We start from the raw sequence: 54296 nt of genomic DNA, 5'->3' as shown, positions 1-54296 counted from the left end.
TGGGGCGTCACGTTCACCCCCGACGACCGCACCTACTACGCGACGCTCAGCACCGGCGGCAAGACGTACCTGGTGCAGGGCGACGCGACGGACGAGTCCGCGAAACCGGTGCGGGAGAACGCCGAATGCCCGTCGCTGTCACCGGACGGCAAGCGCCTGGCGTTCAAGAAGCGCGTGCCCGGCGACGGCGCGCGGCCGTGGCGCCAGCACGTGCTGGACCTGACCACGATGGTGGAGACACCGCTGGCCGAGACCCGCGGGATCGACGACCAGGTCGTGTGGCTCGACAACGACACCATCGCCTACGGCCTGCCGGGAGAGGGCATCTGGGCCGTGCAGGCGAACGGGGAGGGCGCGCCGCGGCTGTTGGTGCCGCACGCGTCCTCCCCGTCCGTCGTCTCCTAGCGGTTGGCGCGGTTGATCGCCGACACGATCGCGCGGAACGACGCGGCGACCGTGGACGAGTCGATGCCCACGCCCCACAGCACCCGGTCGCCCACCGCGCACTCGAGGTAGGCGGCCGCGCGGGCGTCGTCACCGGCGGACAGCGCGTGCTCGGCGTAGTCCAGCACCCGCACGTCGTACCCGACGGACGCGAGCGCGTCCACGAACGCCGCGATGGGACCGTTGCCCGATCCCGTGATCTCCTGCTGGTCGCCGTCGATCAGCAGGGTCGCGGTGATCTCCTCGTGCCCGCTGCCGTCCGACGTGGCCTTGTGCTTGAGCAGGTACATCGGCACCCGGCCGTGCAGGTACTCCTCCGCGAAGGCGTCCCACATCTCCTTCGGGTTGATCTCGCCGCCCTGCGTGTCGGTGACCTCCTGGATCACCTTCGAGAACTCGATCTGCAGGCGCCGCGGCAGGTCCAGGTGGTGCTCCTGCTTCATCAGGTACGCCACGCCGCCCTTGCCGGACTGCGAGTTGACCCGGATGACGGCCTCGTAGTTGCGGCCGACGTCCTTGGGGTCGATCGGCAGGTACGGCACTTCCCACTGGAAGTCGTCGACGTGCGTCCCTGCCTCCTTGGCGTCGGCCTCCAACGCCTCGAAGCCCTTTTTGATGGCGTCCTGGTGGCTGCCCGAGAACGCCGTGAAGACCAGGTCACCGCCGTACGGGTGCCGTTCGGGCACCGGCAGCTGGTTGCAGTACTCGACCGTGCGGCGCACCTCGTCGATGTCGCTGAAGTCGATCTGCGGGTCGATGCCCTGGCTGAACATGTTCATGGCCAGCGTCACCAGGCACACGTTGCCGGTCCGCTCGCCGTTGCCGAACAGGCAGCCCTCGATCCGGTCGGCGCCGGCCAGGTAGCCGAGCTCGGCCGCCGCGACGCCGGTGCCCCGGTCGTTGTGGGGGTGCAGGCTCAGGATGATGGCCTCGCGGTTGGCGAGGTTGCGCGACATCCACTCGATGGAGTCCGCGTAGACGTTCGGCGTGGCCATCTCGACCGTCGCCGGCAGGTTGATGATCAGCGGCTTCTCCGGCGTGGGCGCGATGATCTCCTGCACCGCGTTGCACACCTCGAGCGCGTAGCTCAGTTCGGTGCCCGTGTACGACTCCGGCGAGTACTCGTACCGGAAGTCCGTCTCGGGGTAGTCCTTCTCGATGCTCTTGGCGAACTTCGCGGCGTCCGTGGCGATCTTCTTGATGCCGTCGCGGTCGGAGCGGAACACCACTCGCCGTTGCAGGACCGACGTCGAGTTGTAGAAGTGCACGATCGCCTTGCCGGCCCCGCGCAGCGACTCGAACGTCCGCGCGATCAGCTCCTCGCGGCACTGCGTCAGCACCTGGATCGTCACGTCGTCCGGGATCGCCCCGTCCTCGATGATCTCCCGGACGAAGTCGAAGTCCGTCTGGCTGGCCGCCGGGAACCCGACCTCGATCTCCTTGAAGCCCATCCGCACCAGCAGGTCGAACATCTTCCGCTTGCGGGCGGGCGACATCGGGTCGATCAGCGCCTGGTTGCCGTCCCGCAGGTCGACCGCGCACCACAGCGGCGCGGTGTCGGCCCGCTTGGTGGGCCAGGTGCGGTCAGGCAGGTCGACGACCTCTACTACCTCGTGGAACGGCCGGTACCGGTGGAACGGCATGCTGCTGCCCAGTTGGCGGTTCCACGACTGCTGCTCCTCCGGCGCCTTGCGGGAGGGCTTGCGAATCCGACTCGAGCCGGAGCTGTAGGCGTCCGGCGAATCGGGGCTGACGGTGGTGAAGGCCTCGTTGGAGGTCATGGTCCTCGTACTCCTGCGGGTCGTCGCTGGGGAACGACCGGCGGCAACGCTGAGTCCCGCGACGGGGGGCCGGTCTGATCAGACCCCGTCACGGCAGCGAAGCAGGAGGGAACGCCACACGCCGGACAGCCTAGCCACAGTCCCGCCTTCGATGGAACTCGACGACCGGATCGTGGGACATCTCGCGGGGGCGCGCCCGTTTTGTCCGAGGTCTCCGGAAGAGTCCGTCGCACGGCGGATCCGCGTTGCTCCAACCGGCCTCACCTGCGCAAAGCAAGTCAACTTGCAAGTTTTGGGTTGCACGAAGCCGGGAATTGAACAGCCATGTCCAGATTACGTACCACCAGTGGCCGCGGCACGGCTTCCCGCGTGATCAGCGGCATCGGCGCGCTCTTCGCCTTCATCGAGGTGCTCTACATCTTGATGATCATTCTCGGAGCCAACCAGGGCAACGCGTTCTTCAAGTTCATCCAGTCCCTGGCCGAGCCCCTCGCCCTGTTCTTCCCCGGTCTCTTCAACACCGGCAACTACAACCTCGACGTCTTCCTGAACTACGGCCTCGCCGCCGTGTTCTGGCTGATCGTCACGGGTCTGCTGGCACGCGCGGTGTCGCGCTACTGAGTTCGTCGCGCAGCGACCTACTGGGTAGTAGATTCCGGCGGTATGCGGACGCGTGCGGTCGGGATAGCCGCCGGAATCATCAGCTGGGTCGGCCTCGCGCTGGCGGTCGTGCTCGTCGTCCACGTCGTGCTCACCGTCGGCGGGGCCAACCCCGACAACCCCATCACCACCACGATCAGATCCCTCGCCGAGCCGATCTCGCTCGCCTTCAAAGACCTGTTCAACCCGCAGGACGCCAAGTTGCGAGTGATCGTCAACTTCGGCCTCGCCGCGCTTTTCTGGCTCGGCGTTCGAGCGATCGTCCTTAAGCTCGTTAGGCGCCTGAACTAGGTTCCAACACATGGCGCGTGACGACTTTTGCAACAGCTGTGGTGCCCCGTACGCCGACACGGCCGCGTACCCGCGCGCGTGCGGTCGATGTGGGCACATGGTCTGGGCGAACCCATCGCCCGTCGTAGTCCTGTTGGTGCCGGTCAAGGACGGGCATCGGACGGGGCTGCTCACGGTCCGCAGGGCCATTCCGCCGGTCGGTGAGCTGGCGTTCGTCAGCGGGTTCATGGACCGCGGCGAGTCGTGGCAGCAGAGTGCCGTGCGGGAGCTCGAAGAAGAGGCGGGCGTGCGGATTCCGCCCGACGACCTGCGGCCGTTGCACTTCGTGTCGACGCCGGACGGGGGAACGGTGCTGATGTTCGCCACCGCGCCCGCCATCAACGCCGAGGACATGCCGCCGTTCGTGCCCAACGACGAGGCGTCCGAGCGGACGATCATCTTCGACTGCGTGCCGTTGGCGTTCCCGCTGCACAACGAGGTCGCGACGAAGTACTTCTCAACCGAGCTGTGACTGGCCCCAGGTGCCGGTGAAGACGGTCTCGGACAACGGCAGGCGCGTGCGTTCGCGCTGCTCGCGGGCCTGAAGGTCCTCCGGCAGGTCGGACAGCGCTCCCGCGCGCCCCAACGCCATCGCCACCAGGGCGCGGGCGTTGCCGGGCAGCCCGAAGACCGAGTGCGCCGCGGCCTTGTCGAAGCCGCCCATCATGTGCGCGATCAGCCCGAGGTCGACGGCCTGCAACGCGATGTTCTCCATCGCGAGCCCGAGGCCGAACTCGACGTTGGGGATGTCGCCGCGGTCGTCGGTGGTGACCACGCACCCGATCAGCAGCACCGAAGCCCGGAACGCCCACGTCTTGTTGCCGCGCGTCAACGTCTCGAAGATCGCGTCGAACGTGGCGGAACCCCGGTGCCCGACGACGAACCGCGCCGGTTGGGTGTTGCCGTGCGAAGGCGCCCACCGGGCAGCCTCCAGCAGCACCCGCAGGTCAGCGTCGGAGATCGTGGCGGCACCGTCGAAGGCGCGCGGGCTGCGCCGCGCGGAGATCAGCTCGTTCATCAGATCGCATACTGCCAAACGGCGAGCGAGTAAGCCCCGAACCAGGCGCTGAACAGGGTCGCCATGCCCAGCACCGACAGCACCGTCGAAGGCCGGCGACGCGCCAGCACCAACGCCGGCGGCAACAACAACGTGAACGCCGGCAGCAGCAACCGGGCCTTGGAGTTCATCAGGCCGTTCGAGCCGATGTCCATCACGAGCACACCGAGCCCGTAGACGATCAACGGCCACTCGAGCCGTCGCCGCCACGCGTAGAACACCAGCACGATCGCCAGCGCCAGCAACCAGACGGTCCCGGTCTCCAGCACGGACCGCGGGTTGCCCAGGTGGTCGAAGGCGAACTCCCAGGTGGCCGCGCCGCCGTCGAACTTCGAGCCCCACCCGCGCTGCTGCACGCCGAACCAGCCCATGACGTCACCGGTCTGCACGCCGACCCACGCGAGGTAGCCCAGCAGACCCAGCGGGGCCAGGAAACCGCCCACCCACGCACGCCAGTCGCGCTTGTCGGCGAGGACCGCGACCAGCGCGGCCAGCCCGACCGCGACGATCAACGCGGCCGCCGTGGGCCTCACGAGACCGGCGGCCGCGCAGCACACCCCGGCGAGGATCCAGCGCTTCTTGACCACGCCCACCAGCGCCCACACCGCGAACGCGCAGAACGTCGCCTCGGAGTAGGTCATCGACAGCACCACGGCCATCGGCGACGCCGCGAACAACGTCACCAGGATCAACCCGGTGCGCGTGGACCCGTCCCGCACGATCCGGCCGAGCACGAACAGCCCGTAGGCGCAGAACACCCCGCTGATCAGGCTGACCGCGAACGCGGCGCCGACCACGTCCACGCCGGGCAGCCCGTCGACCCAGCGGATCAACGCCGGGTAGCCGGGGAAGAACGCCAGTGGCGTCTCGGCGGTGCGGCGGCCGAACGCGTCATAAGGCGGCGCGGGCACGCCGTGGTAGCCGCCGGCGGCGATGCCGAGGAACCAGTCGCCGTCCCACGACTTCAGGTTGCCGATGGACGTGTCGGTCTTGCCGGTCAGCCTGTTCTGGTACTCGACGACGAGCTGCAGCACGAAGAGCCCGACCTGCCGGACGAACAGGTAGATCAGCGCGGGAGCCGTCCACAGGGCCGCCGGGTGTCTGAGCGCGTCGGCCATCCGCGAGCGCGCACTGCTCTCATGCACGGCTGCTGGGGCCTCCACGACATCGACACCTGACGACACCCGGACAGAGTAGTCACGCGCATCACGGCTCCAGAGTCTCACCAGGTGGTCCGGGTAGGCTGCCTTCGACGTGGGGTTTTAGTCGCGCGAAGGAGGTCAGGTCGGTGGCGCTCGTCGTCCAGAAGTACGGCGGTTCATCGGTGGGAAGCGCCGAGCGGATCAAACGTGTGGCCGAGCGGATCGTCGCGACCAAGAAAGCGGGCAACGACGTCGCCGTCGTGGTGTCCGCCATGGGTGACACGACTGATGAGCTGCTCGATCTCGCCCGCCAGGTCTCGCCGGTGCCGCCAGCACGTGAGCTCGACATGCTCCTCACCTCGGGTGAGCGCATCTCCATGTCGCTGCTCGCGATGGCGATCAACTCACTCGGTGCCGAAGCGCGCTCGTACACGGGCTCGCAGGCAGGCGTGATCACGACCTCGGCGCACGGCAAAGCCCGGATCATCGACGTGACTCCCAGCCGGATCCAGGACGCGATGGCCGAGGGGGCCATCGTGATCGTCGCCGGCTTCCAGGGCGTGTCCCAGGACTCGAAGGAGATCACCACGCTCGGCCGCGGCGGCAGCGACACCACCGCGGTGGCGCTCGCGGCGGCGACGAAGGCCGACGTGTGCGAGATCTACACCGACGTGGACGGCGTCTACACGGCCGACCCGCGCATCGTGCCGAACGCGAAGAAGCTCGACACGATCACCTACGAGGAAATGCTCGAGATGGCCGCCTGTGGCGCCAAGGTGCTGATGCTCCGCTGCGTGGAGTACGCCCGGCGCTACAACGTCCCCGTGCACGTCCGTTCGTCGTTCAGCAACAAGACCGGAACCATCGTGTCCGGTTCAGTGGAGGACCTTCCCGTGGAACAGGCGATGATCACCGGCGTCGCGCACGACCGGTCCGAGGCCAAAATCACCGTGACGGCAGTTCCGGACCACCCCGGCATCGCGGCCAAGATCTTCCGCGTCGTCGCGCAGGCGGAGCTCGACATCGACATGGTCGTGCAGAACGTGTCCCAGGCGGCGTCCGGCCGCACGGACATCACATTCACGCTGTCCAAGGACGACGGCCCCCGCGCGGTGGCCGCCCTGGAGAAGTCCCGCGGTGAGATCGGGTTCGACCAGGTCCTCTACGACGAGCACGTCGGCAAGGTGTCGCTGATCGGCGCGGGCATGCGTTCGCACCCCGGCGTCACGGCGACGTTCTGCGAGGCGCTGGCCACGGCCGGCGTCAACATCGACATCATCTCCACCTCGGAGATCCGCATCTCGGTCATCTGCCGCGACACCCAGCTCGACGACGCCGTCCGTGCCCTGCACGACGCGTTCGACCTGGGCACCGACGAAGAGGCCGTCGTTTACGCAGGGACCGGACGATGACCGCGCCTGTGCTCGCGCTGGTCGGCGCGACCGGTGCCGTCGGCACCGTGATGATCGACATCATGAACACCCGCTCCGACTTCCCGTGGGGCGAGGTGCGGCTGATCGCGTCGGCGCGGTCGGCGGGCAAGAAGATCAACGTGCGGGGCCAGGACCTCACCGTCATCGCGCTCTCGCCAGAGGCGTTCGACGGCGTGGACATCGCGATGTTCGACGTGCCGGACGAGATCAGCGCCGAGTGGGCGCCGATCGCCGCCGAGCGCGGCGCGATCGCGATCGACAACTCCGGCGCGTTCCGGATGGACGCCGACGTGCCGCTGGTCGTGCCCGAGGTCAACGCGGACCAGATCGACAACCGGCCGCGCGGCATCATCGCGAACCCGAACTGCACGACGCTGTCGATGATGGCGGCGCTCGGTGCCCTGCACCGCGAGTTCGAGCTCAAGGAACTGGTCGTCGCCTCCTACCAGGCCGCTTCCGGCGCCGGCCAGTCCGGCATCGACCGCCTGTACGCCGAGATCGCGGCCCTCGCGGGCAAGGAAGCGGGCGTCACGGCGGGCGACGTGGCCGAGGTGCTGGCCGCCGCCGGTCTGTCCGCGGAGGACTCGCCGTTCCCCGCTCCGCTGGCGCTGAACGTGGTGCCGTGGGCCGGTTCGCTCAAGGACGACGGCTGGTCGTCGGAGGAGCTGAAGGTCCGCAACGAGGCCCGCAAGATCCTCGGCATCGCGGACCTGAAGGTGTCCGCGACGTGCGTGCGCGTCCCGGTGGTCACCACGCACTCGCTGTCGGTCCACGCGACGTTCGCGCGCGAGGTCACGGTCGAGGCCGCTCACAAGATCTTCGAGGAGCAGCCGACCATCGTCCTGATCGACGACCCGGCGGCGAAGAAGTTCCCGACGCCGGCCGACGTCGTGGGCGGCGACCCGACATACGTGGGCCGCGTTCGCCAGGCGCTGGACTTCCCGAACACGCTGGACTTCTTCGTGTGCGGTGACAACCTGCGCAAGGGTGCGGCGCTCAACACCTACGAGGTCGCGGAAGAGCTCGCGAAGCGCCTCTGAGTTCCGTCCAGATACTCCCGTCGTGCCCCAGGCGCGGCGGGAGTTTTCGTTTCCGCGATGCCTTAGGCGATCTTTCGCAAGGACCTCCCTTGTCGAGTTCGGATCGCGTTCGCGATGCGGCAAAACGGATGAGGTGCACCACATCGCGGCTGAGTCGTGGTTCTCCTCGTGCTCGCGAAGTACTGCTTCGGCGAGAACATCGCGGTCAGTTCTAGCGTTGCGAAGTTCGGACAGCATGCAGTGCCATTCCGCAGCGCTCTCCTCTGAGTCCATCGTGTGCTCCAAGCCCTGCTGTTCGCAGATCGGTAGGGCGTTCGGCCTGCATCAAGTGTTAGGCCTGGTGCTGGGCCGTTGAAAAGCTGGTTTGTGGCGGACTGCATTTGTCATCGATGGGTGCATGCTGGTTAAAGCTTGGCTTTTTGTGGTTAGTCTCAGCCTTCACTGGGCTTCCCTGGTCTAAGATGGTCGGGGAAGGAGGTAGGGATGCCGCGTCATCTGACCATGCCTTCTCTGATCGAGCTGCCTGCCGGCCCACGTCGTGACTTCGCTGAGCTGCTCTTCAGGTACGTGCGCTTGGCTGACAGGCCCACGCTGCAGCAGATCAGCGAAAGGATCATCGAACGTGATGACCTTCCGGGTACTGCCAGTAAAGAGACTGTGCGGCTGATGCTCAGGGGAAAGACGGTTCCGCCTCGTTGGCAGAATGCCTACTCGGTGTTTCTCGTCCTCTGCGATCTTTCTGGCGTTGATCCTGATTCTCGTGACCATCTCGCCAGCCAGGGGACGCGGGACTATTCGCGCGTTGGCTACTTCAAAATGTGCTGGAACAGGGCGCTTGATGCGCCTCCCAGTGACCCGTGGGGAGAGCCCCCGTTCTAGTCCTGGTTGCCGTAGGTACACGGCGGCACGTCGCCGCCGGGCCCAGGTAGGGTCTGGCGGCGATGGGGGACATTGAGTGGATCAGGCCGCCCCGCCTCTCGCAGGTCGTGGCCGCCTACCAGGGTTTCGCTTTCGGCGCGGGTGTCCGAACAGGACTCGTCGGCCAGCTGGTCGCGTGTTCGGCGGAGGACCCGGCAGCGGCGTTGGCGCGGTGGGCAGGCGAGCCCGGCGTGCAGCCCGACCTGGTGTCGCGGCAGGGCGCCCGTGACATCGGCAAGAACAGCTACCGCGGCAAGATCACGTCACAGGGTCCCGGCGCGTTGATCTGGGCGTTGCCCGCCGCCGTCGCCCGGCTAGACGAGGACAGGATCCGCGAGCTCGTCGCCCTCACCCACGGCCCCGGCTCACCGGCCGTCGACGCCGTGATCATGTTGGCCGCGCACCTCTTCACGACCGACGAGCTCGACCCGCCGGACGCCGACCCGTTCACGGCCGCCGGGGCGTTGGCGCAGGCTGTGCGCGGCGAAGGGCGTGGCGTCGCACGGGCCGTCGCGGGCGCGTTGGAAGGCGGGCCCGAGCACGACGTCCGGGAGATCGCCGAAGAGCTGTACCGGAGGTCGTGGTGAACCCGCTGACGCCGATGGAACAGCTGCTGCACGACTACGAGGGCGACGTCGGAGGGTTCGGCCACCACGCCGCGCACGGCGACCTGCTGCTGCCCGGCGAGGTGCTGCTGAGCGAGTCCGACGTGCTGCGCGTCTACACCGACGAGTCACGGCTGCCCGCCGGCGTCGAGCAGTGGATCCGCCTGCCGTTGCACACGATCCTGAGCAGGCTGATCGCCTCCAAGCCGCGCCTCCACGTCAACCCGGGCGGGCCGTTCGAGGCCGAGTTCGACTTCGTGGAACTGGGCGACGCCGCCGCGCAGCACATGCGGATCTGCGGCTGCGCCGAACGGCCGTCCGCCACCCGCGAGGCCAGCCGCTGGGTCGACGACGCCGGCCGGCGCTTCTTCCTGGTGCCGCACAACAACTCCCGGCTGCGCGGCTGCCTCATCGGCGGCGCGATCGGTGACGCGCTCGGCGCGAACACCGAGAACCTGCCGATGGAGGTCGTCTACGAACGGCACGGCCCCGACGGCATCACCGACCTGCCCGAGAAGCCGGACATCACCGACGACACGCAGATGACGCTGTTCACGTTCGAGGCGGTCATCCGCGCGCACGTGCGGGAACGCATCACCGGTGAACGCGACCTCACCGGCATCACCCAGAACGCCTACCAGCGCTGGCTGCACACGCAGAAGACGCCGTGGGACTCCGCCCGCGGCCCTCACTCCACTGTGGACGAACCGGACGGCTGGCTCGTCTCGCACCGCGACCTCTTCCGCATGCGCGCGCCCGGCCTCACCTGCACGAGCGCGTTGCAGGAGTACGCGCGCACCGGCGAGCAGGCGACGATCACCAAGCCCGTCAACGACTCCAAGGGCTGCGGCGGCGCCATGCGGGTCGCCCCGGTCGCCCTGACCGACGAGGACCCGGTCGTCGTGTTCGCGCTCGCGGCGGCCAACGCGGCGCTGACCCACGGCCACCCGAGCGGCTACCTGTCGGCGGGCGTGTTCGCCGTGCTCGTCCACCAGCTGTTGCGCGGCAAGGCGTTGCTCACCGCTCTCGACGTCGCCGTCGACTCCCTGGTCCGCCGAGAGGGCCACGAGGAGGTCGTCGCCGGCATCGAGCACGCGCTGGAACTGGCCGCGACCGGCGACCCGAGCGTGGCGAAGGTCGAGGAGCTCGGCAGGGGAGGCGTCGGCGACACCGCGCTCGCCATCGCCCTGTACTCGGTGCTGGCCACCGACAACCCCAACGACGCGCTGCTCGTCTCGGTCAACCACGGCGGTGACAACGACTCCACGGCGTCGATGGCGGGCAACCTCGCCGGCGCGCTCTACGGCCTCGAGGAACTGCGGCCCGACTGGGTCGAGCGCGTGCAGTTCCGGCCCGTCATCGACGCGATGGTGGCGGACTGGGACCTGGAGACTTCGCAAGCCGCACCCGTGGGACAAGAGTGGTTCGTCCGGTATCCGCCGTCCTAGGGTTGGGTGCATGGCGGAGAGCGACGATCAGTACGACGCGTTGGGCGCGATCTACGAACGCGCCAAGCACATCCCGACCGGCCTGGCCGAACGCGCCACGCTGCTGTCCGCGGTCGGTGAGCTGCGCGGCAGGTCGGTGCTCGACGTCGCGTGCGGCACCGGGTTCTACGCGCGGCTCTTCCACGACCTGGGAGCCACGAACGTCGTCGGCGTCGACTCGGCCGGCGAGATGATCGGCTACGCCCGGTACGTCGAGGACCGCGAACCGCGCGGCATCACCTACGCGCAGCACGACGCGACGGAACTGCCGGTGCTCGGCGAGTTCGACGTCGTCACGGCTGTGTGGCTGCTCGGCTACGCGGACGACGTGCCCGCGCTCGACGCCATGATCGCGAACCTGACCGCCAACCTCGCCCCGGACGGGCGGCTCGTCGTGCTGGTGCCGAACCCGGACGCCGACTGGGACCTGCTCGGCCAGTACGGCCGCTACGGCTACGAGGTCGTCCGCACCGGGCCGATGAACGTTAAACAGCCGGTCAGGGTGCACGTGCTGGGCGAACCGCCGTTCGACTTCGAGTCCTTCTACTGGGAGCGCGGGGTGTTCGACGGCGCGCTCGGCCGGGCCGGTCTGGACGTCGCGCGCCACCCGGCCGTGACGCCGGACGACGACCGCGGTGAGGAGTTCTGGGGGCCGCTGCGGCAGTCCCCGAGCTTCGGCGTCTTCACGGCCGTGCGAGGTGCCGCGTGATCGTCCTCGCGGTGGACCTCGGCACGACGGCGACCAAGGTCGTCGCGGTCGACGCGCAGGCGCGTGTCGTGGCCTCGACCGAACGCGCCTATCCCATGCGCACCAGCGGTCTTGAGGCCACGCACGACCCGAGGCAGGTGCTCGACGCCGCGTTCGACGCGTTGCGCGAGCTGGCCTCCGAGGACGTGCGGGCGATCGCGTTGACCGGCGCGATGCACTCGATCATGGGTCTGGACGCGTCGCTGAGCCCCGTCACGGACGCCCTGAGCTGGGCCGACAACCGTGCCGTCGAGCAGACCGAACGGCTGCGCGGCACCGCCGAGGGCCGTGAGCTGCACCAGCTGACCGGCGCGCCGATCCACTCGTTCACGCCGCTGATGAAGCTCGCCTGGTTCCACGAGAACGGCGTGCGCGCGGCGAAGTGGTGCGAGATCAAGGACTTCGTGCACCTGCACCTGACCGGGTCGTTGCTCAACGAGCACTCGTCGGGGTCCGGCACGGGCCTGATGAACGTCCACACGTTGCAGTGGCACGAGCCGTCGCTGGAGTTCGCGGGCGTCACCGCGGACCAGCTCCCGCCGTTGGCCGAGCCGACGCACTCGACGCCGTTGACCGCGGTGATTCCCGGGCTGCGGCCGGGCATTCCGGTGGTCGTCGGTGGTGGTGACGGGCCGTTGGGCAACCTCGGCGTCGGCGCGGCCACCCCCGGCGCGGGCGCGGTGTCGCTCGGCACCTCTGGAGCTCTCAGGGTCGCCCAGCAGGGACCAGGGGTCGACGAGGAAGGCCGCACGTTCAGCTACGCCATCGGCGAGGGGCTGTGGGTGCGGGGCGGGGCGATCAGCAACGGCGGGGTGGTCGCGCAGTGGGCCGCGGAGACGTTCGGCGTCCCGGTCGGCGAGCTGCTCAAGCAGGCGGAAACAGCCGACTCCGACGGGCTCGTGGCGTTGCCGTACCTACTGGGGGAGCGCGCGCCGTGGTGGGACCCGACCGCGCACGCGGCGTTGCTCGGCCTACGACGCGAACACACCCCTCCGCAGATCACCAAGGCACTGGTGGAGGGTGTGTGTCAGCAGTTGGCGCTCGTGCTGGAGGCGGTGCCGCACGTCGAGTCGTTGCGGATCACCGGCGGTGCGTTCCGCGCGCCGATCTGGGCCCAGACCTTGGCGAACACGCTCGGCATGCCGTTGCACCTCACCGAGGACAGCGGCGGGTCGGCCGTGGGCGCGGCGCTGCTGGCGTGGCGGGCGTTGGACGAGATCGAGTCGCTGACCGTTGACCTCGTGCAGCCGACGCAGACCATCACACCGGACGAGGGGCTCGTCGAGAGATATGCGAACGCACGGCCGTTCGTCGTCAAGGCCTACCGGGCGCTGGAAGAGCTGTACGGCGAATCACATCGTTAGCAAAGAAAACCTTTTGCCATCCGTATGAGGATGGCGGGGTGGACCTCGCCCCCTTCAAACACGTCCTGATGCTGCCCAGAGTCCGGCCGCTCGCCCTGCTGATGTTCTTCGCGAGGATGCCACCGGCGGCCACGGGCGTGGTCCTGACGCTGCACGTCGCGGTCACGCTGGACCGGGGGTACGGCGCGGCGGGGCTGGTCGGCGCGATGGGCACGATCGGCATGGGCATCGGCGCGCCGTTGATGGGCAGGCTCGTCGACGCGCGGGGGCTGCGGTCGATGCTGGGGCTGAGCGTCACGGCCTCGGCGGCGTTCTGGCTGGTCGCGCCGCTGATGGGCTACTGGACGCTGCTCGTGTCGTCGTTCCTGGTGGGACTCCTGGGCGTGCCGATGATGTCGATCGGCCGTCAGGTGATCACCGCGCTGGTGCCGGAGAGCAAGCGGCGGGTCGCGTTGTCGGTGGACTCGATCTCGGTCGAGCTGTCGTTCATGGGCGGGCCGGCGCTCGGCGTGTTCGTCGCGACGAAGTTCTCCACGAACGCCGCGCTGCTGTTCATCGGCGTCTCGATCCTGGTCGCCGGAGTGCTGCTGTACTGGGCGAACCCGCCGATGGTGCACGAGGACGACGTCGTCGACGGCCCGCAGCCCCGGCTGTTCGAGTGGCTGCGCGGACGGCTCGTCGGTGTGCTGGTCGTGTGTGTGGGCGCGACCGTCTGCCTCGGTGGCATGGAGGTCTCGGCGATCGCGTCGCTGGAGCACATCGGCAAGCAGAGCTGGCTCGGCGCGGTGTTCTTCGCGATGTGCGCGGCGTCGATCGTGGGCGGGCTGGTGTACGGCGGCGTGAAGCGGGTGCCGAGCGTTCTCGTGCTGTTGGCGCTCATGGCGGCGTTGGAGATCCCGGTCGGACTCGGTGACGGCAACGTGCTGCTGCTGTGCCTGCTCCTCGTGCCGATGAACCTCATGTGCGCGCCGTTGATCGCCGCGTCCGGTGAGCACATCAGCCGTCTTGCGCCGTCCACGGCCCGAGGCCTGGCGCTCGGGTTGCAAGGGTCGGCGTTCACCGTGGGCAGCGCGATCGGCCAGCCGATCGCCGGCGTCGCGATCGACCGCGGGGGAGCACCAGCCGGGTTCGCGATCGTCGGCGTGGTCGGGCTGGTCGTCGCGGGCGTGGCGTGGCTGCTGGCGCGCAAACCGGTTGCCAGCCGGGTGACGATGTCCTCGTGAACCTGGCCCCGTTCAAGTCGGTCCTGGCGCTGCCGGGGGTTCGTCCCCTGATGCTGCTGATGCTGTTCGCCAGGATCCCCCCGACCGCGGCGGGCGTGACGGTGACGCTGCACGTCGTCACCACCCTCGACAAGGGCTACGCGGCGGCGGGCACGGTCGGGTTCGCGACCATGATCGGACTCGGCCTCGGGTCGCCGTTGATGGGCAAGCTCGTCGACACGCGCGGACTGCGGTTCGTGCTGCTGCTGAGCCTGCTCGAAGGCGCGTTCTGGGTGACGGCGCCGCTGATGGACTACTACCTGCTGCTGGTGCTGGCGTTCGCGAACGGGCTGGTCGCGGTGCCGGTGATGTCGATCGGCCGGCAGGCGTTGACGGCGATCGTGCCGGAACCCCAGCGCAGGCCCGCGTTCTCGCTCGACTCGATCTCGGTCGAGCTGTCGTTCATGGTCGGGCCCGCGGCGGGCGTGCTGATCGCGACGAAGTTCTCGACCGGCACGGCGCTGGTCATGATCGGCCTGGCGATCCTGACCGCGAGCGCCGTGTTGTTCGCCGTGAACCCCGTGCTGCTGCACGAGGACGACGTGGTGGACGGGCCGCCACCGCCGTTGCGGACGTGGCTGCGCGGACCGATGATCGCCGCGTTGATCATCCCGTTCGGTGCCACGATGGTGTTGTCCGGCATGGAGATCTCGGCGATCGCCTCGCTGGAGCGGTCAGGTCAGCAGGGCTGGCTGGGCGTGATCTTCGTGGTGATGTGCGCGGCGTCGGCACTGGGCGGGCTCGTCTACGGCAGCCTGCGACGGGTGCCCACCGGGGTGTTCCTGCTGGCCTGCATGGCGTTGCTGGAGATCCCGGTCGGGCTCGGCGACGGCAACGTGCTGCTGCTCGCGCTGGCGCTGGTGCCGATGAACCTGGCGTGCGCGCCGACGATCACCGCGTCGTCCGAGCTGATCGCCAAGAGCGCGCCCCCGACCGCTCGGGGGCTGGCACTCGGCTTGCAGGGATCCGCGTTCACGTTCGGCGTCGCCGCAGGTCAGCCGCTCGCCGGGCTCGCAGTGGACCACAGCGGCCCGCCACTCGGATTCCTGGTGGCAGGCCTGGCCGGGCTCGTGATCGCTCTCGTCGGCTGGGCGCTGTCGCGGCAGCGTCAGGCGGTCTCCTCGACGTCCTGAGCGGAGTTGGCCAGCGCGAAGCCCGTCCGCAGCGCGCCGACCGCCTCGGACACGGCCTCGCGGAAGATCCCGCCGACGCCGAGCACGTTCGCGAAGCCGTGGAAGAGGCCCTCGTGCCGGCGCAGCACGACCGGCACGCCCTCGGCGGCCAGCCGTTCCGCGAAGGCCTCGCCCTCGTCGCGCAACGGGTCGTAGCCGGCGGTCGCGATGTAGGTCGGGGGCATCTTCGACAGGTCGTCGGCGAGCATGATCGACAGACGCGGGTCGTGCCGGTCCTTGCCGCCCTCGGTGTACTGGTCGAGGAACCAGTCCATCTTCTCGTCGGTGAGGAAGAAGCCGTTGCCGAAGATCTCGCGCGACCGGCGGCGCACCGACGCGTCCACACCGGGGTAGAGCAGCAGCAGGAACGCGAGGTCGATCTCCGCGCCGTGGGCCGCGACCGCCGCGAGGTTGCCGCCCGCGCTGTCACCGCCGAGCGCGATCCGGCGCGGGTCGATGCCCAGGTCCTCGGCCTTCGCGACGGCGTAGCGCAGCACCTCGGCGGCGTCGTCGGCCGCGGCGGGGAACCGTGCCTCGGGGGCGAGCCGGTAGTCGGCCGCGAGCACCCGGACGTTCGCCTCCTTGGCGAGGAAGCGGCACAGGTTGTCGTGGCTGTCGAGGCTTCCGGTCACCCAGCCGCCACCGTGGTAGAAGATCAACAACGGCGAGCCCTTCTCGAGCCCGGCCGGCGTGTAGAGGCGTCCGGCGAACTCACCGATCGTCAGCTCGCGCGCGACGACCCCGGTGATCCGCGGACCGGAGACGAGCTTCGAACTCAACTCCAGGTCTAGGCGGCTCTCGGATGCTGTCTTCGTGCGCCAGTCCGTCCCGGACAGCTGCTGGAGCCTGAGCAACAGCTGCGCCTCGGGGTGCAGGTCCTGACCGTCCAGGCGGATCGGGGTACCGGCGATGAGGCGGCGCACAGGGCCGGGGAGACCGAACGCGAAGCGCAGTGCGCCGGCCAGCACGGCTGCCTGGAAGTTCGACATGTGTTGCACGTTACTCGCCAGTAGCGCTGGATCTCCAGTTATCTGGAGGTGGAAGGATCGTTGTCATGACGGTGACGGTGGTGGGCATCGGGGGCTCGATCAGGAACGACTCGCAGTCCGAGAGGGCGTTGCGGGTTGCTCTGGAGGGCGCTCGGGAACTGGGTGCCCAGACGATCCAGTACAGCGGGCCTGACCTGGTGCTCCCCTTCTACGACCCGTCCGTGCCGGACCGCACGGATGTGGCCCTGCGGATGGTCGAGGACCTGCGCCGCTGCGACGGAGTGATCGTCGTGTCGCCCGGCTACCACGGCACCGTGTCCGGCCTGGTGAAGAACGCCCTGGACTACATCGAGGACCTCCGCGACGACGACCGCCCGTACCTCGACGGGCGCGCCGTGGGCACCATCACCGCCGCGTACGGCTGGCAGGCCGCGGTGAACACCCTCTCCGCCGTCCGCTCGATCGTGCACGCGCTGCGCGGCTGGCCCACGCCGCTGGGCTCCGCGATCAACTCCGCGCAGGTCAAGTTCGACGGCGACGGCGCCTGCTCGGACGCCGACGTCGACCGCAACCTGCGCACCATCGGCCGCCAGGTCGCCGAGTTCGCGCTGCGCCGTCCCATCTCGGACGTGAACTGAGTCACCTTCGGGCATTTAAGTCGTGCACGATGCGTTCTCCCTGAGTGAAAGGCTCTTAGTTCACTGACTCAAGGGAGAGCGGAATGGAAGCGCTGTACACGGCTCAGGCAACTGCTTACGGCGAAGGCCGCAACGGCGAGGTGCGTTCATCCGATGGTGTGATCGACGAGATCCTGTCGGTCCCGAAGGAGATGGGCGGCCCCGGCGGCGACCACACCAACCCTGAGCAGCTGTTCGCGGCCGGGTACTCGGCGTGCTTCAACTCCGCCATCGCAGCCGTCGCGCGCGCCGGGAAGATTCAGATCGCTTCTTCTGAGGTAACCGCCAAGGTGAGTATCGGATCCAACGGCGCGGGCGGCTTCCAGCTGGCCGCCGAGCTCGCCGTGAACATCCCGGGACTCGACCAGGCGGTCGCGGAGAAGCTCGTCGAGCAGGCCCACCAGGTCTGCCCGTACTCGAACGCGACGCGCGGCAACATCGAGGTGGCGCTCACCGTCACCGTCTGAGAGACGACACCGGCGCCACGGTTCCGCGCGACGCCGGGTCACCGTCCGAGGAGGCGCGTTTCACCATGGCCAAGAACCCGATCACCAGCCCGCTGGCCGACGCCGACCGCGACGCAGTCGGCAAGATCCTGCAGGCGACCCTGGTCGACCTCGTCGACCTCTCCCTGATCGGGAAGCAGGCGCACTGGAACGTGATCGGCAAGAACTTCCGCAGCGTCCACCTCCAGCTGGACGAGCTCGTGGTGCTCGCCCGCAACGCCGCCGACCAGGTGGCGGAGCGGGCGGCAGCCCTCGGCGTCACGCCGAACGGCAAGGCGAAGACCATCGCCGAGTCGTCCGGCGTGCCCGAGATCGAGTCGGGCTGGCTGAAGGAGGACCAGGTGGTAGCCGCCATCACGACTTCCCTGGCGTCCCTGATCTCCCGCATGCGAGCCCGCATCGACGAGACCGACAAGCCCGACCTGGTCACCCAGGACCTGCTGATCGGCATCACCCAGGACCTGGAGCAGGCGCACTGGATGTGGCAGGCCCAGTCGGCCTAGGACATCAGCAGACGGATGGCCCGTTCCTCGGTGGAACGGGCCTCGTCCACTTTCCGGGCCAGTTCGTCGTAGTCGCCACCCTGGGCGATCTCACCCCACAACGCCCCTGACGCGCGAAAATCCCGCGCGCCGGGCAGCCCAGCCTCGTCGAGGAAGTCGGCGTACAACGGCCGGGTGGCTCCGGGCGCGGTGTACTCGAGCTCCAGGCAGTCGTGCAACCGCCGCCCGACCACGGCCGGGTCGTCGGCCCACCGCTGGGCCCACCCCTTCTTCCCCTTGTCGCGCAACTGGTCCGCGAGCTTCCGCATGCCGCTGAACCCGAAGTTGACATCGAAGTTGTTGCCCAGCACCGGCCCCGTCAGGTGCTCGCACGTCATCCTGATCGCTTTGGCGACGTCGGGCTCGCCCGTGCGCTCCCCAACGCTGATCATCTCGTGCTTGCCGGCGCCCCAGCTCGCGAGGAACTCCGCCCGCTGCTGAACGTGCGTGCCGCGATTGAGCACGGTGACCTCGTCACCCTCGACCCCAAGCACGGCGACCGGGTGCTTCTCCCTGCCCAGCAGGCAGATCACCGGCCCGTCCGCAGCCCGCAGCCGCGCCTCCGCCTTGCGCGCGGACGTCGTGGACGTGACCTCGTGCGCGATCCCGGCGTGCGCGAGCGCGGTGGGGATGAACGGCGCGGGGTGGTGCCGCGCGACGATCGTCATCATCGGCGCGTGTCCCTTGTACTCGAACACGAAGTACATGAACCCGATCCCACCGGCGAGCCCGGCGAGCATCGCCTCGGACCACTCACCGTCGAGCACCTCCCGCAACAGCCAGGAGTCGTGCATCTGACCGGTGGGCCGCGCATCCTTCAGGACGTGCCGGCGGGCGGTGCTGTACGACTCGCCGGTGCGCTCCATGCGGGCGCGAACCAGGCGCTTGAACGACTTCTGCTCGGTCATGACGTGCCTCTCGCGGACGCGCAGCAGCCGTTCCCCACGCCTAGCCCTGCTCGTCCGGGCTGTGTGGACTCCGCACACGACCGACCGGTGCCGGGAGGACAGGCGTCCCCTTTGCCTCCGCGACGCCGGCCAGCGTGGGTGACCGATCAGGAGGTGAGGCGCTCGGCAGCGCCGCCTCCAGGCTACGTCGGCTCCGCGCCGTCGGAAAGTGCTCCCCCGCGCGATTCCTCATGACGCAACGCGCGATCGCCGGATTTGGTTCCCGCTCTATCCACAGGCTACCGCTAGCCTCATAGCCGCAGGTCAGGAAACCGGCGGCCTGTGGATAACTCGCGATCATGACCGAGTGTGTCGGTGTTTCCAGAGAGCGCCGGTCACCTGAGCGTGCCGGATACCTGGAGTGTGCCGGCCACCGAGAGCGCGCCAGTTCACCGGAGCGCGCCGACCATCCGAGAGCGTGCCGATCACGCGAGAGCACGTCGGATGCCTGAAGCCCGCTGACTAACGAGAGCGCGCCAGATACCTGGATGGCGCCCGCCCCCAGAGCGCGTCCAGCATCCCGGAGCGCGCCAGGTACTTGGAGAGCGCCAGAACCCCGAAGCGCACCAGCCCCCGGCGCGTGCCGGTCGCCGAGGTCGCGTCGACCACCGAGATCGCGTCGACCACCGACAGCCCGCCGGGCACCGACAGCCCGCCGGGCACCGAGAACGTGCCGACCACCGACAACCCGCCGACCATCTGAGAGCGCGCCGGTCACCCGAGAGCGCGCCCGATACCGCGGCGGCGTGCCGGTCACCCGGCACGCCGCCCGCGAGCTACTTCGCCAGGTGCCGGCGGGCGAAGTCCACCTCGGCCGCCGTCTGCAGCATCGTCTCCGCCACCACCAGCGACCCGTGCCCCGCGTCGTAGCGGTACATCTCGTACGCGTGCCCGCGGGCGGCCAGCGCGTCGAGGTAGTTGTCGATCTGCCGGATCGGGCACCGCGGGTCGTTCTCGCCCGCGAGGATCAGCACCGGCGCCGTCACCTGGTCCACGTAGGTGAGCGGCGAGCACTCGCGGTAGAGCTCCGGCAGTTCCTCTGGCGAGCCGCCGAACAGCGCTCGGTCGAACGCTCGCAGCGGTTCCATCTCGTCCTCGTAGGCCGCGAAGTAGTCCGCTACCGGGACGCCCGCTACGCCGACTGCCCAGCGCGTCGGCTGCAGGCCGATGCCGAGCAGCGTCAGGTAGCCGCCCCACGAGGCTCCGCTGAGCACCGAGCGCGCGGGGTCGGTGAGGCCCGACTCGATCGCCCAGTCGTGGACGGCGGCGATGTCCTCGAGTTCGGTGATGCCCGGCCTGCCCTCGATGGCGTCGCGCCACTTCGAGCCGTAGCCGCTGGAACCGCGGTAGTTCACGTGCACCGTGGCGAAGCCCGCGTCGAGCCACACGGCGCGGTACGCGGAGAAGCGGTCCTCGTCGGACGAGTGCGGGCCGCCGTGGATCAGGAACACGGTCGGGAACGGGCCTTCGCCGGAGGGCCTTGAGACGAGTGCGTGCACGTCGCCGACGAACACGTCCTCCAGCGGCAGCGACGTCGCGGGGACGGCGCCGGCGGGCTCTACCAGGACGCTCTCGGTGCCGTCGGTGGCCAGCGCGCGGATGACCGTGGACCTCTCGGCGGACGACCAGGAGTACTCGATCGTGCCGTCCGGGCGGACGCCCGCGGAGCCGATCACGCCCGGTGCGGTGTCCAGAGTGGACATTTCGCCGGTCGTGAGGTCGTAGCGGTGCACGGTGTTGCGGGCGTGGTGGGTGTGCACGATCAGCAACGCGGACGCGTCCGGGTACCAGTCGGCCGCCACCTCGCCCGGCAGGTCGACGACGATCTCGCGTTCGGTGCCGGCGGCGACGTCCCAGATCAGGAGCTCCTCGCGGCCGCGGCGCTCGTGCAGCACCAGGAGGCGCTGGTCGCCGCGCACCGGGCTGAACGAGATGGCGTCGAGGCCGAGGCCCTTGCCGTCCCACTTCTCGCCGACGGTCTCGCCGGTCTCGGCGTTCAGCGCGCGCAACGCCATGTGGCGGTTGTCGCCGTGCTCGGAGTGCGCGATCACGACGATCGACTCGTCCTTCGCCAGCGCGGTCACGCCGGCGTCGTTGACGTGCTGGTAGATCACCTCGCTGCGGCCGTCGCGGTGCAGCCAGACCGTGGTGCCGTCGTCGGTGGAGGCGGCCACGGCCGTGATGGTGCGGCCGATCTCCAGGCCCGCCGGGTAGCCGGGGGTCACGTCGGCGACCGCGGGCTCTGCCTTGCCGCCGTCGGCGTGGAACGGCTCGCGGACCCAGATGCCGAACTCGTCACCGTCGTGGTCGTCGAACCACCAGATCTCGGTGCCGTCGGGGTTGAGCGTGGCGTGCGACGTGCCGTTCGGGCGGTCCGTGACCTTGCGGTGCTCGTTCGTCGCGCGGTCCCAGGAGTAGATCTCCCACACGCCGCTCGCGTTGGAGACGTACAGGGTGCGGTCCGGTGCGTCGTCGGCCCAGCCGGGCAGGCTCATGCGGGGAGCCGTGAACCGCTCACGCCACCGGGTCTCGGCGGCGGGGTCCTCGAACAGCTGGTCCGGAATGGCGGGAGAAGGGTGCGTGGTCACGGCTCAACACTAGAGTCACCGGCTGCTTCCAGGGGATCCCGAGCGCACCGGCTCGCCGTCCGCGTGCTCTGCCACCCGCCGGAGACGTGCCGGGTGGAATGTCGCGGAGCACCACCGGAGTGCGCGACGCGAACAGGTTGATCGAGCCAGAAAATCTAGGTGCGCGGCCCGCCGGGAGTTAATGTTGAGGCATGCCCGAAACGACGACGGAACGCCTCGCCGGGGCGGCCACGTTGGAGGAAGTGCAGCGGATCGTCCGCACGACGGCCAGATCCGCCCTGGTCGCGCACGGTGCGACGCTGGTGCTGCTCGACGGTGATCTCTGCTATTACGCCGACGAGGACTCGATGAGCCCGTTGTGGAAAGGCCAGCGCTTTCCCGCGGCCAACTGCATCAGCGGATGGGCGATGATGAATCGTCAGACGGTGGCGATCAAGGACATCCGCTTCGATTCGAGGGTTCCTCAAGAAGCGTATCGGCCGACATTTGTGCGGAGCCTGCTGATGGCCCCGATCCTGCGCCCGGAACCGATCGGCGCCATCGGTTGCTACTGGGCCGTCCCGCACACCGCGACCCCGGCCGAGTGCGAGACGCTCGAGTCACTGGCCGCCGACGCCGGCGAAGCGCTGGAACGCTTCCCGGAAGGCCTGCCCGCACGGGGCTTCATCAGCTGACGTGCCGGAAGTGCCGCAGCACCAACGGTTGCTGCAGGTACTCGTCCTCGTCCGGGAAGGTCACCGCGTCGGTACGCCACCTGGGACCCGCGTAGTTCTCCAGGGCCTGCTCGTCGCGCCACCGGCTCACGTACCGCACCACCAGCGGGTCGTCGAGGTCCACGAGCACCTCGTGCCCCACCAGACCGTCGAACGTCTCCGGGAACGTGCGGACGAGCGCCCGCACCCGAGCCACGAACTCCTGCTCCCGCCCCGGCTTCACCAGGGCCTCGGACACACGCGTCAGCACGGTCGAGAGCCTAGGGCCTGCCGAGCTCCTCCTCGAAGATCCGGTCGACCGTCCGCGAGGCCCGCGACAACGAACGGACCGCCAGGAAGACGACGGCGAACCCGCCGGCCACCACGAGGGTGACCCAGGTAGAAGTCAGCATGTAAACGATCCCCAGGGACTGCAACACCACAATTGCCTTGGCCGCGAGAACGACCCACGACCTATGAGAGGGATTGGCGGCGGAGGCGGAGTCCATCACAAGCATCTCCCGATTTATTCAACGAGGCATGAACCACTGCCTACGTCGTTTGGATCTAGTTAGCCGTTACGCAACGTAAGTGGAACCGTCAACCTTCACTCGTAAGGGTTAACGCTACGTGGTCGTTCCGTATCATTTGGTCGGGAACGATGGCGCAGTGTCATAGAAGTACGGTCCCGTCTGCGGCTGCTCGTGTCGAGACGCATCACACGATCGGGTGGCTTATCGGGAACTCCGATGTCCTTTTCCGTGACCGAAAAGGACTTTCGCCTCTGTGGCCAGGCGTGGCCTCTGATCGATGTGCGAGATGCAAGTTGCGAACGGCGAATTCGCGCTCGAATGGACTACGTGGGAGTGGTCGGCGCTTGTCGTCCTCGCCACCGGAGCGCGGCTCGACGGCCACTCGGCCGTGGTGGCTCCGGACCACGCGCCGGGGGCTTGGTCGGCGCTGCGCGGGTACCCGTCGGCGTCGGCCTCCAGTGGCGACCAGCGGTGGGCCGGCCGTCTCCCCGAATTCTCCCGAACTAACCGCAAAAACGAATCAGCCCCTGTCCGCATTTCTGCGAACAGGAGCTGACCCGTGTTATTTCAATCGGGGTGACAGGATTTGAACCTGCGACCTCTTCGTCCCGAACGAAGCGCGCTACCAAGCTGCGCCACACCCCGGCTGGGAACATGTAGAACTCTACATCATGTCCGCCCCAGCTCCGAATCGGACCCCCTCATTTCGGCCCTGACCAGGCGTAACGGGCCGGGGAACGAGGGTCAGCAGCGATGCCTCCGGAGGGCAGCAGAAGCGCACCGGGGCGTACGGCGAAGTGCCCATGCCGGCCGACACGTTCATCCACATGTGCGAGCCCCAGCGGGAAACTCCGCGGGCGCGGCCGCGGTCCAGTTCGCAGTTCGTGACAACGGCGCCGTAGAACGGAATGCGGAGCTGGCCGCCGTGGGTGTGGCCCGCCATCACGAAGTCGTAGCCGTCCGCGGCGAACGGGTCCAGCACGCGCGGTTCCGGCGAGTGCGTGACGCCGAGCCGAAGAGCGGCCGACGGGTCCGGGGTGCCCGCGATGTCGGCGTAGCGGTCGCGCTTCAGGTGCGGGTCGTCGAGGCCCGCGCAGAAGATCGGCTGGCCCGCCACCACGATGGTCTTGCGGACGTGGGTGAGGTCCTCCCAGCCGCGTTCGATCATGCCGGCCCGCAGGTCGCGCCACGGGAGGGTCACGCCGTGGATGCGCTTCGTCTTGGCGGACGGCAGGAGGTAGCGGACCGGGTTCTTGAGCTTCGGCGCGTAGTAGTCGTTGCTGCCGAACACGAAGACGCCCGGCTTGTCGAGCAACGGCCCCAGCGCGCGCAGCGTGCCCGGTACAGCGTCCTTGTGGGCCAGGTTGTCGCCCGTGTTGACCACGAAGTCCGGGTCGAGGTCGGCGAGGGCGGCGACCCAGCGCTGCTTCGAGACCTGGTTCGGGGTCATGTGCAGGTCCGAGATGTGCAGCACGCGGATCGGCCTGGCTCCGGGGGACAGGACCGGCACCGTGGCTGTGCGCAGGGTCCAGTGCCTTCTCTCTATTCCCGCCGCGTACGCGACGGTCGCGGCACCGAGAGCGGTCGTGGCGAGGAGTGCGCGGCCCAGCTTGTTCACGTGTCAAGGGTACGGAAGGGCGTTAACTCGATCGGCGCGGCATCCGGCGGGCGGTACCGTTCTGCCTCATGGCGGAGTTGAAGACGCGGCTGAAGAACGACCTGACCGCAGCGATGAAGGCGCGTGAGACGGTCACGGCCGGTGCGCTGCGGATGGCGCTCACGGCTGTCACGAACGAGGAGGTCTCCGGCAAGGAGGCCCGCGAGCTGAGCGACGCGGAGGTCGTGAAGGTCCTCTCGCGCGAGGCGAAGAAGCGCAAGGAGGCCGCGGAGGCCTTCGACGGCGCCGGCCGGGCCGAGAAGGCCGAGCTGGAGCGCCAGGAGCTCGCCGTGCTGGAGATCTACCTGCCCAAGCAGCTCGACGAGACCGAGTTGAAGTCCATTGTGGACAAGGCGTACGACGCCGTCGCCGCGCAGCTCGGCGAGGCGCCGGGGCAGAAGCAGATGGGCCAGGTCATGAAGGCCGTCAACGCCGAGGTCGCGGGCCGCGCCGACGGTGGCCGGGTGGCCGCCGCGGTGAAGGCCAAGCTGGCCGGCTGACGAACGAGTGCCGCAGCGGCTCGAAAACCGCTGCGGCACCACGACCTAGAAGGCCTTGTCGACCGCGTCCGCGAACTCGCCCATCGAGCCGAACTCCAGGTCGTAGGAGAACTCCCCGGACGGCTCGGGCGTCGCGCCCCAGCCCGGCCGGTCGTGCCGCCGGTTGATCCACACCGACCGCAGGCCCTCGCGCCGGGCCGGAACGTGGTCGTGGAACAGGCTCTGCGCCACGTGCAGCAGCTCAGACCGAGCGATCCCCAACGACCCCAGCGTCGTGTCCAACGCCCGGAAGTGGTTCTCGGCGGGCTTGTACGCGCCGACGTCCTCCGCGGTGATGATCGCCGCGAACTCCCCGCGCAACTGCCGGTTGCTGCCCGCGAACCCGGCCCGGTGCACGTTCGACAGGATGATCAGCCGGTACCGGGAAGCCAGGCGCGCCAACGCGTCCGCGGAATCGGCGAACGCGGGCCAGTCCGGCACGGACGCCCCGAGCCGCGCGGCCTGCTCATCGCTCACGGCCACGCCCAGCGCCTCGCCCGTGCGCCGGAACGCGGCCGCCAGCACGTCCGGGTACAGCGCGCCGGGCGTCGCGGCCTGCACGGACGACTCCGCCCGGCCGTACGCGAGCAGCAGTTCCTCGTCGCTCACCGAAAGCCCTGCCGAGCGCGCCCACGGCGAGAGCACCGCGGCGATCCCGGCCTCCCAGTCGATGAGCGTGCCGTAGCAGTCGAAGCTCAAAGCCTTGAACGAAGTCAGGTCCATGACGACCAACTGTAATACAGTTCAACTGTAGCGCAACCGCGTTAAACTGGTCACATGTCAGCTCTCGACGGCCTCGAAGTCCGGCGCACCACCACGGCCCAGCAGCTCGCGGACGGCCTGTCCGAGCGGATCATGGCGGGCGCCTTCGGTCCTGGTGACAGGCTCAGGGAGAGCGCGATCGCCGCCGAGCTCGGGGTCGCCCGCAACACCATCCGCGAGGCCGTGCGCATCCTGGAGCTGACCGGTCTCGTCCGCTACGAGGTCAACCGCGGCGCCGTCGTCATCGCCCCGACGCCGGAGAAGATCGACGCGCTCTACACGGCCCGCGAACGCCTGGAGACCGCCGCGCTCGCCCGCACCCCGAGCCCGGAGCACCTCCAGCAGCTCACCGAGGCGTTCGACCAGCTCGAAGCAGCGGCGAAGAGCAACGACCGGCAGGCGATCGTGGACCGCGACCTGGCCTTCCACCAGCGGATCGTCGCGCTGCTCGACAGCAGCAGGCTGGACGAGTTCTTCGCCGGACTCACCCAGGAGCTGCGGTTCTACCTCACGGTGCTGGCAAAGGAAGAGACGCCGGACCAGGTGATCGCGGAGCACCGGGCCATCCTCGACCCGATCCGCCTCGGCGACCGCGAGAAGGCGGTCGCCGAGGTCCGTGCTCACATCGACACGAGCGTCCAGCGCCTCAAGGCGTTGCTCGAGAACTAGCGGTTCGGTTCGGTCGGCAGCGTGATCGGTGGCGGCTCGTTCGGGTTGCCGGGGTTGGGCGGCGGCGCCGGCGGTTCGGAGGCGACCGGCGGCGGCACGTACCCCGAGCTCACCGACAGCGTGATCACCGTGCCGCGCAACGCGTTGCCGCGCGGCGACTGGCTCACCACGGTGCCCTTCGACTGCTCCGAGTTCACCGACTGCTGGCTCACCTTGTAGCCCGCCTGCTCCAGCACGCGGGTGGCGTCGTTGATCTGCCTGCCCACCACGTCCGGCACCTGGATCTCCCGGCCGCCCTTGAGGTACCGCTGCTCCACCTGCGGCAACGGGCTCGCGGGGATCGAGCCGTGCACCTTCGTCATCGTCTCGAACCACGTCTTGGCCGGGATCGTGCCGCCGAAGATGTTGCCGTTGCCGCACAACCGGGGCTGCGCGCCCAGGCAGATCGGCCGCGGCGAGGTGCCGTCGTTGAACGTCTGCACGGCGCCCGCGAAGTCCGGGGTCGCGCCGATGAACGCCGCCGACTTGTACTCCTCGGTGGTGCCCGTCTTCGCGATCATCGGGCGGGTCCACTTGGCGTTGCGGGCCGCCTGCGCCGCGGTGCCGTTGCCGACGTCGTCCTTGCTCATGCCGACCGCCAGGCCGTTCGCGAGACCCTCGGCGACGACCTGCTCGCACGGCGCCTCGTTGACCTGCACGGCCTTGCCGTTGCGGTCCAGCACCTTCGCGATCGGCGTCGGCGGGCACCACTTGCCGCCGCTCACGATGGTCGCCGCGACGTTCGCGAGCTCCAAAGTGGACACCGGTGCGGGCGAGAGCGTGAACGACGCGTTGCCGCCGTTCTGCTTGTAGAACTCGGTCTGCGAGATGCGGTTCTGCTTGTCCTTGGCCTTCGGGTCCGGCCGGGTGCCCTGCAGGTTCGTCGCCATCGTCTCGCGCATGCCGAGCCGCGAGGCCATGTCCACGACCGCGTCCATGCCGGTCTGCTCCTCGAGGATCACGAAGCCGGTGTTCGGCGACGTCGCGAGCGCCTGCTGCAAGGACATGGAGGACGGGTAGCTCGAGTCGAAGTTCGACAGGCAGTACCAGCGGGTGCCGGGCTCGCCGGTGCTCGGGCAGCGCTGGGCGCCACCCTTGAACACGCGCGAGACGTGCGAGGTCGGCGTCGGGATGACGTTCTCGATGCCGAGGCCCTTCTCCAGCGCCGCCGCGGCCGTGAACACCTTGTAGACCGAGCCGGCGCCGAACTTGTTCTCCACGCCACTCGGCAGGTCGTACGTCGTCTGGCGCAGGTCCGCCTTCAGGCCGTAGTCGCGGTTCGCCACCAGCGCGAGCACCTCGTGGCGTTCCTTGCCGGGCTTCACGACCGCCATCGTGTTCGCGATGCCGTCCACGGCCTTGCCGACGCCCGCCTCGGCCGCCGCCTTCGCCTGCGAGGTGACACCGCGGTCCAAAGTGGTCTGAACGGTGTAACCGCCGGTGCGCAGCTGCTCCTCGCTGAAACCCGCGCGCTGCAGGTAGTTCACGACGTACGAGCAGAAGAAGCCGTTCTCCGGCCCGGCGCCGACGCAGCCGTTCGGCGGCGTGCGCACCGGGGTCTGCAGACCGAGGCCTTCCTTCTTCGCCGCCTCACCCGCGTCGCGCGACAGCTTGTCGTTCTCGACCATCCTGTCGATCACTTTGTTGCGCCGGTCCAAAGCTTTGTCCGGATACGCTTCGGGGTCGAGTGCTGACGGACTGTTCACCATTCCCGCGAGCATCGCCGCCTGAGGAACCGTCAACTTGTCCGGAGTCGTGCCGAAGTAAGCCTGGGCGGCCGCCGCGATGCCGTAAATGGTCGAACCGAAAGGAACGACGTTGAGGTACCGGGCGAGGATCTCCTCCTTGCCGAGCTTTCGCTCCAGCTGCAACGAGATCCGGGCCTCGCGCATCTTGCGCGCGATGGTCTGCTCCTGGGCCTTGGCCTGCTCCAGCTTGTTGTTCCGCGCCACCACGTGGACCAGGTAGTTCTTGACGTACTGCTGGGTGAGCGTCGAGGCGCCCTGCGAGACCGAGCCGCTGACCTGGTTCGTCAGGCCCGCGCGGATCGTGCCCTTCCAGTCGACGCCCTGGTGCTCGTAGAAGCGCCTGTCCTCGACCGAGATCAGCGCCGCCTTCATGGTCGGCGAGATCTTCTCGGGTGGTGTGAGCACCCGGTACTGGTCGAACAGGTAGGCGATCGGCGCGCCTTCCTTGTCGGTGACCGTGGTGATCAACGGAGGGTCCGTCGTCACCAGGTCTGCGGAGATGCTGTCCACCGTGTCGCTGGCTCTGTTCGAGACGAGACCTGTCGAGCCCACGACGGGGAACAGCATGCCGGCGAGGAGAACCCCAGCCAGCAGGCACAGGCCGAGCATCTTGAGCACGCCATTCCTGACTCGCACGCGCCTCAGCGTACGCCGTACACGAACGGGTGAAGGTGATCAGTAAGTGCCGTTACTCAGCATGAGTAGAGATACGCACGACAGGTAACAGTCGGGTGACCCAGGCTTGGACGGGGAACCGAACGGCACTACAGTCCGTCAACGTCCAAGGAATGCAGCCGTAGCTCGAACGCTACGGCATCCGTGGCAGGGGTGTGGCGGATTTCCACATTTGGACAGCACTGAGGAGTGGGGGATATGAACCAGGGGGATTGGCGTATCAACGCTTCGTGTCGTGACGAAGAGCCGGACCAGCTCTTCGTTCGTGGCGCGGAGCAGCGCAAGGCGAAGCTCGTGTGCCTGGGATGCCCGGTGCGCATGGAATGCCTGGCCGAAGCGCTGGACAACAAGATCGAGTTCGGGGTCTGGGGAGGCATGACCGAGCGCGAACGCCGTGCTCTGCTGCGCCGCCGTCCGGACGTGGACTCTTGGCACGAGTTGCTCGACAACGCACGTCAGGAACACGTCGAGGACTCACGAGTCGGGTAGCGGATCACTCCCCGGCCAGCCGGCGACCTATCTCCCGGAGGCCGTCGAGGTCGTGCACGTCGGCGGGCAACGCAGGCACGCCGACCAGCGCGACACCGGGGTGAGCACGCGTGAACCGGGCCAGCAGCCGCTTCTCACGATCGGCTACTGCCACCCGGTCCGCGTGCAGCCGGAGCACTGCCGCGGCGAGGGGCGCGTCACCGGAGCGGTCGAGGTCATCGGCCGCTCCCAGCGCCTTCGCCGCCGGCAGGTCCGCCGCGAGCACCGGATGCGTCCGGTTCGCGACGAGTCCGCACAACGGCATGTTCTCTGCGCTGAGCCGTTCCACGAAATAGCTCGCTTCGCGCAGAGCGTCCGGTTCCGCCGCCGCCACGACCACGAAACCGGTTCCGGGTGAGCGGAGGAGTTCGTACGTCCGCTGCGCGCGCTCGCGGAATCCTCCGAACATGCTGTCGAAAGCCTGAACAAAAGTTGAAGCGTCCTGCAACAGCTGGCCGCCGACGATCGTCGACACGGCCCGCGTGAAAAGGCTGAAACCGGTTCCGACGATCTTCAGCAACCCGCGGCCGGACGCCCGCGCGGGCGCCGAGAGCATCCGGATGAACTTGCCGTCGAGCACGGTCGAGAGCCGCTGCGGCGCGTCCAGGAAGTCGAGCGCCGACCGCGACGGCGGGGTGTCGACGATGATCAGGTCCCACTCGTCCTGCGCCACCAGCTGGCCCAGCTTCTCCATCGCCATGTACTCCTGCGTGCCGGAGAACGACGACGAAATGGTCTGGTAGAAGGGGTTCGACAGGATCTGGTCCGCCCGGTCGCGGCCCGCGTGGGTGAGCACCATGTCGTCGAACGTGCGACGCATGTCGAGCATCATCGCGAACAGCTCGCCCTTGGGTTCGAAGCCGTCCACGACCACCTCGCGCGGGTGGTTGTCGAGCTCCCGCAGCCCCAGCGACTGGGCGAGCCGCCGGGCGGGGTCGATCGTCAGCACGACCACGCGCCGGCCGCGTTCGGCCGCGCGCACCGCCAGGGCCGCCGCCGTCGTCGTCTTGCCGACGCCGCCGGAACCGCAGCAGACGAGGACGCGGGTCTCCAGGTCGTCGAGCAGGGGGTCGAAATCGAGCTTGTTCATCGGACTCCCGCCGCGACCAGCACCTCGGCCAGCTCGTACAGCGCGGCCACGTCCACCCCGTCGGTCAGGTCCGGCAGGTCGAGGGTCGGCAGGTCGGAGTGCGACAGCAGCTCCTTCGCCTCCTGCTGCGACTGGACCCGGATCGCGTGTTCGACGGTCTCGTCGACCAGGCCTTCGAGCGTGAACTCGTCCAGCTCCAGCCCGGCGGCCGTGAGCCCCGCCCGCACCCGAGCCTCGTCCAGCCTGCCCTGCGCGGCAACCGGCACGGACCGCGCGGGCAGACGTGCCGGCTGCACCCGGTTCACGAACACCGCGCCCGGCCGCAGGTCCGCGCCGTCCAGCTCGGCGACCGCGTCCAGGGTCTCGCGCACCGGCATCTCCTCCAGCAACGCCACCAGGTGCACCGCCGTGTCACCCGAGTGGAGCAACCGCACGACGCCCTCGCTCTGCCCCTTGATCGGCCCGACCTTCGCCAGGTCGGCCATGGCCTTCGTGACGTCCAGGAACTTGACCACGCGCCCGGTCGGCGGCGCGTCCAGCACGACCGCGTCGTAGCGGTGGCGGCCGTCCGGCCCGACCCGGTTCACGCACTCCTTGACCTTGCCCGTCAGCAGGACGTCGCGCAGGCCGGGCGCGAGCGTGGTCGCGAACTCGATCGCGCCCATCTTGCGCAGCGTGCGGCCCGCGAAGCCGAGGTTGTAGAACATCGCCAGGTACTCCAGCAGCGCGGCCTCCGCGTCGACGGCCAGCGCGTGCACCTCACCGCCGCCCGGCGCGGACGCGATCCGCTCCTCCGAGTACGGCAGCGGCGCGCGGTCGAAGAGCTGGGCGATGCCCTGCCTGCCCTCGACCTCGACCAGCAGCACCCGGCGGCCACCGGTGGCGAGCGCGAGCGCCAGGGCGGCCGCGACCGTGGTCTTGCCCGTGCCGCCCTTGCCGGAGACCACGTGCAGACGGGCTCGGGTCAGCTCCTCGGTCCACGACGTCACACGTCCAGACTAGGTGTGAAACCGGTCGAAGGTGGACTGGTCGGTCAATCGGCCATGGTGAGGAAGAGAACGGCCATGGCGGTTGCGGCCACGAGCCCCCACGCCACGACCGACGGCAGGAACAACGCGATGCTCGCCGTGATGACGACCACGACCACGAGCCCGATCAGTCCCGCCTGGACGACCTGGGTGCGCTGACTGTGCTTGCGGTCACGCACCTGCGCCATGGCGACGAGCACCATCACCAGGCCACCCACCGCGAACAGGCCGGTGGCGATGATCCGCCAGGTCTCCATGTGATCAAGGTAGCTCCAACGACGAGAACCGCGCAGGCGCCGGCCGGGTGGCAAGTTAGGCTCCGCGCATGACGAAGTGGGAGTACGCGACCGTGCCGTTGTTGATCCACGCCACGAAGCAGATCCTCGACCAGTGGGGCGAGGACGGCTGGGAGCTGGTCACCGTGCTGACCAACCCGACCGGTGAGCAGCACGTCGCGTACCTGAAGCGGGTGAAGGCATGAGCGACTGGTCCTCCCGCCTGAAGGAACTCGGCATCGAGCTGCCGGGCGTCGCCGCCCCGCTCGCCGCCTACGTCCCGGCCACGCAGAGCGGCCCGTGGGTGTTCACCTCCGGCCAGCTGCCGTTCGTCGACGGCCAGCTGCCCGCCACCGGCAAGGTCGGCGCCGAGGTGTCCCCGGAGGAGGCGAAGCAGTACGCCGCGACGTGCATCCTCAACGCCCTCGCGGCCGTGCACGCGCTCGTGGGGATTGACTCGATCAAGCGAGTCGTGAAAGTTGTCGGGTTCGTGGCCTCCGCCGAGGGCTTCACGGGGCAGCCGGGTGTCGTGAACGGTGCCTCCGAGCTGCTCGGCGAGATCTTCGGAGACGCGGGCAAGCACGCCCGGTCGGCCGTGGGGGTCGCAGAGCTGCCGATCGGCGCTCCAGTGGAGATCGAACTGATCGTCGAGGTGTGACATGTCGGACACGTGCCACGAGCTGCTCTTCAGGCTGGCCGGGCGCATCCCGGACGACCTGCTGTGGCGGTACCGGGACTGGGCCTCGTCGGACGCGTACGCGGTGCTCGCGCGGTCGTTACCGCGCACGCTGCTGCACGGACGCATCCCTCTGACCGATCACGAACTGCGCCTTTTGCAGGACGCGCTGGTGCCCTACGGGGCGGATCCCGGTTCCCTCAGTTCGGTCAAAGGACTGGACGAACTGCCGCCCACCGACTACACCTTTTCCCCGGAATCACCCGATCGGGTGCCGATGGGAGATTCCGCGTCCGTCGTTCTCGGTGCCACCCTCCGTGGCCGGAACGGGGTCGGCGAGGTCCGCTCCTGCTGGCGCATCGGTCCTGACGGGATCAACCGCGTCCTGCTGGTGGCGGCCACGACCGGCCACGCCCGGCTGACCGGCGAGTTGCAGCGCGTGCTGCGGGCGCTGGGCGAACACGACCCGTGCGTCGAGGTCGTGCCGTCCGGCCTGGACCTGCCGCCCTACCACCGGGCGGCGCTGGCGGCATCGGAGCTGGTGTGCGCCGGCGCCGAGTCCGATGAGCACCTCGTGCTCAGCTAAGGAGAGCTGACGTGACGAACGACGGTGTCGGCCTGCCGGTCCGTCTCCACGATCTCCTGCTGTCGATGGCCGGGCGCGTGGACGACGACGCCCTGTCGCAGGCCCGCGAGTTCCTCGCGGTCGGAGAACTGGACCGCTCGATCGAGATGCTCCTCGGGACGCTCCTCGCGGGCGCCATCCCGGTGCTGCCCGACGAGCGCGCGGCGATCACGTGGATCCTCCACGAGGTCCGCTCGGACGCGTCGCTGACCGACCGCCTGCCGGTGGTCGAGATGCTGCCGTTCCTGCGCCACCGCTTCACCTCCGAGACCGACCCGGCCTCGGACATCGCCGGTCACCTGATCCGCGCGGTCTCGGTGCTGCCCGACATCCGCTCCGTGCGGTGCGTCTGGCGTTCGTCGCCGACCGGGTCGACGCCGGGCCCGCTGCCGCAGCGCGTCGTGCTCGTGGACGTCGGTCCGCAGGGCTTCCCGCCCGCGACCGCGTACCGGGTCGACGCCGTGCTGCGCAAGGCGGGCGTGCGCGCGGCCGTCGAGGTCCTGACGACCGGTGTGCAGCTCAGCGACTACCACGCGGCCGCGGTCACGTCGTCGCGTGCGATACCGATCTCCGGGGCACCAGCCCCGATGGCCGACCACGTGGCGCAGCAACAGCAAGCGTGGTTCGACCAGCCGGTCGAGGAGCTTCCCGCTCCGGCGCCGGTGGCCGAGCCGACACCGGCGCCGGAGCAACGGGAAGAGACCGGCTCACGACGCACACGTTCCACCCCGGCCCTGGAGGGCTCGCAACCCTTCCCGCCGAAGCCCGTGAAGCGCATCCCGATGGCCTCCAAGGAGCCCGAGATCGAGACGCTTCCCGAGCCCGTTCCGATCAACAGGGCCGAGGTGACCACCGAGCTCAAGGCCGACGAGCTCGCGGCACTGCAGGCCGCGCTCGCCGAGCCCGCCGAGCCCTCCTCGGTGGACGCGAACCTCAGCGAGCGCGAACGAGCCCTGCTGCAGCAGCTGCACGAGGAGCTGGCGCAGCGGGAGCAGTCAGGGCCGCAGGGCCCCGACAGCGGCCGGTGGCAGATCGACAGGTCCTCGACGCGCCAGTCGGCGTTCGGGGCCAACAACGGCCACCAGCCTCAGTAGGCGCTCCTCAGGTACTCCAGCTGGGCCCGCACCGACCACTCGGCGGCGGGCCACAGCACCCTGTCCACGTCCGCGTAGACGACCTCGACGACCTGCCGCGGGGTCGGGGCGCCGCCGAGCCGTTCGACGGCCTGGCGGACCTGCTCCAGGCGTTGGGTGCGGTGGGCCAGGTACATCCGCGCGGCCTCGCCGGCGTCCGCGAGCTCAGGGCCGTGGCCGGGGAGCACCGCGGTGTTCTCGGGCAGTTCGGCCAGCAGCGTGAGGGACTCGAAGTAGTCGCCGAGCTTGCCGTCCGGGTGGGCGACGATCGTCGTGCCGCGGCCCAGGAGCGTGTCGCCGGTCAGCACGGCCTCGCCGTCGATCACGAAGCACAGCGAGTCGCTGGTGTGGCCGGGCGTGCCGAGGACCCTGAGCTCCAGGCCCGAGCTGGTGATCACGTCACCGTTCTTGAGGCCTTCCGAGCCGTAGGTGAACGTCGGGTCGAGCGCGCGCACCGGCGCGTTGACGAGTTCTCCGAACCGTTTCGCGCCTTCGGAGTGGTCCGGGTGGCCGTGCGTCAGCAGGACCTCCGAGACCGGGCCCGCCGCCGCGACGCGTTCGAGGTGGGCCTCGTCGAGCGGGCCGGGGTCGACCACGACGTACGAGGTCGCGTCCGGGGCCTTGAGCAGCCACGTGTTGGTGCCGTCCAGCGTCATCGGCGACGGGTTGTCGGCGAGCAGCACGGCGGCGTGCTCGGTGACCTGGCGCAGCTCGCCGTAGCGCGGGTGCTCGGCGCGGGCGCCGAGCAGCGGGGAGCCGCTCACTGGAACACCACCCGGATGACGTCGCCGTCGCGAATCAGCTTGGGGATGATCTTCTCGACGCTGCGCTCCTCGGCCATGACCGCGCCGACGCTGCCGAGCGCGCCCACCTCGTCGAGCGTGCGCCAGGTGGGCGGCATGAGCATCCTCCGGCCCTCCTGGGCGTCCTGGACGGCTTTCCCGGGCGTCTGCCAGGCCGCGTCCGACGCCTCGGTGGTCTCACCGTCCGCGTTCTGGCCCTGCGGCAGCGCGGCGACGAAGAACCTCGTGTCGTAGCGCCGCGGTTCGTCCTCCGGGGTGACCCAGTTTGCCCACGGCCGCAACAGGTCCGCGCGCAGGACGAGGTTGTTCTGGCTGAGGAACTGGGCGAGCGAGAGCTCCCGGTCGACCAGCTGCTGCCGCGCCCCGGCGTACCGGCTCGTGTCGGCGACGACCGAGGTGGCGTCCGGGCCCGCGAGCAGCACGCCCGACTCCTCGAACGTCTCGCGCACGGCCGCGCACACGAACGCCCTGGCGGTGCCCTCGTCGACGTTGAACACGTCGGCCCACCACTTCGGCTCCGGCCCTGTCCACGCGACGGACGTGTCGGCGTCGCGCCGGTCGACCCCGCCACCGGGGAAGACGCTCATGCCGCCCGCGAACGCCATGCCCTTCACGCGGCGCAACAGGAAGGCCTCCAGGCCCTCGGCGCCGTCGCGCAGCAGCACGACGGTGACCGCGTCCCTGGGGGTGGCGGGTTCGGCGGCGGGCGTTGTGGGTACCAGGTTTCCCGGCAAGGTCATGTCGTCGGGCATCCTCCGAGCGTACGACCGCGCTAACCCGAGGATGGTGTGATGGCGACGAAGGTCTCCGGTTGTCTGGTGCAGGTGCTGCTGTTCCTGCTGGGCGCGGTGCTGGCCACCGGCCTGACCGCGGTGGCGGGCGTGGTGATGTTCGTGCCCGACCGCACGACCGTGATCAGCGTTGATCCGACTTCCGACGCACCGGGCGTGTACGTCAAAGAGGTCTCACGGCTCGTCGGCGGCACCTACTACGAGATCTGGCTCGGCCCGTCACCGGACCACGGCCACGTCGTGACGGTGCCCAACGGGTGGGACCACGACCCGCGGCGCGAGTCCTCGTCCGACGGCATGCGCCTGAAGTTCGGCAACGGCGGGGAGATCTTCGTCCCCAAGGCCAGTTACTCCTGAGGCAGGATGGGCGAGTGGACGAACAGCTGCGCGTAGGACTTGTCGGCGCCGGACCGTGGGCGGAGATGATCCACGCCCCCGGCATCGCGAACCACCCCGGCACCACCCTGACCGGAGTCTGGGCCCGCCGCCCGGAAGCCGCCGCCTCCCTGGCGTCTTCGCACGGCGCGGAGGCCTTCGAGGACTACGGCGCGATGCTGTCCACTGTGGACGCCGTGGCGTTCTGCGTGCCACCGGGCGTGCAGGGCCCGATGGCGCTGGAGGCCGCACGAGCCGGCAAGCACCTGATCCTGGAGAAGCCGATCGCCTCCTCGGTCGAGGAAGCCGAGGCCCTGGTCGCCGCGGTCGAGGAGGCGGGCGTCGCGTCCCTGGTGGTGCTGACCCGCCGCTACGCCCCGGAGACCAAGGAGATGCTCGCGCAGCTCCACCGCACCGGCGGCTGGACCGGAGCCGACAGCCGCTGGATCTCCGGCGCCCTGCTGTCCGGCCCGTTCTCCGACTCCCCGTGGCGCCACGACAAGGGCGCGCTGGACGACGTGGGCCCGCACGCCTTCGACCTGCTGGACGCGGCCCTGGGCGAGATCACCGACGTGCTCGCCGCCAACGTGACCGGCACGGGCCTGTGGCAGCTGATCCTCCAGCACGAAGGCGGCGCCACCAGCACCGTCTCACTGTGCCTCTCCCTGCCGGTGCAGCCGCCCTTCGCGGACTTCACCGTCTTCGGCGAGAACGGCCACCGCACGCTGACCAACCGCGACACCCCTGCTGCGGAGTGCTTCACGAACCTGCTCGACGACTTCGTGGCCATGGTGCACAGCGGCACCGTCACGCACGAGTGCGACGTGCGGCGCGGCCTGCACCTGCAACGCGTCATCGACCAGGCCCGCCGCAAGGCGGAAAGCACCGCCTGAGCCACCCGCACGAGCAGCAGGCCCAAAATTGTCAGGGGTGCCCGCTAGCGTCCAGAACCATGGACCTCACCGCCACGACGAGCACGTTGGCCGCGGCCGCCGCCGAGGTGGCGCGGCTGCTGCCCACCCGCGTGCTGGACCCGGTGCTCGCCGGCCTGCGCCTCCGCGCGACCACCGACGTGGAGGTCGCGGGCAGCGACCAGGAACACGGCGTGCGCCTGACCGTCGACGCCACGATTCACACCGAGGGCGAGGTCCTGGTTCCGGCGAAACCGCTGGCCGCGACCCTGCAGGCTCTCGACGACCCGCAGGTGCGCCTGAAGGTCGAGGGGCGGCGCCTGGCCGTCCGCACGCCGGCGTCGAGGTTCGCCATCCCGCTGCTTGATCTTGATCACCATCCCGGTGTGCCGGAGCTACCGGTGCTCGCGGGTCACGTCGACGCCGATAAGCTGAAGATCATCGCGGCCGTGGCGGGCGCGGCCAGCCGGGACGACGCGTTGCCCATCTTCACCGGCATCCGGGTCTGGTCGGACGCGGGCAGGTTGCACTTCCTGGCCACGGACCGCTACCGGATGGCCCATGGCACGGTGCCGTGGGAACAAGAAGGTCGACTCGACCTGTTGGTACCTGCGAAGGCGATCGTCGAAGCAGCCCGGCAGGCCCACGGCCGTGTCGCCCTGCACGCGAACGAAGACCGGCTCGGTCTTGCCTGGGGACACAACTCGATCTCCACCGCGCTCCTGGCCGCTCCGTTCCCGGACGACCGCGCGCGCCGACTCCTGGAGGCAGTCATCGACAGCACGGTGCTCGTGGACGCCGACGCGCTGGCGCGCGCCGTCCGCCGAGCCACGCCCTACGGCGGACCCCACCAGGCCGTGACCATCCAGGTCGAGGACTCGGAGGTCAGGGTCAAGGGCAACGACCCGCAGCAGGGCGAGTCCGAGGAGTTCGTCAAGGCCACGGTCGAGGGCGACCACCTGACGAAGACGTTCCAGGCCCGCTACCTCGCGGACGCGCTGAAGGCGTTCGCCGGCCGCCGGATCGAGCTGAAGATCCAGGACGGCCTCCGCTCGACCGTGCTGACCTCGGAGCCCGGCGAGGACGGCGTGGAGCTCACGTACCTCGTCGTGCCGATGCGCTCGGTGGCCTGACGACGCGGAAGGGCCGGCCCGAAACCGGACCGGCCCTCCACAGCAGCGTCAACGCAAGGCGAGTTCTCCGCGAGGGGCGAGCTTTCCGCGACGCGAGGCTGCCACTGTCAGGTGCGAGGCGAGTTCTTCGCCGGGGGCGAGCCTTCCGCGACGCGAGCCTGCCACCGTCAGTGCGAGGCGAGTTCTCCGCGAGGGGCGAGCTTTCCGCGGCGCGCGCCTGCCACCGTCAGCGCGAGGCGAGCTTCCTCCAATGCGAGGCATGGCCCACCTACGGCGCTTGCCGCACGCGAGGCATGGCCTAGCTGCCTCCCGCGTGGCGCTTGCCGCCCGCGAGGCGAGTCGGCTGCCGTCAGCGCGAAGCGAGCTCCATCTCGGACCGCGCCGGCACCTCGGCCGGCACCCCGCGCCGCACCGTCCCGCGCAGCAGCCACACCGCGGCCGCGATCAGCAAGCCCGCCACCCCGGAGGCGACGAACGCCGGCCGCGTGCCGAAGTGCTCGATCAGCTGCCCGGACAGGCCCTGCCCGATGGCGAGGCCGACGGTCACCGAGGTGATCACCCAGCCGAACGCCTCCGCGGCCATGCCGTTGGGCGTGACCTGCTCGATCGCCGCGGAGTGCGCGGTCGACTGCGGCGTGATCAGCGTGCCCACCAGGAACAGCGCCACCGCGAGGCCCACCAGCGTGACCGGGACGGCCAGCAGGAACGCCAGCAGCGCGAAGCCGCCCAGCAGCACCGGCAGGCGCAGGTGCATCGGGCGCGGCCACGGGCGCATGCCGTAGAGCACGCCGAAGATCACCGAGCTGATCGACCACAGCGACAGCATCAGGCCGCCCATCGAGGCGTGGCCCGCGGCCTTCGCGAACGCCGGCACCGCCACCTCGACGAAGCCGATCGTCACACCGAAACCCAGTGCCGCCAACGCCACCGTGCGCATGCCGGGGTAGGCGAACGCGCCGAGCAACGGGCGCGGGGCCTGCTCCACCGGGCCCCAGGCGCGGACCACCGGGTTGAACGCGAACCACAGCGCGCCGATCACCATCAGCACGCCGCCGACGACCACACCGGTGCCCGCCCACGGCGCGGCCAGCAGCAGTCCGGCGAGACCGGGGCCGAGGATGAAGAAGACCTCCATCGAGATCGCCTCGTAGGCGTAGCCAGCCATCCGCGTCGGGCCCGCCGGCACCATGCGCTCCCACAGCGCACGGGAGGCGGAGCCCACCATCGGTTCGGTCGCGCCGACGCCCAGTGCCAGCGGCACCAGCACGAACACCGTCGCGCCCGCCTCGACGGCCAGCACCGAGACCGCCACGAACGCGGCGAACAGCCCGGTCACCCACAACAGCGGGCGGGTCGGGCCGAAGCGGTCCATCAGGCGGCCCTGCACCACGGACCCGAGCGCCACGCCCACCAGTGCCGCCGCCGAGACCATGCCGGCGACCGCGAACGACCCCGTCGCGCGCTCCACGTAGAGCAGCAGCGAGAGCCCGACCATCGCGATGGGCAGGCGGGCGAGCAGAGACGCGACCACCGGGCCGCGCATGCCGGGGGTCGTCAGAGCAGCACGGTAGTCGGACAGGCGAGCAGAGTGGGACATGTGTACCAGTATGCCAAACCTGGTACGGATGTACCAGATCGGGTGCGCAGGGTCACGAAGGTTGCGATTGGGTCACGGGAATGGGATGACCGGGTGAAACATGCAACGAATAGGCCTCGGACGAGGTCCTTGAGGGTGAAAGGGCTTGAGCGGTCGGGGTGGAGACATGCGAAAGTTGACTCATCCACCGAGACCAACCTCTGGCTTGAGGGTCGGGGCCTACGCGCCAGAGGGATGGAAGGCACGGTTCGTCGGGGGATGGGCCGTGCAACACAAAGGACCGGTGCGCCACGTCGGGGGTGGCGCCCGGTCCTTTGGATTTGGTCGCTGCTTCGCAGACTCCGGCTCGTTCGCCGAGGAGCTGGTCGTCCGCCCGCCGCTTCGCCCCGATTGGACTTCGTCGAATCGAGACGAAGAGGCGAACGGACGACCAGCGCGAACTCGCGACTCGAGGTAAGCCGGGCCGCGACACCGCTCGTTGGAGGTCGTTCGTGCCTGCCGATTCCTGAAAGCGGTGAGGCCCCGGCTGTTGGTTGCCGGGGCCTCACCGCTTTCGGTGCTTCGTCTGCTGACTAGCGGGCGCGGCGCGCGAGGCGCTCCGGGTCCAGGATCAGCACGCTCTTGCCTTCGAGCCGCAGCCAGCCGCGGTGCGCGAAGTCGGCCAGGGCCTTGTTCACGGTCTCGCGGGACGCGCCCACGAACTGGGCGATCTCCTCCTGCGTCAGGTCGTGCGTGACGCGGAGCAGGCCGGCCTCCTGCGAGCCGAAGCGCTGTGCGAGCTGCAACAACGCCTTGGCGACGCGGCCGGGCACGTCCGTGAAGATCAGGTCGGCCAGCATCGAGTTCGTCCGGCGCAGCCTGCGGGCGAGCGCCCGGAGCAGCTGCTCCGCGATCTCCGGCCGGTTGGTGATCCACTGACGGAGCGCGGGGCGGTCCATGGACACCGCGCGCACCTCGGTCACCGTCGTCGCGGTCGACGTGCGGGGGCCGGGATCGAAAATGGACAGTTCGCCGAACATGTCGGAGGGCCCGAAGATCCCCAACAGATTCTCGCGGCCGTCCGGCGACTTGCGGCCGATCTTCACCTTGCCGGACTGGATGATGTACAGGCGATCGCCCGGCTCACCCTCCGCGAAGATCACGTGGCCACGCGGGAACTCCACCGTCTCCAGGGTCGTCGCCAGCGCCTCTGCGGCCGCCGGGTCAACACCTTGGAAGATGCCCGCTCGCGCCAGGGTCTCGTCCACCTCGTCCCTCCTAATCGACGCGACGGCACGCCTACCACCATCTTTGGTGGAGTCAGCGCCGTGCCGCCGATCACTGCGTTGCAGTCTAAGGGCTCTCTTGTGGATCGCCGGTCGGCTCGCCGTCTTAGTAGGAACAACGCGACTGACTCGATCCAGAGCCCAACGAATCAGTCTACGCCATTCGGGTGGTGGTCAGCACGGGGCCATCGGTGACCGGCGCATATGTCCGAATCGCGACGGTCACGACCCTGCCGGAGACCTAGCGGACGCGCTTGCGCGCACCCCCGCGGCCACGGCGACGCAGGCGGAACATGTCGAGTGCGCGACCGATGCCGTGTCCGTAGAGCGCCTTGACCTCTTCGGGCCTGGCGGACTCCAGGAACTCCTCGACCTCGTTCTCCTGCACGGCAACGTGCCGGAGCTTCGCTTCAACCCGCTCCATGAAGAGCGCGAAGAACATGATCACGATCGGAACGACGATCACAAGCCAGGCAGTCATGATGCTCCGAAGTGTGGCGCATGAGGGATTCGAGTGCGGATCTAGGGGTCGGTTCCGGCGTGTTGACTACTCTGGATCAGTGCCCGCTACCAAGAAGCCGGAAACCAAGCTAGGCCTGACGCGCAGGGCCCGCCGGATGGTGCGCGTGCTGGCCGAGGGCTACCCCGACGCGCACTGCGAGCTGGACTTCACCACGCCGCTCGAACTGGTCGTGGCGGTCATCCTCTCCGCGCAGTGCACCGACAAGAAGGTCAACGAGGTCACTCCCGCGCTCTTCAAGAAGTACCCGACGGCCGCCGACTACGCCGGTGCCGATCGGACGGAACTCGAAGAGATGCTCCGCCCCACCGGTTTCTTCCGGAACAAGGCGACGTCTCTGCTCGGTCTCGGTGCCGCTCTCGTGGAGCAGCACGACGGTGTGGTGCCGGGAAACATGGAGGAGCTGGTCAAGCTCCCAGGTGTAGGACGCAAGACGGCCAACGTGGTTCTCGGCAACGCGTTCGATGTGCCCGGGCTCACAGTCGACACCCACTTCGGCCGGCTCGTGCGCCGCTGGGGCTGGACCGACCTCGAGGACGCCGTCAAGGTCGAGCACGCCATCGGCGAGCTGGTCGAGAAGCGCGACTGGACCATGGCGTCGCACTGGATCGTCTTCCACGGCCGCCGCGTCTGCCACGCCAAAACGCCTGCGTGCGGCGCCTGTCTGCTGATGAAGGACTGCCCGTCGTACGGCCTCGGCCCTGAAGACCCGGACAAGGCCGCGAAGCTCGTCAAGGGCGATGAGAAACCACACCTGATCGAGCTCGCCGAGCGGGTGCGGGCGGGTGAGAAGCTGGGAGCGTGAACAACCGCACGCGCTGGCTCGTCGTCGTGCTCGTCCTCGGCGTGGCGGGCGTGGTCGCGCTGTGGCCGCGTGACGAGTCACCGGCGCCGCCCACGCCGTCCCGCCCGGCGCAGGACGTCGCCGCGTTGCGCGGGCAGGCCCAGCTGCGGCCGTGCGTGCCCGGCGCGCAGGACGGCGTCGGTGTGACGTGCCTCGGTGACGGCACCCGGACGGCCCTCGCGCTCAGGGGCCCGCTCCTGATCAACTTCTGGGCGACCTGGTGCCAGCCGTGCCAGGAGGAGCTGCCCGTGCTGGATTCCTACGCGAAGCAACCAGGTGCCGTGCCGGTCGTCCCAGTTCTTGTGGAGAGCAGGGAGGCGGACGGCCTGGAGCTGCTCGCCCGGCTGGGCGTGCGGCTGCCGTCCGTCCACGACGAGGCCGACGAGCTGCGCAGGAAGGTCAAGGCGCCGAAGTCGCTCCCCGCCACGTATTACGTATCAGCGGACGGTCAAGTCCGGCAGATCACCGATCCGCCGTACTTCACCGCTCCGGACCAGGTGGAGAAGGCGGTTCGATGACGGAGGCGGCAGAGCCACCCGACTGGATGCGGCGCCTGGCCAAAGCTACCGAGGAGATCGACGCACGAACGTTCATGCGGGACCCGCGCACCTCGCAGCGGGCCTACCGCAAGGCGGCCGTGCTGATGCTGTTCGGCGAGTCCGAGGACCACGGGCCGGACGTGCTGCTGCTGCGCAGGGCGGACACGCTCGGCTCGCATCCGGGTCAGGTGGCGTTCCCCGGCGGAGCGCAGGACGACACGGACGACGGGCCGGTGGGCACGGCATTACGCGAGGCTTACGAGGAGACCGGTGTACTTGAGTCAGGAGTGAGACCACTGGCTTTGCTGCCGGAGCTGTACGTGCCGGTGTCGGGGTTCGTGGTCACGCCCGTGCTCGCCTACTGGGAACAGCCGAGCCCCGTCGCACCGGTCGATCCGGCGGAGACCGCCGCTGTCGCGCGTGTGCCCGTGGCGCATCTCGCGGACCCCGCCAACAGGTTCCGCGTGCGTCACCCCTCGGGCTACGTCGCGGCGGCATTCTCCGCGCCGGGCATGCTGGTGTGGGGTTTCACCGCGGGGTTGATCAACGGCCTGATCGCACTCGGCGGCTGGGAACAGCCGTGGGACGCGACCGATGTGCGTGACCTTGAACTAGCGTTGCGCGCTACACAGTGAGGCGGAGGTTTCGGGTTGAACTGGGTTGACCTGCTCGTGCTGGGCCTTGCCGCGATCGCCGCGGTGTCCGGGGCCAGGCAAGGCATGGTCGTCGCGCTGCCCGCGTTCGTCGGTGTGCTCGTCGGCCTGATCCTGGGCACGCAGATCGCACCGCTGCTGGTGTCCCAGTTCGAGAACGTCGTCACCAAGGTCGTGTTCGCGGTCGGCATCGTCGTGCTGCTCGTGGCGCTCGGCGAGACCATCGGCGTCTACATCGGGCGGACGATCAAGGCGAGGGTCAACGCGTCGCCGTTGAAGGGCGCGGACAACGCCCTGGGCGCGATCGTGCAGGGCTTCGTCGTCTTCATCGTGGCGTGGATGATCGCGCTGCCGCTGACCTCGGTCGTCGGCCTGCCGGACCTCACGTCGTCGCTCAAGCAGTCGGTGATCCTCGGCAAGGTCGACGAGACCATGCCGCAGGCCGCCAGGGTGCTGTCGAACGACCTGCAGAAGCTCTTCGACGTCTCGGGCTTCCCGCAGGCGATGGACCCGTTCAACCGCACGCCGCTCAAGGAGGTCGAGCCGCCGAACAGCCAGCTGGCCGACTCCCCGGTCGCGAAGCGGCTCCAAGCGAGCGTGCTCAAGGTCCGCGGCCGTGCGCCGTCGTGCTCCCGTGCGCTGGAAGGCACCGGGTTCGTCATCGCGCCCGAACGGGTCATGACGAACGCCCACGTCGTCGCCGGCACGAACGAGGTGACGGTCGAGGTCGGCCGCGGCCAGTTCGACGCGACGGTCGTCTCCTACGACCCGCGCACCGACATCGCCGTGCTCGCGGTGCCGGACCTGGAGGCCACACCGCTGCAGTTCCGCAGCGACGAGGTGCAGCCGGGCGAGGACGGCATCGTGCTCGGCTACCCCCTCGACGGCCCGTACAAGTCGTCTCCCGCCCGCGTCCGCGAGCGGATCCCGCTGCTGCGCGGCCCGGACATCTACGACGCCCAAACGGTCACCCGTGACGTCTACACGGTGCGTGCGGAGGTCCGCTCGGGCAACTCCGGTGGCCCGCTGGTCGACCCGAACGGGCGCGTGATGGGCGTGGTCTTCGGTGCCGCGGTGGACGACCCGGAGACGGGCTTCGTGCTCACGGCCCAGCAGGTGCAGTCGATGGTGCAGAAGGCGCCGACGCTGACCAGGAGGGCCTCTACCCAGGGTTGCGCGTCGTAGCCTCGATGCCGTTGAGCACGTAGGTCAGGCCGGTGTCGAAGAACGCCGCCGCGTTCGTGTGCTCGGCGTCGAACATGACCCTGGCGAGCCTCGGGAACCGCCCGGTCGCGAGCATCTTCTGCATGTACGGCCCGGACGCGGCCTGCCACTGCTCCTCGGTCAGGCCGGTGGCCTGCTCGTCGCGCAGTTCGGAGATCTCGCTGCGGACGGCGCCGTGCACGAACGCCATCACCGTGCTGACCGCGCCGAGCACGTGGTCGATGGTGGGGAACTCCGGCCTGCGGTCGAGGGTGGCGAGCGACGCCTCGATGTGCGCCAGCGAGTTCGGTCCCCGGTGCGGCCTGCCGCCCAGCAGGTCGATGAACCACGGGTGCCTCCTGGCCGCCTCGCGGAGGCCGTGGGCGATCCGGGTCAGGGAGTCGCGCCACCGTGCGCCGGGCTCGGGCAGCGCGATCTCGCCGTAGACCTCGTCGACCATCAGGTCGAGCAGCTCGTCCTTGGTCTCGACGTAGCCGTACAGGCGCATCGGGCCGGCGTTCAGAGCGGCCGCGACCTTGCGGAACGACACCTCGTCGAGCCCGCCCTCGTCGGCGAGCCCGATCGCGGCGCTCACGATCAGGTTCCTGCTCAGCGGGGTCGGGGACGGCTTGCCGGGCGGCTCAGGGCGGTCCCACACGGGTTCGTTCGACATCGGACTGGACAGTACAGCGTCTCATCGCGATACAGTGTATTGAGCGATACGCCGTATCGCGAGACGACGCGGATCGTCTCATCGGCTGCAAGGGGAGGACGCGATGAGGACTTCGGTGCTGGTGGTCGGGGGAGGGCTGGCGGGGACGTCGGCCGCGCTGTTCCTGGCGTGGCGCGGGGTGGACGTGATCTTGGTGGAGAAGCATCCGGGCAGCTCACCGCACCCGCGGGCGGTCGGTTTCAACGGCCGCGTCGGCGAGTTGCTGCGGGCGGTCGGCCTGGAGGGCGCGCTGCCGCCGAGCCGGATGGCGAAGGGCTTCGGCATCCGGCGGGTGCGGTGCGCGAGCCTGGTCGGGGAGCGCTACGAGGAGACGTTCTGGACGCCTCCGGCCCAGCTCTCGGACGTCGAGTACTCGCCGGCCGCGGGCGTCGGCGTGGCGCAGGACCGGATGGAACCGCTGCTGCGCGACAAGGCCCGCGAGCTCGGCGCGGACATCCGGATGAGCACCAGGATGCTGGAGTTCGCGCAGGACGACGACGGCGTCACGGCACTGGTGCAGGGCGACGGCGAGCCGTACGAGATCCGCGCGGACTACCTGGTCGCCGCGGACGGCCACCGCAGCCCGGTCCGCGAACAGCTCGGCATCACCCGCACCGGCCGCGGCTTCATGCACACCTCCCGCAGCGTGCTGTTCCGCGCGCCACTGGAGGAGTACTTGAAGGACGGCGTCGGCCAGTTCGCGGTCGAGGGCGTCGGCTTCCTGACCACCTACGGCGACGGCCGCTGGGTGCTGATGCTCGACGACCGCGAGTACACCGAGCCCGAACTGCTGGAGAAGATCACCCAGGCGATCGGCCGCGACGACCTTCCGATCGAGATCGTCACGACGGGCCGCTGGACGATCTCCGCCTCCGTCGCCGACAGGTTCTCCGAGGGCCGGATCTTCCTCGCGGGCGACGCCGCGCACACGTTGCCGCCGAGCCGCGGCGGGTTCGGGGCGAACGTCGGCATCGAGGACGCCCACAACCTCGCGTGGAAGCTCGCGGCGGTCCTGAACGGCGAGTCGCGACCGTCCCTGCTGGACACCTACGACGAGGAACGGCGGCCCGTCGCCACCCTCTGCCACCAGCAGATCTTCGCCCGCAACGACGGCCACAACCGCGACGGCGCACCCGACGAGGCGACGCTCTACGACAACAACGCCATGCACTACGGCGTGCTCTACCGCTCGTCGGCCGTGCTCGGCGCGGGCCCAGAACTGCCGCCCGCCGCGCTCCCCGAGCAGTGGCACGGCCAGCCGGGCACGCGCGCCCCGCACGCCTGGGTCGAGCCCGGCAGGTCCACTGTGGACCCCTTCGGCCGGGACTGGGTGCTCGTCGCCGACCACCCGCAGTGGGAGGAGGCCACCGCGAGCCTGGCCGTGCGGTACGAACGGATCGAGCAGCTGGAGCTCTTCGGACTGTCCGAAAAGGGCGCCGCGCTGGTCAGGCCCGACGGCTACGTCGCCTGGCGGTCGACCGACCTGCCCGACGACCCGGCCGGCGCGCTGAAGGCGGCGTTCAGCTCAGTTTCTGCAGGAACTCGGTGATCAGCCTGCTCGTGGTGTGGGACGCCTCCTGGTTCGGGAAGTGCCCCACGCCCGGCAGGTAGCGGAACTCCGATTCCGGCCCGAGCCACGGCAGCGAGTCGCGCGCGGCCGACTCGGGCACGATCGGGTCCACCGAGCCGTGGATCTGCAGCACCGGCACCTGCACCGGCTTGTCGACGGCCTCGGCGAACCGGCGGCCGTCGCTGCGCAGCTGAGAGCGCACCGCCCAGCGGTAGTACTCCAGCGCGCTGTGGGCGACGCCCGGCACCGTCATGGCCTGCCGGCAGCGGCGGATGACCTCGTCGAACTCGGGCGCCGACCGCCACTTCGGGCCGGCCCAGGCCGAGATCAGCTTGGCGACCTGCAGGCCGTTCTCGCCGGTCAGCCAGCGTTCCGGGTAGACCGGCAGCTGGAACCGCAGCACGTGCGAGTTCGTGCGCGGATGCCTGCGGAACGTCCTGCGCGTCACCAGCGGGTGCGGTGCGGACAGCACCGAGACCGAGGAGACCAGGCGCGGGTGCAGGGCGCCGACCGTCCAGGCCGTGGCGCCGCCCCACGCGTGTCCCACCAGGTGTGCGCGTTGGGCGCCGAGCGCCTTGACCAGGCCCGCGATGTCACCCGCGAGGGTGAAGCCGTCGTAGCCGCGCGGGGGTTTGTCCGAGTCGCCGTAGCCGCGCAGGTCGACGGCCACCGCGCGGTAGCCGGCCTCGGCCAGCGCGGTGAGCTGGTGCCGCCACGACCACCAGAACTCGGGGAACCCGTGCAGGAGCAGCACGAGGGGTCCCTCGCCGAGCTCGGCGACGTGCAGGCGGATGCCGTTCGCCGACACGTCGCGGTGCGTCCACGGACCCGCGACCCGCACGACGGACGGGTCGGGTTTGCGGCTCAGTTGTCGTCGCCCCTGCGCGTGAGGGCCGCGACGGTGTCCTTCGCGGCCGCGATCGACTTCTCCGGCGCCTTGATCTTCTTCAGCTTCCGGATGCCGAGCCAGACCATCGCACCCGCGGTCAGCAGCATCACGAGGAAGACGAGGCCGAAGCCCGCCCAGCGCGGCCAGCCCCACCACTCGGAGAAGCCGAAGCCCAGCGCCATGAAGAAGAAGAACATGCTGAACGAGACGACGGCGAGCGCTACGACGAGGAACGCGCTGCCCTTGGCGCCCTTCTTGAGCTCGCCGACGAGCTCACCCTTGGCGAGCTCGACCTCTGCTCTGACCAAGGTCGACACGTGCGCGGTCGCGTCGCGGACGAGGCCGCCGATCGAGGCCTCGGCGGTGGGGTCGTCAGCGGTCAGCGGAATCGACGCGATGTGCTCCCTGGTGGTCACTCGGACATGGTGCCATGTGCCCGGCTGCGACGAATGAGCAACACCGCGGCGAGCAGCGACGCGATCATCGAGGCGAGCAACACAGCGGCTTTCGCGGTCTCCGGGGTTTGAAGTGAGAGATCCGCGATCAGCAGGCTGACGGTGAACCCGACGCCGCCCAAAGTCGCCACCGCCACGATGTCGCGCGGCCCCGCCCCGGACGGCCACACGGCGGCCTTGAACCACACGGCGAGCGCCGACGCGCCGACGATCCCGATCACCTTGCCGACGATCAGCCCGGCCATCACGCCCAGTGCGATCTTGTCCGAGAAGAGCTTCCCGAACGCCTCCGCGCCCACCGGCACACCCGCCGCGAACAGCGCGAACACCGGCACCGCCACCCCGGCCGAGAACGGCTGCAGGCGGTGTTCCAGCCGCACCGCGGGCGCCGCGGCCTCGTACGGGTCGCGCCGCACCCGCGTCAGCAACGCCAGCGCGACGCCCGCGATCGTGGCGTGGATGCCCGACTCGTGCATGAACCACCAGGTGGCGAGCGCGATCGGCACGTAGAGCCACGGGCTGGTGATCCTCCTGTGCTGGAGGAACCAGTAGAGCGCCAGCAGCAGCACGACCGCGCCCGCCGCGAGCAGGTTGAACTTCGCGGTGAACAGGATCGCGATCACGACGATCGCCCCCAGGTCGTCCACGACGGCCAGCGACAGCAGGAACACCCGCAGGCTCGACGGCAGGCCGGACGCCGTCAGCGCCAGCACGCCGAGCGCGAACGCGATGTCCGTCGCGACCGGGATCGCCCAGGCCTTCTCGATCCCCGGCTCGCCCCAGCCGACGCCGAGCGCGATCAACGCCGGCACGATCATGCCGCCGATCGCCGCGATGATCGGCAGCACCGCGGCCTTGAAGTTCGACAGCTCACCGACGACGAGCTCGCGTTTGAGCTCGAGACCGGCGACGAAGAAGAAGATCGCGAGCAGCCCGTCCTTGGCCCAGTCGCCGACGCTCAACGGTCCCAGGTGGAGGTCCCGCAGTCCGAAGTAGGCGGACGAGAGCGGGGAGTTGGCCCACAGCAACGCGACGGCCGTGGCGCCGAGCAGCACGGTGCCACCGACGGTCTCGGTGCGGAGGTAACGGGCGAAGTCGGCGATCTTGCTGGACACAGCGCTCCCGGGGCGGTCGAGGTACACGAATACTCGTGCCGACCAGACTTCCCGGCTCACCTAGATGCGATCTTAACGCGAACGGGCGCCCTCAAGTGAGGACGCCCGTCACGTTTAGGACAGATCAGTCCTCGGACTTGCCCGACTGCAGGCCCGCCGAGATCAGGTCCATGACCGACGAGTCGGCCAGCGTCGTGACGTCACCGACCGTGCGGTTCTCGGCGACGTCGCGCAGCAGGCGGCGCATGATCTTGCCCGAGCGCGTCTTCGGCAGCTCCGGCACGACCATGATCTGCCGCGGCTTCGCGATCGGGCCGATCTCCTTGGCCACGTGGTCGCGCAGCGCCTTGATCGCCTCGGCGCCACCGGCGTCCGCACCCGCGCCACCGCGCAGGATCACGAACGCCACGATGCCCTGGCCCGTCGTCTCGTCGGACGCGCCCACGACGGCGGCCTCGGCCACGGTCGGGTGCGACACGAGCGCCGACTCGACCTCGGTGGTCGAGATGCGGTGACCGGACACGTTCATCACGTCGTCGACGCGGCCGAGCAGCCAGATGTCGCCGTCGTTGTCGTACTTCGCGCCGTCACCGGCGAAGTAGAAGCCCTGCTCGCCGAAGCGCGACCAGTACGTGTCGCGGTAGCGCTCCTCGTCGCCCCAGATGCCGCGCAGCATCGACGGCCACGGCTCGTCCAGCACCAGGTAGCCACCGCCGCCGTGCGGGACCTCGACGCCCTCGTCGTTGACGACCTTCGCGCCGATGCCGGGCAGCGGGCGCTGCGCCGAACCGGGCTTGGTCGACACCACGCCGGGCAGCGGCGAGATCATGATCGCGCCGGTCTCGGTCTGCCACCACGTGTCGACGATCGGGGCGGAGCCGCCACCGATGTTCTCGCGGTACCAGATCCACGCCTCGGGGTTGATCGGCTCACCGACCGAACCCAGCACGCGCAGGCTGCTCAGGTCGTGCTTGGCCGGGATGTCCGCGCCCCACTTCATGAAGGTGCGGATCAGCGTCGGCGCCGTGTAGTAGATCGAGACGCCGTACTTCTGCACGATCTCCCAGTGCCGGCCCTCGTGCGGGGTGTTCGGCGTGCCTTCGTAGACGACCTGCGTCACGCGGTTCGACAGCGGGCCGTAGACGATGTAGCTGTGGCCGGTGACCCAGCCGATGTCCGCGGTGCACCAGTAGACGTCGGTGTCCGGCTTGAGGTCGAACACGTAGTTGTGCGTGTACGACGCCTGCGTCAGGTAGCCACCGGACGTGTGCAGGATGCCCTTCGGCTTACCCGTCGTGCCCGAGGTGTAGAGGATGAAGAGCGGGTGCTCCGCGTCGAACGCCTGCGGGGTGTGCTGGTCGGACTGGCCGTCCACCAGCTCGTGCCACCACACGTCCTTGTCGGTCCACGCGACCTCGGTGTCGGTGCGCTTGACGACGATGACCTTCTCGACGGACGGCGCGTCCGCGACGGCCTCGTCCACGGCGGGCTTGAGCGGAGCCGGGTTGCCGCGGCGGTACTGGCCGTCGGTCGTGATCACGAGACGGCACTCGGAGTCCTGGATGCGGGTGCGCAGCGCCTCGGCGGAGAAGCCGCCGAACACGACGTTGTGCAACGCGCCGACGCGGGCGCAGGCCAGCATCGCGAAGATCGCCTCGGGGACCATCGGCATGTAGATCGCGACGCGGTCCTCGGCACCGATGCCCAGCGACGTCAACGCGTTCGCGGCCTTGGAGACCTCGCGCTGCAGCTCGGCGTAGGTGATGGCGCGGCTGTCGCCGGGCTCGCCCTCCCAGTGGATCGCGACCTGGTCACCGTGGCCGGACTCGACGTGGCGGTCGACGCAGTTGTAGGCGACGTTGAGCTTGCCGCCGACGAACCACTTCGCGAAGGGCGCGCCCGACCAGTCGAGCACCTGGTCCCACTTGGTGTCCCAGTGCAGCCTCTCCGCCTGCTTCGCCCAGAACGCCTCGCGGTCGGCCTTCGCCTCCTCGTACAGCGCGGGCTGTGCGTTCGCCTGTGCCGCGAACTCGTCGGAAGGCGGGAACGTCCTGCTCTCCGTGAGCAGGTTGTCCAGAGCGTTGCCCTGGCCTGGCGACTGCGTCATGGTGCGAGACCTCCTGGAAAGTCCAGACCGGTTGGGGATGCGGGTACTGACCGTAGTGCGAGCCAGTTCACTTCCAACAGGTTCCTCCCCAAAAAGGTTCAGACCAATCTGGGGAGGTCGGTTACACGGCTGTCATTGTGTAACCCGTTTTGTCTGGTCCGGGCACGTGTGGCGCGTTGAACGGGCGAAGTTGCGCGCTCAACGGTCTTCTCCGTGAGCTGGGTCACCCGTTTCACCTGGTCAGGTACTCTGCGCGACCGTGACCGATCCTCTCGCTCCGCTGCTTTCCTTGCCTGGCGTGGCAGACGCCGCGAACGCCGCCAAGGACGCCGTCTTCCAGGTGCACCGCCATCGGGTGAACCTGCGCGGCTGGGCCACGACGGCGGCGGAGGCGTCCGTCCGCGCGGCCCGCGCGTCGGCGGCCCTGGAGGGCGGTCCGACCGAGATCCCGGAGTCCGGCGAGGTCTCCGACCCGGTGCTCGCCGGGTCGTTGCGGGTGGCCGAGGCGCTGGGCGGGCTGGTGGCCACGTGGCAGCGCGCGCCGTTGCAGGCGCTGGCGCGGTTGCACGTGCTGGCCGCCGCCGACCTGACCACCGACGTCGGACGGCCGCGCGTGTCCGGGGACGTGTCGGCCCGGCTCGACATGCTCGGCTCGCTGGTCACCGGCGGAACGTCCGTGCCGGCGCCCGTCGTCGTCGCGGTGGTGCACGGCGAACTGCTCGGGCTCGCCCCCTTCGACGTCGCCAACGGCGTGGTCGCGCGGGCGGCCGCGCGGATGACGTCGATCTCGACCGGGCTCGACCCCAAGGGCCTCGGCGTGCCCGAGGTGGCGTGCCTGCGCCGTTCGGCGGAGTACGAGGCGGCCTCGGTGGCGTTCGCGTCCGGGACCCTCGAAGGCCTGGGCGAGTGGATCCTGTTCGTGTGCTCGTCGCTGGAGGCGGGCGCCCGCGAGGCCCGGAGCATCGCGGACGCCGCTCTCGCTAGTTGACGATCTCCGCCAGCGTCTCGGCCGCCCTGATCGCGTCGTCGTCGGTGACGTAGAGCGGGGCGAAGCCGAACCTCAGGATGTCGGGCGGCCGGTGGTCGCCGATGACGCCGCGGCCGATCAGCTCGTCCATGACGTTCCTGGCGTTCTCGCAGCGAACCGAGATCTGGTTGCCGCGCTGGTCCGGGGTGATCACCTCGAGGGACGTGAGCTTCTCGACGTGCTGGCGGAACGACGCCGTCAGCGCGAGGCCGCGTTCGCGCAGTTCGGCGAGGTCGACGTCGTCCCACACGTCCAGGGCGGCGTCGAGGGCGAGCATCGAGAGGATGTCCGGCGTGCCGACGCGGGCCCGTGCGATGCCGGGGTCCGGTTCGTAGGCCGGCTTCATGCCGAACGGCTCGCTGTGGCCGTTCCAGCCCGACAACGGGTTGTCGAAGGTCGCCTGCCGGTGGTGCGGGACGTAGATGAACGCCGGCGCGCCCGGACCGCCGTTGAGGAACTTGTAGGTGCAGCCGACCGCGTAGTCGACCCGCAGCGCGTCGAGCTCGATCGGCAGGACGCCCGCGCTGTGGCAGAGGTCCCAGACCACCTGCGCCCCAACGGCGTGCGCCTGCTCGGTGAGCTCCTTCATGTCGTGCAACCGGCCCGTCCGGTAGTCGACGTGGTTGAGCAGCACCACTGCGGTGTTCTCGGTCAGGTCCAAAGAGGACGGATCTGCCTGTCGGAGCTCCAGGTTCCTGAGTCCGGCCACCGACTGCGCGATGTAGCCGTCGGTCGGGAACGTCGACTCGTCGCACACGATCTCGGTGCGGGTGGTGCCCGCGGTCGCGCCCATCAACGCCTTGAAGACGTTGACCGACGTGGAGTCGCCGACGACGACCTGCCCCGGTGCCGCGCCGATCAGCCGGCCGACGCGGTCACCGACCCGTTGCGGCGTCTCCCACCAGCCCTCGCTCCACGACCGGATCAGCCGCGTGCCCCACTGGTGCCTGATCACTTCCTGCATGCGCTCGGCGACGTGCTTCGGTGGTGCGCCGAGGGAGTTGCCGTCGAGGTAGATGACGCCCTCGGGGATGTCGAACAGCTCGCGCCTCACACGTAGCTCCTCGCGGTCCACAGTTCCGGGAACACCGCACGCTGGGTGCGCTTCTCCAGCCATGCAACACCAGCCGACCCGCCCGTGCCGACCTTCGACCCCATCGACCTGCGCGTGGCCAGCAGGTGGTCGTACCGCCACCGCGCGAACTCCTCGGCGATGTCGGTCAACGCCTCACCCAGCTCCAGCAGGTCCCGGTCGTCGCCGCGGTAGATCGCCGCCCACACCTGCTCGACCTCGGGCGACGGCTCGTAGGCCTTGGTCAGGTCGCGGTCGAGGATCTGTTGGGGGATCTCGAAACCCCTGCGCTTGAGCGCGGCGAGGACGTCGTCGTAGAGCGAGGGGAGGCTGAGGGACTTCTCCAGCTGGTCG

At 69.4% G+C, this 54296-nt stretch carries 60 protein-coding genes and 1 tRNA gene (2 of these 61 cut by a window edge); 34 read left to right on the top strand and 27 right to left on the bottom strand.

Going from position 1 to position 54296, the window contains the following annotated elements; all coding sequences use genetic code 11:
• Positions 1 to 405, top strand: the end of a protein-coding gene (locus ACQEU1_RS25495; RefSeq protein WP_433206534.1) for a hypothetical protein. The gene continues 540 nt to the left of window position 1, outside the view; only the last 405 of its 945 coding nucleotides appear in the window; its start codon lies beyond the left edge, outside the window; the stop codon is at positions 403 to 405.
• Here ACQEU1_RS25495 and leuA read toward each other — a convergent pair.
• Positions 402 to 2225 carry a 2-isopropylmalate synthase gene (gene leuA, locus ACQEU1_RS25490; RefSeq protein ID WP_433206531.1) on the bottom strand — a complete coding sequence of 608 codons (1824 nt, stop codon included), beginning with the start codon at positions 2223 to 2225 and terminating at the stop codon, positions 402 to 404. The genes ACQEU1_RS25495 and leuA overlap by 4 nt on opposite strands.
• 324 nt (positions 2226 to 2549) lie before the next feature.
• On the opposite strand from leuA, the gene ACQEU1_RS25485 reads away from it, so the two are divergent.
• From ACQEU1_RS25485 to ACQEU1_RS25475, 3 genes are read left to right on the top strand one after another with little or no spacing between them, the layout of a single operon-like run.
• Positions 2550 to 2846, top strand: coding sequence for a hypothetical protein (locus tag ACQEU1_RS25485; protein ID WP_382443223.1), 297 nt, complete (start codon positions 2550 to 2552; stop codon positions 2844 to 2846).
• Between the two features lie 42 nt (positions 2847 to 2888).
• Positions 2889 to 3176: a hypothetical protein gene (locus ACQEU1_RS25480; protein WP_433206528.1), complete on the top strand. Its 288-nt coding sequence runs from the start codon at positions 2889 to 2891 to the stop codon at positions 3174 to 3176.
• A 10-nt stretch (positions 3177 to 3186) separates the two neighbouring features.
• Positions 3187 to 3687 carry an NUDIX domain-containing protein gene (locus ACQEU1_RS25475; RefSeq protein ID WP_382443221.1) on the top strand — a complete coding sequence of 167 codons (501 nt, stop codon included), beginning with the start codon at positions 3187 to 3189 and terminating at the stop codon, positions 3685 to 3687.
• Here the strand turns inward: ACQEU1_RS25475 and ACQEU1_RS25470 are convergent.
• The gene (locus ACQEU1_RS25470; RefSeq protein WP_433206524.1) at positions 3673 to 4233 is read right to left on the bottom strand and encodes a nitroreductase family protein; all 561 of its coding nucleotides are present in this window, start codon (positions 4231 to 4233) and stop codon (positions 3673 to 3675) included. The two genes, ACQEU1_RS25475 and ACQEU1_RS25470, sit on opposite strands and share 15 nt — an antisense overlap.
• On the bottom strand, positions 4233 to 5456 hold the full coding sequence (locus ACQEU1_RS25465; RefSeq protein ID WP_433206521.1) for a hypothetical protein: 1224 nt from the start codon (positions 5454 to 5456) through the stop codon (positions 4233 to 4235). Before ACQEU1_RS25465 ends, ACQEU1_RS25470 begins: the two co-directional genes overlap by 1 nt.
• A gap of 104 nt (positions 5457 to 5560) precedes the next feature.
• On the opposite strand from ACQEU1_RS25465, the gene ACQEU1_RS25460 reads away from it, so the two are divergent.
• The 9 genes from ACQEU1_RS25460 (at position 5561) to ACQEU1_RS25420 (ending at position 15404) form a co-directional block, all read left to right on the top strand.
• Positions 5561 to 6826 (top strand): aspartate kinase, encoded by a 1266-nt coding sequence (locus ACQEU1_RS25460; RefSeq protein ID WP_382443218.1) that lies wholly within the window; start codon positions 5561 to 5563, stop codon positions 6824 to 6826.
• On the top strand, positions 6823 to 7887 hold the full coding sequence (locus ACQEU1_RS25455) for an aspartate-semialdehyde dehydrogenase (protein WP_433206518.1): 1065 nt from the start codon (positions 6823 to 6825) through the stop codon (positions 7885 to 7887). The genes ACQEU1_RS25460 and ACQEU1_RS25455 overlap by 4 nt, the downstream gene beginning before the upstream one ends.
• A gap of 483 nt (positions 7888 to 8370) precedes the next feature.
• Positions 8371 to 8766, top strand: coding sequence for a hypothetical protein (locus tag ACQEU1_RS25450; protein ID WP_433206515.1), 396 nt, complete (start codon positions 8371 to 8373; stop codon positions 8764 to 8766).
• 62 nt (positions 8767 to 8828) lie between these two features.
• On the top strand, positions 8829 to 9392 hold the full coding sequence (locus ACQEU1_RS25445) for a hypothetical protein (protein WP_433206512.1): 564 nt from the start codon (positions 8829 to 8831) through the stop codon (positions 9390 to 9392).
• Positions 9389 to 10858 (top strand): ADP-ribosylglycohydrolase family protein, encoded by a 1470-nt coding sequence (locus tag ACQEU1_RS25440; RefSeq protein WP_433206509.1) that lies wholly within the window; start codon positions 9389 to 9391, stop codon positions 10856 to 10858. Before ACQEU1_RS25445 ends, ACQEU1_RS25440 begins: the two co-directional genes overlap by 4 nt.
• Before the next feature lie 10 nt (positions 10859 to 10868).
• Positions 10869 to 11606: a class I SAM-dependent methyltransferase gene (locus ACQEU1_RS25435; protein ID WP_433206506.1), complete on the top strand. Its 738-nt coding sequence runs from the start codon at positions 10869 to 10871 to the stop codon at positions 11604 to 11606.
• Positions 11603 to 13009, top strand: a complete 1407-nt coding sequence (locus ACQEU1_RS25430; RefSeq protein WP_433206503.1) for a gluconokinase — start codon at positions 11603 to 11605, stop codon at positions 13007 to 13009. The genes ACQEU1_RS25435 and ACQEU1_RS25430 overlap by 4 nt, the downstream gene beginning before the upstream one ends.
• Before the next feature lie 38 nt (positions 13010 to 13047).
• Entirely contained in the window at positions 13048 to 14232 is a 1185-nt protein-coding gene (locus ACQEU1_RS25425) for an MFS transporter (protein WP_433206500.1), read from the top strand.
• Positions 14229 to 15404, top strand: coding sequence for an MFS transporter (locus ACQEU1_RS25420; RefSeq protein ID WP_433206497.1), 1176 nt, complete (start codon positions 14229 to 14231; stop codon positions 15402 to 15404). Before ACQEU1_RS25425 ends, ACQEU1_RS25420 begins: the two co-directional genes overlap by 4 nt.
• Here the strand turns inward: ACQEU1_RS25420 and ACQEU1_RS25415 are convergent.
• Entirely contained in the window at positions 15380 to 16432 is a 1053-nt protein-coding gene (locus ACQEU1_RS25415) for an alpha/beta hydrolase (RefSeq protein ID WP_433206494.1), read from the bottom strand. The genes ACQEU1_RS25420 and ACQEU1_RS25415 overlap by 25 nt on opposite strands.
• A 65-nt stretch (positions 16433 to 16497) precedes the next feature.
• On the opposite strand from ACQEU1_RS25415, the gene ACQEU1_RS25410 reads away from it, so the two are divergent.
• The 3 genes from ACQEU1_RS25410 to ACQEU1_RS25400 all read left to right on the top strand — a co-directional run bounded on the left by ACQEU1_RS25410 (position 16498) and on the right by ACQEU1_RS25400 (position 18118).
• Entirely contained in the window at positions 16498 to 17070 is a 573-nt protein-coding gene (locus ACQEU1_RS25410) for an NADPH-dependent FMN reductase (protein WP_433206491.1), read from the top strand.
• An 83-nt stretch (positions 17071 to 17153) separates the two neighbouring features.
• On the top strand, positions 17154 to 17576 hold the full coding sequence (locus tag ACQEU1_RS25405) for an organic hydroperoxide resistance protein (protein WP_433206488.1): 423 nt from the start codon (positions 17154 to 17156) through the stop codon (positions 17574 to 17576).
• 65 nt (positions 17577 to 17641) lie between these two features.
• The gene (locus ACQEU1_RS25400; protein ID WP_433206485.1) at positions 17642 to 18118 is read left to right on the top strand and encodes a Dps family protein; all 477 of its coding nucleotides are present in this window, start codon (positions 17642 to 17644) and stop codon (positions 18116 to 18118) included.
• Here the strand turns inward: ACQEU1_RS25400 and ACQEU1_RS25395 are convergent.
• Complete coding sequence (locus ACQEU1_RS25395; RefSeq protein ID WP_433206482.1) at positions 18115 to 19065, bottom strand: DUF4872 domain-containing protein; 951 nt, start codon at positions 19063 to 19065, stop codon at positions 18115 to 18117. The genes ACQEU1_RS25400 and ACQEU1_RS25395 overlap by 4 nt on opposite strands.
• A gap of 577 nt (positions 19066 to 19642) precedes the next feature.
• Between ACQEU1_RS25395 and ACQEU1_RS25390 the strand changes: the two genes are divergently transcribed.
• The gene (locus tag ACQEU1_RS25390; RefSeq protein WP_433206479.1) at positions 19643 to 19807 is read left to right on the top strand and encodes a hypothetical protein; all 165 of its coding nucleotides are present in this window, start codon (positions 19643 to 19645) and stop codon (positions 19805 to 19807) included.
• Between the two features lie 73 nt (positions 19808 to 19880).
• Here the strand turns inward: ACQEU1_RS25390 and ACQEU1_RS25385 are convergent, their stop codons facing one another.
• Entirely contained in the window at positions 19881 to 21692 is a 1812-nt protein-coding gene (locus ACQEU1_RS25385; RefSeq protein ID WP_433206476.1) for a prolyl oligopeptidase family serine peptidase, read from the bottom strand.
• Positions 21693 to 21883: 191 nt separating this feature from the next.
• Here ACQEU1_RS25385 and ACQEU1_RS25380 point away from each other — a divergent pair, with 191 nt between their 5' ends.
• Complete coding sequence (locus ACQEU1_RS25380) at positions 21884 to 22366, top strand: GAF domain-containing protein (protein WP_433206473.1); 483 nt, start codon at positions 21884 to 21886, stop codon at positions 22364 to 22366.
• On the opposite strand, the gene ACQEU1_RS25375 is transcribed toward ACQEU1_RS25380, so the two are convergent.
• The 4 genes from ACQEU1_RS25375 to ACQEU1_RS25360 form a co-directional block, all read right to left on the bottom strand.
• Positions 22359 to 22655, bottom strand: coding sequence for an antibiotic biosynthesis monooxygenase family protein (locus ACQEU1_RS25375; protein ID WP_433206470.1), 297 nt, complete (start codon positions 22653 to 22655; stop codon positions 22359 to 22361). The two genes, ACQEU1_RS25380 and ACQEU1_RS25375, sit on opposite strands and share 8 nt — an antisense overlap.
• A 10-nt stretch (positions 22656 to 22665) precedes the next feature.
• On the bottom strand, positions 22666 to 22797 hold the full coding sequence (locus tag ACQEU1_RS25370; RefSeq protein ID WP_433206467.1) for a hypothetical protein: 132 nt from the start codon (positions 22795 to 22797) through the stop codon (positions 22666 to 22668).
• Positions 22798 to 23488: 691 nt separating this feature from the next.
• Positions 23489 to 23562: transfer RNA gene (locus tag ACQEU1_RS25365), tRNA-Pro, on the bottom strand.
• Positions 23563 to 23581: 19 nt separating this feature from the next.
• Positions 23582 to 24535 carry a metallophosphoesterase gene (locus ACQEU1_RS25360; protein ID WP_433206464.1) on the bottom strand — a complete coding sequence of 318 codons (954 nt, stop codon included), beginning with the start codon at positions 24533 to 24535 and terminating at the stop codon, positions 23582 to 23584.
• A gap of 68 nt (positions 24536 to 24603) precedes the next feature.
• Here ACQEU1_RS25360 and ACQEU1_RS25355 point away from each other — a divergent pair, with 68 nt between their 5' ends.
• Entirely contained in the window at positions 24604 to 25074 is a 471-nt protein-coding gene (locus tag ACQEU1_RS25355; RefSeq protein WP_433206461.1) for a GatB/YqeY domain-containing protein, read from the top strand.
• A 45-nt stretch (positions 25075 to 25119) separates the two neighbouring features.
• Here the strand turns inward: ACQEU1_RS25355 and ACQEU1_RS25350 are convergent, their stop codons facing one another.
• A complete protein-coding gene (locus tag ACQEU1_RS25350) occupies positions 25120 to 25836 on the bottom strand; it encodes a haloacid dehalogenase type II (protein WP_433206458.1) in 717 nt (238 codons plus the stop codon).
• Positions 25837 to 25890: 54 nt separating this feature from the next.
• On the opposite strand from ACQEU1_RS25350, the gene ACQEU1_RS25345 reads away from it, so the two are divergent.
• Positions 25891 to 26544, top strand: coding sequence for a GntR family transcriptional regulator (locus ACQEU1_RS25345; protein ID WP_433206455.1), 654 nt, complete (start codon positions 25891 to 25893; stop codon positions 26542 to 26544).
• Here ACQEU1_RS25345 and ACQEU1_RS25340 read toward each other — a convergent pair.
• Positions 26541 to 28967, bottom strand: coding sequence for a penicillin-binding protein (locus tag ACQEU1_RS25340; RefSeq protein WP_433206452.1), 2427 nt, complete (start codon positions 28965 to 28967; stop codon positions 26541 to 26543). The two genes, ACQEU1_RS25345 and ACQEU1_RS25340, sit on opposite strands and share 4 nt — an antisense overlap.
• Before the next feature lie 237 nt (positions 28968 to 29204).
• On the opposite strand from ACQEU1_RS25340, the gene ACQEU1_RS25335 reads away from it, so the two are divergent.
• Positions 29205 to 29495 carry a WhiB family transcriptional regulator gene (locus ACQEU1_RS25335; RefSeq protein WP_285635590.1) on the top strand — a complete coding sequence of 97 codons (291 nt, stop codon included), beginning with the start codon at positions 29205 to 29207 and terminating at the stop codon, positions 29493 to 29495.
• A gap of 4 nt (positions 29496 to 29499) precedes the next feature.
• On the opposite strand, the gene ACQEU1_RS25330 is transcribed toward ACQEU1_RS25335, so the two are convergent.
• Genes ACQEU1_RS25330 through ACQEU1_RS25320 form a run of 3 tightly spaced genes read right to left on the bottom strand, consistent with a single transcriptional unit; the run spans position 29500 to position 31909 of the window.
• Complete coding sequence (locus ACQEU1_RS25330; RefSeq protein ID WP_433206448.1) at positions 29500 to 30624, bottom strand: ArsA family ATPase; 1125 nt, start codon at positions 30622 to 30624, stop codon at positions 29500 to 29502.
• Positions 30621 to 31613 carry an ArsA-related P-loop ATPase gene (locus ACQEU1_RS25325; RefSeq protein WP_433206445.1) on the bottom strand — a complete coding sequence of 331 codons (993 nt, stop codon included), beginning with the start codon at positions 31611 to 31613 and terminating at the stop codon, positions 30621 to 30623. The genes ACQEU1_RS25330 and ACQEU1_RS25325 overlap by 4 nt, the downstream gene beginning before the upstream one ends.
• A 44-nt stretch (positions 31614 to 31657) precedes the next feature.
• On the bottom strand, positions 31658 to 31909 hold the full coding sequence (locus ACQEU1_RS25320; protein ID WP_382443193.1) for a hypothetical protein: 252 nt from the start codon (positions 31907 to 31909) through the stop codon (positions 31658 to 31660).
• Positions 31910 to 31977: 68 nt separating this feature from the next.
• On the opposite strand from ACQEU1_RS25320, the gene ACQEU1_RS25315 reads away from it, so the two are divergent.
• The 4 genes from ACQEU1_RS25315 to ACQEU1_RS25300 are packed head-to-tail and all read left to right on the top strand — an operon-like array spanning position 31978 to position 34322.
• On the top strand, positions 31978 to 32133 hold the full coding sequence (locus ACQEU1_RS25315; RefSeq protein WP_086668176.1) for a DUF4177 domain-containing protein: 156 nt from the start codon (positions 31978 to 31980) through the stop codon (positions 32131 to 32133).
• On the top strand, positions 32130 to 32585 hold the full coding sequence (locus ACQEU1_RS25310; RefSeq protein ID WP_433206440.1) for a RidA family protein: 456 nt from the start codon (positions 32130 to 32132) through the stop codon (positions 32583 to 32585). The genes ACQEU1_RS25315 and ACQEU1_RS25310 overlap by 4 nt, the downstream gene beginning before the upstream one ends.
• A gap of 1 nt (position 32586) precedes the next feature.
• Positions 32587 to 33189, top strand: a complete 603-nt coding sequence (locus tag ACQEU1_RS25305) for a hypothetical protein (RefSeq protein ID WP_433206437.1) — start codon at positions 32587 to 32589, stop codon at positions 33187 to 33189.
• An 11-nt stretch (positions 33190 to 33200) separates the two neighbouring features.
• On the top strand, positions 33201 to 34322 hold the full coding sequence (locus ACQEU1_RS25300) for a hypothetical protein (protein WP_433206434.1): 1122 nt from the start codon (positions 33201 to 33203) through the stop codon (positions 34320 to 34322).
• On the opposite strand, the gene ACQEU1_RS25295 is transcribed toward ACQEU1_RS25300, so the two are convergent.
• Together ACQEU1_RS25295 and ACQEU1_RS25290 are read right to left on the bottom strand one after the other, a co-directional pair.
• Entirely contained in the window at positions 34316 to 35125 is an 810-nt protein-coding gene (locus ACQEU1_RS25295) for an MBL fold metallo-hydrolase (RefSeq protein ID WP_433206431.1), read from the bottom strand. The genes ACQEU1_RS25300 and ACQEU1_RS25295 overlap by 7 nt on opposite strands.
• The gene (locus ACQEU1_RS25290; protein ID WP_433206428.1) at positions 35122 to 35916 is read right to left on the bottom strand and encodes an NUDIX hydrolase; all 795 of its coding nucleotides are present in this window, start codon (positions 35914 to 35916) and stop codon (positions 35122 to 35124) included. Before ACQEU1_RS25290 ends, ACQEU1_RS25295 begins: the two co-directional genes overlap by 4 nt.
• A gap of 39 nt (positions 35917 to 35955) precedes the next feature.
• On the opposite strand from ACQEU1_RS25290, the gene ACQEU1_RS25285 reads away from it, so the two are divergent.
• Genes ACQEU1_RS25285 through dnaN form a run of 3 tightly spaced genes read left to right on the top strand, consistent with a single transcriptional unit; the run spans position 35956 to position 38374 of the window.
• Positions 35956 to 36312, top strand: coding sequence for a hypothetical protein (locus ACQEU1_RS25285; protein ID WP_433206425.1), 357 nt, complete (start codon positions 35956 to 35958; stop codon positions 36310 to 36312).
• Between the two features lie 14 nt (positions 36313 to 36326).
• On the top strand, positions 36327 to 37223 hold the full coding sequence (locus ACQEU1_RS25280; RefSeq protein ID WP_433206422.1) for a Gfo/Idh/MocA family protein: 897 nt from the start codon (positions 36327 to 36329) through the stop codon (positions 37221 to 37223).
• Between the two features lie 59 nt (positions 37224 to 37282).
• Positions 37283 to 38374: a DNA polymerase III subunit beta gene (gene dnaN, locus ACQEU1_RS25275; protein WP_433206419.1), complete on the top strand. Its 1092-nt coding sequence runs from the start codon at positions 37283 to 37285 to the stop codon at positions 38372 to 38374.
• A gap of 349 nt (positions 38375 to 38723) precedes the next feature.
• Here the strand turns inward: dnaN and ACQEU1_RS25270 are convergent, their stop codons facing one another.
• The 3 genes from ACQEU1_RS25270 to ACQEU1_RS25260 all read right to left on the bottom strand — a co-directional run bounded on the left by ACQEU1_RS25270 (position 38724) and on the right by ACQEU1_RS25260 (position 41717).
• A complete protein-coding gene (locus ACQEU1_RS25270) occupies positions 38724 to 39971 on the bottom strand; it encodes an MFS transporter (protein WP_433206416.1) in 1248 nt (415 codons plus the stop codon).
• Positions 39972 to 40543: 572 nt separating this feature from the next.
• Positions 40544 to 41218, bottom strand: coding sequence for a Crp/Fnr family transcriptional regulator (locus ACQEU1_RS25265; RefSeq protein WP_030477589.1), 675 nt, complete (start codon positions 41216 to 41218; stop codon positions 40544 to 40546).
• Between the two features lie 259 nt (positions 41219 to 41477).
• On the bottom strand, positions 41478 to 41717 hold the full coding sequence (locus ACQEU1_RS25260) for a hypothetical protein (protein ID WP_030477588.1): 240 nt from the start codon (positions 41715 to 41717) through the stop codon (positions 41478 to 41480).
• 136 nt (positions 41718 to 41853) lie between these two features.
• Here ACQEU1_RS25260 and nth point away from each other — a divergent pair, with 136 nt between their 5' ends.
• The 4 genes from nth to ACQEU1_RS25240 are packed head-to-tail and all read left to right on the top strand — an operon-like array spanning position 41854 to position 44977.
• Positions 41854 to 42561, top strand: coding sequence for an endonuclease III (gene nth, locus ACQEU1_RS25255; protein WP_433211745.1), 708 nt, complete (start codon positions 41854 to 41856; stop codon positions 42559 to 42561).
• Entirely contained in the window at positions 42558 to 43118 is a 561-nt protein-coding gene (locus tag ACQEU1_RS25250) for a TlpA family protein disulfide reductase (protein ID WP_433206411.1), read from the top strand. Before nth ends, ACQEU1_RS25250 begins: the two co-directional genes overlap by 4 nt.
• Positions 43115 to 43774 (top strand): NUDIX hydrolase, encoded by a 660-nt coding sequence (locus tag ACQEU1_RS25245; RefSeq protein WP_382443182.1) that lies wholly within the window; start codon positions 43115 to 43117, stop codon positions 43772 to 43774. The genes ACQEU1_RS25250 and ACQEU1_RS25245 overlap by 4 nt, the downstream gene beginning before the upstream one ends.
• A 15-nt stretch (positions 43775 to 43789) precedes the next feature.
• Positions 43790 to 44977, top strand: coding sequence for a MarP family serine protease (locus ACQEU1_RS25240; protein WP_433206407.1), 1188 nt, complete (start codon positions 43790 to 43792; stop codon positions 44975 to 44977).
• Here the strand turns inward: ACQEU1_RS25240 and ACQEU1_RS25235 are convergent.
• Positions 44955 to 45668 (bottom strand): TetR/AcrR family transcriptional regulator C-terminal domain-containing protein, encoded by a 714-nt coding sequence (locus ACQEU1_RS25235; protein ID WP_433206404.1) that lies wholly within the window; start codon positions 45666 to 45668, stop codon positions 44955 to 44957. The two genes, ACQEU1_RS25240 and ACQEU1_RS25235, sit on opposite strands and share 23 nt — an antisense overlap.
• 103 nt (positions 45669 to 45771) lie before the next feature.
• On the opposite strand from ACQEU1_RS25235, the gene ACQEU1_RS25230 reads away from it, so the two are divergent.
• A complete protein-coding gene (locus tag ACQEU1_RS25230; RefSeq protein WP_433206401.1) occupies positions 45772 to 47256 on the top strand; it encodes an FAD-dependent oxidoreductase in 1485 nt (494 codons plus the stop codon).
• On the opposite strand, the gene ACQEU1_RS25225 is transcribed toward ACQEU1_RS25230, so the two are convergent.
• The 4 genes from ACQEU1_RS25225 to acs all read right to left on the bottom strand — a co-directional run bounded on the left by ACQEU1_RS25225 (position 47228) and on the right by acs (position 51843).
• The gene (locus tag ACQEU1_RS25225) at positions 47228 to 48145 is read right to left on the bottom strand and encodes an alpha/beta fold hydrolase (RefSeq protein WP_433211742.1); all 918 of its coding nucleotides are present in this window, start codon (positions 48143 to 48145) and stop codon (positions 47228 to 47230) included. The two genes, ACQEU1_RS25230 and ACQEU1_RS25225, sit on opposite strands and share 29 nt — an antisense overlap.
• The gene (locus ACQEU1_RS25220) at positions 48142 to 48582 is read right to left on the bottom strand and encodes a phage holin family protein (RefSeq protein ID WP_382443178.1); all 441 of its coding nucleotides are present in this window, start codon (positions 48580 to 48582) and stop codon (positions 48142 to 48144) included. Before ACQEU1_RS25220 ends, ACQEU1_RS25225 begins: the two co-directional genes overlap by 4 nt.
• On the bottom strand, positions 48579 to 49736 hold the full coding sequence (gene nhaA, locus ACQEU1_RS25215; protein ID WP_433206397.1) for a Na+/H+ antiporter NhaA: 1158 nt from the start codon (positions 49734 to 49736) through the stop codon (positions 48579 to 48581). The genes ACQEU1_RS25220 and nhaA overlap by 4 nt, the downstream gene beginning before the upstream one ends.
• 124 nt (positions 49737 to 49860) lie before the next feature.
• Entirely contained in the window at positions 49861 to 51843 is a 1983-nt protein-coding gene (acs, locus tag ACQEU1_RS25210) for an acetate--CoA ligase (protein ID WP_433206394.1), read from the bottom strand.
• A gap of 259 nt (positions 51844 to 52102) precedes the next feature.
• Between acs and ACQEU1_RS25205 the strand changes: the two genes are divergently transcribed.
• The gene (locus tag ACQEU1_RS25205) at positions 52103 to 52831 is read left to right on the top strand and encodes an oxidoreductase (RefSeq protein ID WP_433206391.1); all 729 of its coding nucleotides are present in this window, start codon (positions 52103 to 52105) and stop codon (positions 52829 to 52831) included.
• Here ACQEU1_RS25205 and kynU read toward each other — a convergent pair.
• The gene (kynU, locus tag ACQEU1_RS25200) at positions 52824 to 53924 is read right to left on the bottom strand and encodes a kynureninase (protein WP_433206388.1); all 1101 of its coding nucleotides are present in this window, start codon (positions 53922 to 53924) and stop codon (positions 52824 to 52826) included. The two genes, ACQEU1_RS25205 and kynU, sit on opposite strands and share 8 nt — an antisense overlap.
• A protein-coding gene (locus tag ACQEU1_RS25195) for a tryptophan 2,3-dioxygenase (protein WP_433206385.1) crosses the window boundary here: on the bottom strand, positions 53921 to 54296 show its 3' end. 440 nt of this gene lie beyond the right edge of the window; the window shows 376 of its 816 coding nt (coding positions 441-816); its start codon lies off the right edge, out of view; its stop codon occupies positions 53921 to 53923. The genes kynU and ACQEU1_RS25195 overlap by 4 nt, the downstream gene beginning before the upstream one ends.

The organism is Lentzea sp. CA-135723, assembly GCF_050936595.1.
Taxonomy (GTDB): domain Bacteria; phylum Actinomycetota; class Actinomycetes; order Mycobacteriales; family Pseudonocardiaceae; genus Lentzea.
Note: the sequence above shows the minus strand (reverse complement) of the source record. Positions and strands in the feature narration are given on the sequence as shown.

Coding starts and splice junctions, on each gene's coding strand:
- leuA (WP_433206531.1), bottom strand. CDS start 2,225: ATGACCTCCAACGAGGCCTTCACCACCGTCAGCCCCGATTCGCCGGAC.
- ACQEU1_RS25485 (WP_382443223.1), top strand. CDS start 2,550: ATGTCCAGATTACGTACCACCAGTGGCCGCGGCACGGCTTCCCGCGTG.
- ACQEU1_RS25480 (WP_433206528.1), top strand. CDS start 2,889: ATGCGGACGCGTGCGGTCGGGATAGCCGCCGGAATCATCAGCTGGGTC.
- ACQEU1_RS25475 (WP_382443221.1), top strand. CDS start 3,187: ATGGCGCGTGACGACTTTTGCAACAGCTGTGGTGCCCCGTACGCCGAC.
- ACQEU1_RS25470 (WP_433206524.1), bottom strand. CDS start 4,233: ATGAACGAGCTGATCTCCGCGCGGCGCAGCCCGCGCGCCTTCGACGGT.
- ACQEU1_RS25455 (WP_433206518.1), top strand. CDS start 6,823: ATGACCGCGCCTGTGCTCGCGCTGGTCGGCGCGACCGGTGCCGTCGGC.
- ACQEU1_RS25450 (WP_433206515.1), top strand. CDS start 8,371: ATGCCGCGTCATCTGACCATGCCTTCTCTGATCGAGCTGCCTGCCGGC.
- ACQEU1_RS25445 (WP_433206512.1), top strand. CDS start 8,829: ATGGGGGACATTGAGTGGATCAGGCCGCCCCGCCTCTCGCAGGTCGTG.
- ACQEU1_RS25435 (WP_433206506.1), top strand. CDS start 10,869: ATGGCGGAGAGCGACGATCAGTACGACGCGTTGGGCGCGATCTACGAA.
- ACQEU1_RS25415 (WP_433206494.1), bottom strand. CDS start 16,432: ATGTCGAACTTCCAGGCAGCCGTGCTGGCCGGCGCACTGCGCTTCGCG.
- ACQEU1_RS25410 (WP_433206491.1), top strand. CDS start 16,498: ATGACGGTGACGGTGGTGGGCATCGGGGGCTCGATCAGGAACGACTCG.
- ACQEU1_RS25405 (WP_433206488.1), top strand. CDS start 17,154: ATGGAAGCGCTGTACACGGCTCAGGCAACTGCTTACGGCGAAGGCCGC.
- ACQEU1_RS25400 (WP_433206485.1), top strand. CDS start 17,642: ATGGCCAAGAACCCGATCACCAGCCCGCTGGCCGACGCCGACCGCGAC.
- ACQEU1_RS25395 (WP_433206482.1), bottom strand. CDS start 19,065: ATGACCGAGCAGAAGTCGTTCAAGCGCCTGGTTCGCGCCCGCATGGAG.
- ACQEU1_RS25380 (WP_433206473.1), top strand. CDS start 21,884: ATGCCCGAAACGACGACGGAACGCCTCGCCGGGGCGGCCACGTTGGAG.
- ACQEU1_RS25370 (WP_433206467.1), bottom strand. CDS start 22,797: ATGCTGACTTCTACCTGGGTCACCCTCGTGGTGGCCGGCGGGTTCGCC.
- ACQEU1_RS25355 (WP_433206461.1), top strand. CDS start 24,604: ATGGCGGAGTTGAAGACGCGGCTGAAGAACGACCTGACCGCAGCGATG.
- ACQEU1_RS25350 (WP_433206458.1), bottom strand. CDS start 25,836: ATGGACCTGACTTCGTTCAAGGCTTTGAGCTTCGACTGCTACGGCACG.
- ACQEU1_RS25345 (WP_433206455.1), top strand. CDS start 25,891: ATGTCAGCTCTCGACGGCCTCGAAGTCCGGCGCACCACCACGGCCCAG.
- ACQEU1_RS25335 (WP_285635590.1), top strand. CDS start 29,205: ATGAACCAGGGGGATTGGCGTATCAACGCTTCGTGTCGTGACGAAGAG.
- ACQEU1_RS25330 (WP_433206448.1), bottom strand. CDS start 30,624: ATGAACAAGCTCGATTTCGACCCCCTGCTCGACGACCTGGAGACCCGC.
- ACQEU1_RS25320 (WP_382443193.1), bottom strand. CDS start 31,909: ATGGAGACCTGGCGGATCATCGCCACCGGCCTGTTCGCGGTGGGTGGC.
- ACQEU1_RS25315 (WP_086668176.1), top strand. CDS start 31,978: ATGACGAAGTGGGAGTACGCGACCGTGCCGTTGTTGATCCACGCCACG.
- ACQEU1_RS25310 (WP_433206440.1), top strand. CDS start 32,130: ATGAGCGACTGGTCCTCCCGCCTGAAGGAACTCGGCATCGAGCTGCCG.
- ACQEU1_RS25305 (WP_433206437.1), top strand. CDS start 32,587: ATGTCGGACACGTGCCACGAGCTGCTCTTCAGGCTGGCCGGGCGCATC.
- ACQEU1_RS25290 (WP_433206428.1), bottom strand. CDS start 35,916: ATGCCCGACGACATGACCTTGCCGGGAAACCTGGTACCCACAACGCCC.
- ACQEU1_RS25285 (WP_433206425.1), top strand. CDS start 35,956: ATGGCGACGAAGGTCTCCGGTTGTCTGGTGCAGGTGCTGCTGTTCCTG.
- dnaN (WP_433206419.1), top strand. CDS start 37,283: ATGGACCTCACCGCCACGACGAGCACGTTGGCCGCGGCCGCCGCCGAG.
- ACQEU1_RS25270 (WP_433206416.1), bottom strand. CDS start 39,971: ATGTCCCACTCTGCTCGCCTGTCCGACTACCGTGCTGCTCTGACGACC.
- ACQEU1_RS25260 (WP_030477588.1), bottom strand. CDS start 41,717: ATGACTGCCTGGCTTGTGATCGTCGTTCCGATCGTGATCATGTTCTTC.
- nth (WP_433211745.1), top strand. CDS start 41,854: ATGGTGCGCGTGCTGGCCGAGGGCTACCCCGACGCGCACTGCGAGCTG.
- ACQEU1_RS25245 (WP_382443182.1), top strand. CDS start 43,115: ATGACGGAGGCGGCAGAGCCACCCGACTGGATGCGGCGCCTGGCCAAA.
- ACQEU1_RS25235 (WP_433206404.1), bottom strand. CDS start 45,668: ATGTCGAACGAACCCGTGTGGGACCGCCCTGAGCCGCCCGGCAAGCCG.
- ACQEU1_RS25230 (WP_433206401.1), top strand. CDS start 45,772: ATGAGGACTTCGGTGCTGGTGGTCGGGGGAGGGCTGGCGGGGACGTCG.
- acs (WP_433206394.1), bottom strand. CDS start 51,843: ATGACGCAGTCGCCAGGCCAGGGCAACGCTCTGGACAACCTGCTCACG.